The sequence below is a fragment of the Pseudoalteromonas sp. GW168-MNA-CIBAN-0100 genome (genome assembly GCF_040309225.1).
Classification (GTDB): domain Bacteria; phylum Pseudomonadota; class Gammaproteobacteria; order Enterobacterales; family Alteromonadaceae; genus Pseudoalteromonas; species Pseudoalteromonas arctica.
In genome coordinates this window covers 1-57671 of record NZ_JBEOOL010000015.1, presented here as the reverse complement: position 1 = coordinate 57671, position 57671 = coordinate 1, and the positions used below count along the sequence as shown (strand labels likewise).

General features: G+C 39.1%; 48 protein-coding genes (1 of these 48 running past the window's edge). 17 read left to right on the top strand and 31 right to left on the bottom strand.

All coding sequences use genetic code 11. The features are described from left to right. Positions 1 to 70, bottom strand: the start of a protein-coding gene (locus AAEY62_RS10930) for a glutamate synthase small subunit GltD family protein (RefSeq protein WP_007584567.1). It extends 1346 nt beyond the left edge of the window; only the first 70 of its 1416 coding nucleotides appear in the window; its start codon is at positions 68 to 70; its stop codon lies beyond the left edge, outside the window. A 9-nt stretch (positions 71 to 79) separates the two neighbouring features. Next, the gene (gene gltB / locus AAEY62_RS10925; protein ID WP_165734955.1) at positions 80 to 4537 is read right to left on the bottom strand and encodes a glutamate synthase large subunit; all 4458 of its coding nucleotides are present in this window, start codon (positions 4535 to 4537) and stop codon (positions 80 to 82) included. Positions 4538 to 5235: 698 nt separating this feature from the next. Between gltB and AAEY62_RS10920 the strand changes: the two genes are divergently transcribed. The 6 genes from AAEY62_RS10920 (at position 5236) to AAEY62_RS10895 (ending at position 12495) form a co-directional block, all read left to right on the top strand. After that, positions 5236 to 6489 (top strand): efflux RND transporter periplasmic adaptor subunit, encoded by a 1254-nt coding sequence (locus tag AAEY62_RS10920; protein ID WP_024590834.1) that lies wholly within the window; start codon positions 5236 to 5238, stop codon positions 6487 to 6489. A 42-nt stretch (positions 6490 to 6531) separates the two neighbouring features. Next, positions 6532 to 7242, top strand: coding sequence for an ABC transporter ATP-binding protein (locus AAEY62_RS10915; protein WP_004335374.1), 711 nt, complete (start codon positions 6532 to 6534; stop codon positions 7240 to 7242). A gap of 3 nt (positions 7243 to 7245) precedes the next feature. Further along, on the top strand, positions 7246 to 8559 hold the full coding sequence (locus AAEY62_RS10910; protein ID WP_024590833.1) for an ABC transporter permease: 1314 nt from the start codon (positions 7246 to 7248) through the stop codon (positions 8557 to 8559). An 11-nt stretch (positions 8560 to 8570) separates the two neighbouring features. Next, positions 8571 to 9779, top strand: coding sequence for an ABC transporter permease (locus AAEY62_RS10905; protein ID WP_024590832.1), 1209 nt, complete (start codon positions 8571 to 8573; stop codon positions 9777 to 9779). A gap of 71 nt (positions 9780 to 9850) precedes the next feature. Then, complete coding sequence (locus AAEY62_RS10900; RefSeq protein ID WP_350634936.1) at positions 9851 to 11182, top strand: sigma-54-dependent transcriptional regulator; 1332 nt, start codon at positions 9851 to 9853, stop codon at positions 11180 to 11182. Next, positions 11182 to 12495 (top strand): sensor histidine kinase, encoded by a 1314-nt coding sequence (locus AAEY62_RS10895; RefSeq protein WP_024590830.1) that lies wholly within the window; start codon positions 11182 to 11184, stop codon positions 12493 to 12495. Before AAEY62_RS10900 ends, AAEY62_RS10895 begins: the two co-directional genes overlap by 1 nt. A 90-nt stretch (positions 12496 to 12585) precedes the next feature. On the opposite strand, the gene AAEY62_RS10890 is transcribed toward AAEY62_RS10895, so the two are convergent. Next, on the bottom strand, positions 12586 to 12924 hold the full coding sequence (locus AAEY62_RS10890; RefSeq protein ID WP_004335359.1) for a Grx4 family monothiol glutaredoxin: 339 nt from the start codon (positions 12922 to 12924) through the stop codon (positions 12586 to 12588). A 266-nt stretch (positions 12925 to 13190) separates the two neighbouring features. On the opposite strand from AAEY62_RS10890, the gene AAEY62_RS10885 reads away from it, so the two are divergent. The 4 genes from AAEY62_RS10885 to AAEY62_RS10870 all read left to right on the top strand — a co-directional run bounded on the left by AAEY62_RS10885 (position 13191) and on the right by AAEY62_RS10870 (position 18754). Continuing rightward, a complete protein-coding gene (locus AAEY62_RS10885; protein WP_002960323.1) occupies positions 13191 to 13772 on the top strand; it encodes a superoxide dismutase in 582 nt (193 codons plus the stop codon). Between the two features lie 210 nt (positions 13773 to 13982). Next, on the top strand, positions 13983 to 15905 hold the full coding sequence (locus tag AAEY62_RS10880; protein WP_350634935.1) for a PrkA family serine protein kinase: 1923 nt from the start codon (positions 13983 to 13985) through the stop codon (positions 15903 to 15905). 31 nt (positions 15906 to 15936) lie between these two features. After that, on the top strand, positions 15937 to 17220 hold the full coding sequence (locus tag AAEY62_RS10875; protein WP_024590828.1) for a YeaH/YhbH family protein: 1284 nt from the start codon (positions 15937 to 15939) through the stop codon (positions 17218 to 17220). A 19-nt stretch (positions 17221 to 17239) separates the two neighbouring features. After that, on the top strand, positions 17240 to 18754 hold the full coding sequence (locus AAEY62_RS10870; protein ID WP_024590827.1) for a SpoVR family protein: 1515 nt from the start codon (positions 17240 to 17242) through the stop codon (positions 18752 to 18754). A gap of 100 nt (positions 18755 to 18854) precedes the next feature. Here AAEY62_RS10870 and AAEY62_RS10865 read toward each other — a convergent pair whose 3' ends face one another. Both AAEY62_RS10865 and AAEY62_RS10860 read right to left on the bottom strand, forming a co-directional pair. After that, entirely contained in the window at positions 18855 to 19826 is a 972-nt protein-coding gene (locus AAEY62_RS10865) for a sensor domain-containing diguanylate cyclase (protein WP_024590826.1), read from the bottom strand. Between the two features lie 3 nt (positions 19827 to 19829). After that, positions 19830 to 20834 carry a response regulator gene (locus AAEY62_RS10860; RefSeq protein ID WP_024590825.1) on the bottom strand — a complete coding sequence of 335 codons (1005 nt, stop codon included), beginning with the start codon at positions 20832 to 20834 and terminating at the stop codon, positions 19830 to 19832. A gap of 233 nt (positions 20835 to 21067) precedes the next feature. On the opposite strand from AAEY62_RS10860, the gene tpx reads away from it, so the two are divergent. Further along, the gene (tpx, locus tag AAEY62_RS10855) at positions 21068 to 21649 is read left to right on the top strand and encodes a thiol peroxidase (RefSeq protein WP_024590824.1); all 582 of its coding nucleotides are present in this window, start codon (positions 21068 to 21070) and stop codon (positions 21647 to 21649) included. An 88-nt stretch (positions 21650 to 21737) separates the two neighbouring features. Here tpx and adk read toward each other — a convergent pair whose 3' ends face one another. The 12 genes from adk to AAEY62_RS10795 form a co-directional block, all read right to left on the bottom strand. Further along, entirely contained in the window at positions 21738 to 22382 is a 645-nt protein-coding gene (gene adk, locus AAEY62_RS10850; protein WP_010553395.1) for an adenylate kinase, read from the bottom strand. A 188-nt stretch (positions 22383 to 22570) separates the two neighbouring features. Continuing rightward, the gene (gene htpG / locus AAEY62_RS10845; RefSeq protein WP_024590823.1) at positions 22571 to 24484 is read right to left on the bottom strand and encodes a molecular chaperone HtpG; all 1914 of its coding nucleotides are present in this window, start codon (positions 24482 to 24484) and stop codon (positions 22571 to 22573) included. Between the two features lie 118 nt (positions 24485 to 24602). After that, positions 24603 to 25340: an RluA family pseudouridine synthase gene (locus AAEY62_RS10840; RefSeq protein WP_024590822.1), complete on the bottom strand. Its 738-nt coding sequence runs from the start codon at positions 25338 to 25340 to the stop codon at positions 24603 to 24605. A 4-nt stretch (positions 25341 to 25344) separates the two neighbouring features. After that, positions 25345 to 27246 (bottom strand): MFS transporter, encoded by a 1902-nt coding sequence (locus AAEY62_RS10835; RefSeq protein ID WP_024590821.1) that lies wholly within the window; start codon positions 27244 to 27246, stop codon positions 25345 to 25347. A 296-nt stretch (positions 27247 to 27542) separates the two neighbouring features. After that, the gene (gene recR, locus AAEY62_RS10830; protein WP_008165968.1) at positions 27543 to 28151 is read right to left on the bottom strand and encodes a recombination mediator RecR; all 609 of its coding nucleotides are present in this window, start codon (positions 28149 to 28151) and stop codon (positions 27543 to 27545) included. Between the two features lie 7 nt (positions 28152 to 28158). Further along, positions 28159 to 28485 carry a YbaB/EbfC family nucleoid-associated protein gene (locus tag AAEY62_RS10825; protein WP_002962306.1) on the bottom strand — a complete coding sequence of 109 codons (327 nt, stop codon included), beginning with the start codon at positions 28483 to 28485 and terminating at the stop codon, positions 28159 to 28161. 60 nt (positions 28486 to 28545) lie between these two features. Then, complete coding sequence (gene dnaX, locus AAEY62_RS10820; RefSeq protein ID WP_024590820.1) at positions 28546 to 31071, bottom strand: DNA polymerase III subunit gamma/tau; 2526 nt, start codon at positions 31069 to 31071, stop codon at positions 28546 to 28548. A gap of 3 nt (positions 31072 to 31074) precedes the next feature. Further along, positions 31075 to 31620: an adenine phosphoribosyltransferase gene (gene apt, locus AAEY62_RS10815; protein ID WP_007584093.1), complete on the bottom strand. Its 546-nt coding sequence runs from the start codon at positions 31618 to 31620 to the stop codon at positions 31075 to 31077. A gap of 170 nt (positions 31621 to 31790) precedes the next feature. Continuing rightward, entirely contained in the window at positions 31791 to 31913 is a 123-nt protein-coding gene (locus AAEY62_RS10810; protein WP_002962301.1) for a hypothetical protein, read from the bottom strand. 72 nt (positions 31914 to 31985) lie between these two features. Next, positions 31986 to 32738: an HvfC family RiPP maturation protein gene (locus AAEY62_RS10805; protein WP_024590819.1), complete on the bottom strand. Its 753-nt coding sequence runs from the start codon at positions 32736 to 32738 to the stop codon at positions 31986 to 31988. Between the two features lie 36 nt (positions 32739 to 32774). Continuing rightward, positions 32775 to 33632, bottom strand: a complete 858-nt coding sequence (locus AAEY62_RS10800) for an HvfB family MNIO-type RiPP peptide maturase (protein WP_024590818.1) — start codon at positions 33630 to 33632, stop codon at positions 32775 to 32777. Positions 33633 to 33699: 67 nt separating this feature from the next. Then, positions 33700 to 34233, bottom strand: a complete 534-nt coding sequence (locus tag AAEY62_RS10795) for an HvfA family oxazolone/thioamide-modified RiPP metallophore (RefSeq protein ID WP_010553389.1) — start codon at positions 34231 to 34233, stop codon at positions 33700 to 33702. 225 nt (positions 34234 to 34458) lie between these two features. Between AAEY62_RS10795 and AAEY62_RS10790 the strand changes: the two genes are divergently transcribed. Together AAEY62_RS10790 and AAEY62_RS10785 are read left to right on the top strand one after the other, a co-directional pair. Continuing rightward, the gene (locus AAEY62_RS10790; protein WP_024590817.1) at positions 34459 to 35439 is read left to right on the top strand and encodes a tRNA-dihydrouridine synthase; all 981 of its coding nucleotides are present in this window, start codon (positions 34459 to 34461) and stop codon (positions 35437 to 35439) included. Between the two features lie 61 nt (positions 35440 to 35500). Continuing rightward, the gene (locus AAEY62_RS10785; protein WP_024590816.1) at positions 35501 to 35827 is read left to right on the top strand and encodes a TraR/DksA C4-type zinc finger protein; all 327 of its coding nucleotides are present in this window, start codon (positions 35501 to 35503) and stop codon (positions 35825 to 35827) included. A gap of 16 nt (positions 35828 to 35843) precedes the next feature. Here AAEY62_RS10785 and AAEY62_RS10780 read toward each other — a convergent pair whose 3' ends face one another. From AAEY62_RS10780 to pyrC, 9 genes are all read right to left on the bottom strand, one after another. After that, the gene (locus AAEY62_RS10780) at positions 35844 to 36887 is read right to left on the bottom strand and encodes a hypothetical protein (RefSeq protein ID WP_024590815.1); all 1044 of its coding nucleotides are present in this window, start codon (positions 36885 to 36887) and stop codon (positions 35844 to 35846) included. Between the two features lie 61 nt (positions 36888 to 36948). After that, positions 36949 to 38208, bottom strand: a complete 1260-nt coding sequence (locus tag AAEY62_RS10775) for a tetratricopeptide repeat protein (RefSeq protein WP_024590814.1) — start codon at positions 38206 to 38208, stop codon at positions 36949 to 36951. A gap of 11 nt (positions 38209 to 38219) precedes the next feature. Further along, on the bottom strand, positions 38220 to 38837 hold the full coding sequence (locus tag AAEY62_RS10770) for an energy transducer TonB (RefSeq protein WP_024590813.1): 618 nt from the start codon (positions 38835 to 38837) through the stop codon (positions 38220 to 38222). Continuing rightward, a complete protein-coding gene (locus AAEY62_RS10765; RefSeq protein WP_007583867.1) occupies positions 38837 to 39241 on the bottom strand; it encodes an ExbD/TolR family protein in 405 nt (134 codons plus the stop codon). The genes AAEY62_RS10770 and AAEY62_RS10765 overlap by 1 nt, the downstream gene beginning before the upstream one ends. Positions 39242 to 39255: 14 nt before the next feature. Beyond that, positions 39256 to 39780 carry a MotA/TolQ/ExbB proton channel family protein gene (locus AAEY62_RS10760; protein ID WP_002961709.1) on the bottom strand — a complete coding sequence of 175 codons (525 nt, stop codon included), beginning with the start codon at positions 39778 to 39780 and terminating at the stop codon, positions 39256 to 39258. Further along, on the bottom strand, positions 39780 to 41144 hold the full coding sequence (locus AAEY62_RS10755; RefSeq protein ID WP_007583865.1) for a MotA/TolQ/ExbB proton channel family protein: 1365 nt from the start codon (positions 41142 to 41144) through the stop codon (positions 39780 to 39782). Before AAEY62_RS10755 ends, AAEY62_RS10760 begins: the two co-directional genes overlap by 1 nt. Before the next feature lie 6 nt (positions 41145 to 41150). Then, positions 41151 to 41921 carry a DUF3450 domain-containing protein gene (locus AAEY62_RS10750; protein WP_024590812.1) on the bottom strand — a complete coding sequence of 257 codons (771 nt, stop codon included), beginning with the start codon at positions 41919 to 41921 and terminating at the stop codon, positions 41151 to 41153. A gap of 1097 nt (positions 41922 to 43018) precedes the next feature. Next, the gene (locus AAEY62_RS10745) at positions 43019 to 43222 is read right to left on the bottom strand and encodes a cold-shock protein (RefSeq protein WP_002961702.1); all 204 of its coding nucleotides are present in this window, start codon (positions 43220 to 43222) and stop codon (positions 43019 to 43021) included. Between the two features lie 440 nt (positions 43223 to 43662). Next, positions 43663 to 44715, bottom strand: a complete 1053-nt coding sequence (pyrC, locus tag AAEY62_RS10740) for a dihydroorotase (RefSeq protein WP_024590811.1) — start codon at positions 44713 to 44715, stop codon at positions 43663 to 43665. Between the two features lie 290 nt (positions 44716 to 45005). Here pyrC and AAEY62_RS10735 point away from each other — a divergent pair, with 290 nt between their 5' ends. The 3 genes from AAEY62_RS10735 (at position 45006) to AAEY62_RS10725 (ending at position 49516) form a co-directional block, all read left to right on the top strand. Beyond that, a complete protein-coding gene (locus AAEY62_RS10735) occupies positions 45006 to 47375 on the top strand; it encodes an EAL domain-containing protein (protein ID WP_024590810.1) in 2370 nt (789 codons plus the stop codon). Between the two features lie 434 nt (positions 47376 to 47809). Further along, positions 47810 to 48697, top strand: a complete 888-nt coding sequence (locus AAEY62_RS10730) for a LysR family transcriptional regulator (protein WP_002961689.1) — start codon at positions 47810 to 47812, stop codon at positions 48695 to 48697. A gap of 54 nt (positions 48698 to 48751) precedes the next feature. Beyond that, entirely contained in the window at positions 48752 to 49516 is a 765-nt protein-coding gene (locus tag AAEY62_RS10725; protein WP_350634934.1) for a YdcF family protein, read from the top strand. A gap of 80 nt (positions 49517 to 49596) precedes the next feature. On the opposite strand, the gene AAEY62_RS10720 is transcribed toward AAEY62_RS10725, so the two are convergent. Next, a complete protein-coding gene (locus AAEY62_RS10720) occupies positions 49597 to 50349 on the bottom strand; it encodes a Nif3-like dinuclear metal center hexameric protein (protein WP_010555099.1) in 753 nt (250 codons plus the stop codon). Positions 50350 to 50499: 150 nt separating this feature from the next. On the opposite strand from AAEY62_RS10720, the gene AAEY62_RS10715 reads away from it, so the two are divergent. After that, complete coding sequence (locus AAEY62_RS10715; RefSeq protein ID WP_002961684.1) at positions 50500 to 50841, top strand: hypothetical protein; 342 nt, start codon at positions 50500 to 50502, stop codon at positions 50839 to 50841. Positions 50842 to 51039: 198 nt separating this feature from the next. Here the strand turns inward: AAEY62_RS10715 and AAEY62_RS10710 are convergent, their stop codons facing one another. The 4 genes from AAEY62_RS10710 to AAEY62_RS10695 form a co-directional block, all read right to left on the bottom strand. Further along, a complete protein-coding gene (locus AAEY62_RS10710) occupies positions 51040 to 54219 on the bottom strand; it encodes an amidohydrolase family protein (RefSeq protein ID WP_024590808.1) in 3180 nt (1059 codons plus the stop codon). 105 nt (positions 54220 to 54324) lie between these two features. After that, complete coding sequence (locus tag AAEY62_RS10705) at positions 54325 to 55149, bottom strand: M90 family metallopeptidase (RefSeq protein WP_002961680.1); 825 nt, start codon at positions 55147 to 55149, stop codon at positions 54325 to 54327. A gap of 176 nt (positions 55150 to 55325) precedes the next feature. Beyond that, positions 55326 to 55964, bottom strand: a complete 639-nt coding sequence (locus tag AAEY62_RS10700; RefSeq protein ID WP_024590807.1) for a CatA-like O-acetyltransferase — start codon at positions 55962 to 55964, stop codon at positions 55326 to 55328. A 185-nt stretch (positions 55965 to 56149) separates the two neighbouring features. Beyond that, the gene (locus tag AAEY62_RS10695; protein ID WP_024590806.1) at positions 56150 to 57190 is read right to left on the bottom strand and encodes a Leu/Phe/Val dehydrogenase; all 1041 of its coding nucleotides are present in this window, start codon (positions 57188 to 57190) and stop codon (positions 56150 to 56152) included. Positions 57191 to 57671 lie beyond the last annotated feature (481 nt).

Sequence of the window (57671 nt, the reverse complement as noted above, 5' to 3'; positions counted from 1 at the left end):
GTGACGAGATTGGTTTTTTGCGTGGATCTACACGCTGCACGTCTATAAATTGATATACATTTTCGCTCATACTGCCCCCTTATTGCGCCTGAACACGTAGTTCGGCACTACTGCGAGCGCGATGCCCGAGTAAACTTTTTACGTCACTTGAGATTGGCTTAACTAATTTAAACATAGGTAAGTACAATTCAAAGTTAGCCAAAATACTTTCTGCTCTGCATGAACCTGTAAGCTCTAAGTGCTCAGCTATCAATCCACGTAAATGCTCTTGATGCGATGTTAATTCATCAAGCGTTACTATTTCGACAAGCTCTGGATTAATGCGTTTTTCAAAATCATTTCGCTCATCTAAAATATAAGCAAAACCACCTGTCATACCCGCGCCAAAGTTAACGCCTACATTGCCCAGTACACATACAACGCCGCCCGTCATGTATTCACAACAGTTGTCACCTACACCTTCAACAACCGCTTGCACACCTGAGTTACGTACTGCAAAACGCTCGCCTGCACAACCTGCAGCAAACAGCTTGCCGCCTGTTGCACCGTATAAACATGTGTTGCCTGCAATTGTGGCTTTGTGACTTTCGAACGAAGAGCCAAGTGGTGGACGAATAACTAGCTTACCGCCCGCCATGCCTTTACCTACGTAATCGTTTGCATCGCCAACCAGTGTCATTTCAAGGCCACCGGCATTCCACACACCAAATGATTGACCGGCAGTACCGTGTAGCTCAATTGCTACAGGATCTGCCGCCATACCTTGGTTGCCATATTTATCGGCAATATAGCCAGAAAGCATTGCACCTACCGATCTGTCCGTATTACAAATACGACTTACTAGTGAAATACCGCTTGAAGCATCAATTGCCTCTTGTGCTTTAGCAAGCAAACTTTCGTTTAACTTACCTAAGTAATGCGAGCTATTTGGCGCGCTACAATAAAGCGTTTCGCCAGTTGGGTTATTTGGCTGAGCTAAAACAGACGATAAATCAATTTTCTTCTGTTTTGCTGTTTTGCCTTCAATTGCTTCAAGCAAATCTAAACGACCGATTAAATCAGTTAAATTTACAACACCCAAGCTTGCCATGATTTCACGTGCTTCTTGCGCTATAAACTTAAAGTAGTTCATCGCCATTTCTGGTAAGCCGTGGTAATGCTTTTGACGAAGTGTTTCGTCTTGTGTTGCAACACCGGTCGCACAGTTATTTAAATGGCAAATTCGTAAGTATTTACAACCAAGCGCAACCATTGGGCCGGTACCAAAGCCAAAACTTTCTGCACCTAAAATTGCCGCTTTAATTATATCTAAACCCGTTTTTAAGCCACCATCTGTTTGCAAGCGAATACGATGACGCAGTCCATTTTCAACAAGGGCTTGCTGCGTTTCTGCAAGTCCTAGTTCCCATGGGCTACCTGCATATTTAACTGAAGTAAGTGGGCTTGCGCCTGTACCGCCGTCGTAGCCAGAAATAGTAATTAAATCGGCATACGCTTTAGCAACACCCGTTGCAATGGTTCCTACGCCTGGTTCTGAAACCAGTTTTACAGAAATAAGTGCTTTAGGGTTTACTTGTTTCAAATCGAAAATTAGCTGTGCTAAATCTTCAATTGAGTAAATATCGTGATGTGGTGGTGGCGAAATTAATGTAACACCTGGAACAGAATAACGAAGCTTAGCAATATACGGGGTTACTTTTTCACCCGGTAATTGTCCGCCTTCGCCTGGTTTTGCACCTTGCGCTACTTTAATTTGAATAACGTCAGCACTGCGTAAGTAATGCGGCGTTACGCCAAATCGACCTGAAGCGACTTGCTTAATACGCGAGTTTTTCTCGGTACCATAACGCAGCTTATCTTCACCGCCTTCACCAGAGTTTGAACAACCACCTAAGCGGTTCATTGCAATTGCTAGAGCCTCATGCGCTTCTGGCGATAATGCACCAATACTCATTGCTGCTGAATCGAAACGCTTGTATAGGTTTTCTGCAGGCTCTACATCATCGATGCTAATGCCTTGCTCTGGAATTTTAAGCGCAAGCATGTCACGTAAAGTGGCAATAGGACGCGTATTAACAAGTTTTGCATATTCACTGTAATCACTATATTCACCAGAACGAACTGCTTTTTGCAGGGTTTGGATTACATCAGGATTATAAGCATGATACTCGCCGCCATGTACGTACTTAAACAAGCCGCCGTGGCTTAATAATTTACGCTTACTTAGAGCGAGTTTGTGTAAGCTTTGCTGATCGTCATCAAAGTCGGTAAAGCATGCGCCCTGTATGCGACTTGCCACACCTTTAAAGCACATTTGTACAATAGCGTCAGATAAACCAACCGCTTCAAACAACATTGAGCAGCGATATGACGCAACCGTACTTATGCCCATTTTAGACATGATTTTGTATAAGCCCTTGTTAATGGCTTTACGGTAAGCAAGAGTTACTTCGCAATACGACTTATTAATAATTTTGCTGTCGCTCATCGCAACTAACGATTCATACGCAAGGTATGGATAAATTGCCGTAGCACCAAAGCCTAATAACACAGCAAACTGATGCGCATCACGCACGCTACCGGTTTCAATGATAATGTTTGATTCACAGCGAAGATTGTTATCAACTAATCGTTTTTGTACCGCACCTACAGCCATAGCTGCTGGAATCGGCAAATTTGCTTCATCAAAGTTACGGTCAGTTAAAATAAGCATGATACAACCAGCGGCTGCTTTTTCTTGTGCTTGGTCACAAATACGCGTTACCGCATTTTCTAAACCTTCTTCAACTGTGTAGGTAATATCAATTTTACAGTAGCTGTAATGCGCTTCATCAGCATTTAATAGCTGCTGCATGTCTGCGTACATTAAAATTGGCGTATCAAACTGTAGGCGCTTAGCGTGGCCTGTTGTTTCGTTAAATACGTTTTGCTCACTACCAATACATGTCGCAAGTGACATTACATGATTTTCACGCAGTGGATCGATAGGTGGGTTTGTTACTTGCGCAAATTTTTGGCGGAAGTAATCATAAAGCGAACGATGCCCTTCACTAAGCACAGCAAATGGCGTGTCATCACCCATTGAGCCGGTTGCTTCTTGGCCGTTTTCACCCATTACACGAATAACACTATCAAGCTCTTCGTTGGTATAACCAAACATTTTTTGATATTTAGCTAGCGTTTCGTCATCAAATGAGCGATTACCGGCGTCTTGCTCAGTAAGCTCTTCAAATGGTACTAAACGTTTAACGTTCTCTTCAAGCCATGACTTGTAAGGATGGCGAGACTTTAAATCTTGATCGATTTCATCTGAGTGCCAAATTTTGCCAAGCTTAGTATCAATAACTAATAATTCACCTGGACCAACACGGCCTTTTTCAACCACTTCATCGGCAGTGTAATCCCAAATACCCACTTCTGATGCAAGCGTAATAAAGCCATCTTGTGTAATTACATAACGCGCTGGGCGAAGTCCATTACGGTCAAGGTTACAAGCCGCAAAACGACCATCCGACATAACAATACCTGCCGGGCCATCCCATGGTTCCATATGCATAGAGTTAAAGTCGTAAAATGCACGTAAATCGTCGTCCATTGCACGGTTTTTCTGCCATGCAGGTGGCACGAGCATACGCATAGCGCGGAATAAATCCATGCCACCAGCTAAAAATAGCTCAAGCATATTATCTAGGCTTGATGAATCAGAACCGGTTTCGTTTACAAACGGCGCTGCGCTTTGTAAATCAGGAATAAGCGGTGACGCAAACTTATATGAACGTGCGCGTGCCCACTGGCGGTTACCTTCAATAGTATTAATTTCACCATTGTGTGCTAAATAGCGGAAAGGTTGAGCTAAAGGCCAACGCGGCTGAGTATTAGTAGAAAAGCGCTGATGGAAAACACAAATCGCACTCGTCATACGAATATCAGCTAAATCCAGGTAAAAATTTGGTAAATCTGCAGGCATCATTAAGCCTTTATAGATAGTTACCAAACCAGATAAACTTGCGATATAGAAAGCTTCGTCATCAACAATGCGCTTTTCAGCGCGGCGGCGTGCTACATATAAGCGACGCTCTAAGTCTTTAGAACGCCAACCTTCTGGCGCGCTAACAAAAATTTGTTCAAAACCTGGTAATTGCTGTACAGCAATAGGACCCAACATAGATGGGTCGGTTGGCACAACGCGCCAACCTAAAATATTTAACGTTTCTTTTTCTAATTCTTCGCTAAGTATTTGTTTTGCAGCTTGCGCTAAAACAGGGTCTGAATTTAAAAATATCATACCCACTGCGTAGTTTTTGCCTAAGTGCCAGTTATGTTCACTAGCAATAGCACGGAAAAAGCTATCTGGTTTTTGTAATAATAAACCACAGCCATCACCTGTTTTACCATCGGCAGATATACCGCCACGGTGCTGCATGCGATCAAGCCCCGTAATAGCAGTACGAATAAGCCTATGACTAGCTTGACCATTAACTTGGGCTATTAAGCCAAAGCCACAATTTTCTTTTTCTAACTTTGAGTCGTATAACATAGACCCCTCCCCTTGCTGCACTGTTAGCGTGGATGAACTGCTCGACGATTTGCTAACAGACGGACAAAACTAGCCTCTATCGTAAATAGAGTCAATAGCACTTTGAATACATATTCACATTATTGAATATTTCTCACTTCATAGCAAGATTTCTTTTTATCATTATTTTTAACATTTAGCGTTATTTTAACCACTATTTTTTCATGACACTGGTGTCAAGTTTAACATATTGTAAAAAACACGAGCCTTCAGCGTGCCAGCTTACGTAAACGTAAAGGCAACCGAAAGTGAATAAGTATTCAGCGCTAGAGGGGCTATTCAGTTAACATTTAGATAGTTTTATGCTATTTCATTACTTTAATGGCTTAACATCCCCGATTATTGCTGCTCATTAGTATAGTTATGAAAATTCATGTCATTTTTTGTACGTTAATAGTGAATTTTTATTTAAAACTATGTCCGATGCGGACACATAAACTGTCCGCGGACATAAATTTCAATAACAAAAAAACAAAATAACTTAAATATCAATAGGATAATAATTGGCATATTAATCGTATAGCTTTATATATAATCGCTAATTGGAATTACTATGTTTACTCTAAGCTTATTTTTACTCTCTCCTATTGCCGCTATTTGCACAGCAGCTTTATTACTGCTGTGCGAAAAATACATAAAAGCAATTTAGGGGAAATTAAATGATTAAAGATACCAGCGCACAAGACGTACAAGTAAAGGCACCTATAAGCTATAAAAAATACGCGATAATCACTGCGATTGTTTTCATTGTGGTCTCTGCAATTGCTTATATTTTTTTAACGAGCCATAGCGCTAAAAGCTCTATTAGCCGCTCAAAAGTACAGATTGCAAAAGTACATGTTAAAGCGCTCATTCGAGACATTGCCGCCAGTGGTAAAATTGTTGCTGCTAATGCTCCTAAAATCTACAGTCCAGAACGTGGATTTATAGATTTAAAAGTAAAGGCCGGCGATACAGTAAAGCAAGGCGACACACTTGCCCTGCTGCAAAGCCCTGAGTTAACTAATGAATTGAAGCAACAGGAGTCTGTACTTAAAAGACTTGAAGGCGAACAGCAAAGGCAACATTTGCAAGCAAGACGCCAAACACTCACTTTAAATAAAACACTCGATATGGCACAAGTCGAGCTTAACGCCGCTGAGCGCGAAAATCGTCGCGCACAGTTATCAATACAAAAGCACTTAATTAGCCAAATTGATCTAGAAAAAGCAGTTGATGATTTATCCCGAGCTAAGCTCTCCTATAAGCATGCGCAGCAAGAGGTATTGCTTGCCAAAGACACGCTCGCTTTTGAACTACAAGCTGCTAAAAGTGATGTAACCCGCCAACAACTTATTGTTGATGACTTAATCCGAAAAGTAAGCAACCTATCTATTAAAGCTACCGTTACAGGGATCGTGGGTAACCTATTAGTGCAACAAAAAGCTGCAGTGACGCAAAGCCAACCTCTTATGACTCTCGTCGACTTAAGTAATTTTGAAGCCGAACTCCAGGTTCCTGAAAGTTACGCAAACGAATTAGGGCTCGGTATGGAAGTAGAGCTTAAGTTAGGCAATGAAACAGTGATGGGGAATTTATCCGCCATATCACCAGAAGTTAATAATCGTGAAGTAACAGCACGCGTCCGGTTTAAAGGTGTTACTAACAACATTCGTCAGAACCAACGCTTAACTGCACGTATTTTACTCGACAACCGAGAAGGTGTAATGCAAGTAAAGCGTGGTGCATTTATGCAGCAAGGCGGAATTATAGCTTATAAAGTCGATGGCAATATCGCAAAGCGTATACCTATTATAATAGGCGCCACCAGCATTAATGCGGTTGAGCTTTTAAGCGGACTAAAAGAAAACGATGAAATTATTATTTCAAGCTACAGCGACTTTAAGCAAGCCAACACGATTTTATTAAATTAAACAGACGTTCTCAACCAACGCTAAAAATAATTAGGAACAACCATGTTACAAATGAACAATGTAAGTAAAGTATACCAAACAGAAATGGTACAAACCCATGCGCTTCGAGATTTTAATCTGCAAGTAAACGAAGGCGAATTTATTGCTGTTACTGGTCCTAGCGGCTCAGGAAAAACAACCTTTTTAAATATTGCAGGTATGCTCGAGCCTTTTAACGAAGGTGAATACCTGTTGGATGGCGTTAATGTTGGCAGCCTAAACGATAACCAACGTGCTGATTTACGTAATCAAAAAATTGGCTTTATATTCCAAGGCTTTAATTTGATCCCCGATTTAAATTTATATGAAAACATAGAAGTTCCTCTTCGCTACAGAGGGATTAAAGCAAATGAGCGAAAACGTCGAATTGAGCAATGCCTTGAACAAGTTGGTTTAGCATCTCGCGCTAAACACTTACCTCAACAACTCTCCGGTGGCCAGCAACAACGTGTTGCAATAGCCCGTGCGCTTGCTGGTGAACCTCGTTTTTTACTTGCCGATGAGCCAACAGGTAACCTTGACAGCTTAATGGCTCGCCAAGTTATGGAGTTACTTGAACAAATCAATCGCGACGGTGCCACTATTGTAATGGTAACGCATGATAGCGAATTAGCCCGCCGTGCTCCGCGTAATATTCAAGTAGTTGATGGGCAGCTTGCCGACTTTACACTTTATCAGGGCGCGCAAACTATAAAAACAGCATCGGGGGTTTAACTAATGTTTATTCATTATTTAGATTTAAGTTGGCGCAGCTTCAAGCGCACCCCACTGGTTAGCTTTTTAATGGTACTTGCCATTGCGATAGGTATAGGCATAACAATGACCAGCCTTAGTGTTTATCACATGATGTCGGCCGATCCTATCCCAGAAAAAAGCAGCCAACTTTACAGTGTGCAATTACAAACAATGGACGATGGTAGTACGTGGTGGACAGAAGATAACATGCCACTGCAACTGACCTATCAAGATGCTGAGAACTTATTAAACGCACCCACGTCAGAGAAAAAAGTGGCTATGATGCGTACCGGCTTTTCAGTTTATCTGGACTCCGACAAAATAAAACCTTTTATAGGTAATGCTCGCATGACAACGCCTGACTTTTTTAGCATGTTTAATTTGTCATTTCTATACGGAGGGGCTTGGAGCAAAGAGCAAGAAGACTCAGCCGCACCTGTGGTTGTTATTACCCAAGAGATAAACGATAAACTATTTGCAGGACAAAACTCCGTCGGAGAACTGATTTACTTAGATGATGCAAGCTATCAAGTAGTTGGTGTTATTAACCATTGGCCTCTCAATATTAAATATTATGATTTAAATAACGGTGCATTTAATCAAGTAGAAGAGTTATTTATGCCCTTTAGCTTAATAAAGGCAAAAGAGCTCGTAAGTTGGGGCAATAGCAATGGATGGAAACACGAAAATACACCAACCTTTGCAGATAAACTGCAATCTGAGCAAGTATGGATCCAGTTTTGGGCAGAGCTAAATACGCTTGAACAAAAACAAGCCTATCAAAATTACTTATTAGCCTATATGCAAGAACAACAAAAACGTGGTCGATTTAATCGTAAAGAACTTGAGTATAAACTTCGCGATGTAAACCAATGGATGCAATACAACAACGTCGTCACCGAAGACAATAAAATTTTAGTGGGCCTGAGCTTTATGTTCTTAGGTGTCTGCTTAGCCAATATTTTAGGTTTACTTTTAGCTAAGTTTTTACGCAGAGCGCCAGAAGTAGGTGTAAGGCGCGCATTAGGTGCTAGTAAAAGGCAAATATTTTTACAGCACTTAGTTGAGGTCGCCATGCTTGGCTTTATAGGTGGCATGCTAGGGATTGTACTAGCACAACTTGGCTTAATGGGCGTAGGGCAAAGCTACGACTACTATGAAAACTTAGCAACAATGGATTTAACTATGCTATTGAGCGCCCCATTGATTGCAATTACAACCTGCATTTTGGCTGGTTTGTACCCAGCTTGGCTAGTGTGCAAAACCAACCCTGCCATTTATCTTAAGAGCCAATAAGGAATTTAACAATGTTAGAAATAAAACCTATATTCAACGCCTTATGCCGCTCAAAGGTGGGGGCTGTATTACTGCTAATTCAAATTGCAATCACAACGGCAATAGTCAGTAATGCTGCATTTATCATTCAAGACAGAATTAGCTATTTAAACCAAGAAACGGGCTACCCTGAACAAGATATATTTAAGTTTAATGTAATGACCTTTGGTACTGATATTAACTTAAGTCAGCAGTTTGAGCTTGATGAAAGCATGCTTAGAAAAATGCCAGGCGTGGTCGATGCCGCATTAAGCAGTAGTATTCCGCTATCAGGGAGTGGCAGCGCTTCGAGCTTTAATTTAAAACCTGCTCCACAAGAAGGCCTAAGTGTCAGGACCGCTTATTTTTTTATAGATGACCACGCAATTAATACCTACGGCGTTAACTTAATTGCAGGGCGAAACTTTACCGAAGATGAAGTGCTCGTTACAAACGAAATTACACAAAAGCGCACCAACGTCACTATAGTCACTAAAGCCTTACTTGATGAGCTCTACCCTGATGGAGATGGTTTAGGGAAAATAGTTTATTTTGGCGACCTACCACTTAAAATTATTGGCGTAATCGGAAAAATGAAAGGCCCGTGGCTCAAAGACAGTAAACCCGATAATCTTGCGTTTATTCCTTATATTAAAGCAGCAAGTTATGCACAAGTTGCCGTTCGTACAGAGCCTGGTCAGCGAGCAGCTGTAATGAAAGAAATAGAAAATGCTATGCTCGAAAATTACAGCAAACGCGTTATTAATAACATTAAAGGACTTGATGAATTAAAAAATGAGTATACCGCTCAAGATCGCCTCATGATGCGCATGCTCATAGTATTAATCACTATTTTAGTGCTTATAACCGCTCTCGGTATTTTTGGCTTAACCTTATTTAATATTAGCAAACGTACTAAGCAAATTGGTACACGCAGAGCACTTGGCGCAAGAAAGTCAGCTATTGTTAGCTACTTTTTAGTAGAAAATGCATTAATTTGTAGCCTAGGTTTAGCCTTAGGTGTAGTAACTGCAATACTGCTTGGGAAAATGTTAATGCAGTATTTTTCTGTAGCTGCACTACCGCCAAGTTATATAGCCGTTACCGCCATTGCCGTATTTTTAATGAGCTTACTTGCGGTATTAGCGCCGGCTAAACGCGCTGCTAATATTTCGCCCAGTATCGCAACTCGCACTATTTAATAATATGTAAATCACTATGCTACACTGCTTAGTAAGGCAGTGTAGCCATTAAAAAATTATAAAAATAACCTATGACTCATAAAATACTCATTGTTGATGATAACCAAGCAGTACTCGACGCACTTTCGTTATTGCTCGAAATCCACGACTTTTCGGTAGTCACTGCAACAAATCCGTTTGATGCTCTGCAAATAGTTCGCTATCAGCGAATTGAGCTTGTAATTCAAGACATGAACTTTACCAGCGACACAACCTCTGGCGAAGAAGGTAAAACGTTGTTTTATGAACTACGAGAAATAAACCCACACCTCCCTATTATACTTATTACAGCCTGGACCGAACTTGCTACCGCTATTGAGCTTGTAAAAGCAGGTGCTGCCGATTACTTACCAAAACCCTGGGATGATGCAAAACTACTAGTTTGTATCAGTAACTTAATAGAGCTAGGCAGTGCTAAAAAAATAGTGGCGACACATAATCGCCATCAACAAGAGCGTGAAGGTACATTTAAAAGCGCAGACCTTGCCGGGCTAATATTTAAAAGCACGGCTATGGAACGACTGGTCACTATGGCGCTACAAGTAGCTAAATCTGATATATCTGCATTAATTACAGGCCCTAATGGAAGTGGTAAAGAGTGCATTGCGCATATCATTCAAAAAAACTCCCCACTTGTATCGCAACCTTTTATTAAGGTAAACGCAGGCGCACTACCACAAGAACTTATAGAAGCCGAACTTTTTGGCGCTGAAGCTGGCGCATACACGGGGATAACTAAACAACGTATTGGTCGATTTGAAGCAGCTGATGGCGGTACTTTATTTTTAGATGAAATTGGTAATTTACCACTTTCAGGACAAATAAAATTACTACGCGTAGTACAAACCGGCGAGTTTGAACGTTTAGGCTCAACACAAACACAAAAAGTAAATGTGCGAGTAATATCGGCTACTAACGAAAACTTACTACAAGCAATTGAACAAGGTCGATTTAGGGAAGACTTATATTATCGCCTTAATGTAATTGAACTCAATGTGCCTGCCCTTAGCGAAAGGCAAGATGATGTTTTAGCACTCATTAGCCACTTCTTACCTCACCGAGAGCTGACTATAAACACAGAGCAAGCACTTCAACATTATAAATGGCCAGGTAACGTTCGAGAGCTAGAAAATGCTTGTAAACGTGTAGCGGTACTAAAACCAACAGGTGCGCTTACAGTCGATGACTTTGCACTTTCGTCATCGGTTACTGCTCAACAAGAAGCAAAAGCAGAACCGACCAAACAGGAAATAGAAAACGCAATGCGCGCTCATCAAGGTGTTATAGCCAAAGTGGCCCGTGAATTTGGTTTAAGCCGACAAGCTCTTTATCGTCGATTACAAAAAATGGGTATTGATTATTAATGCCAAACATTATTAGCCACTTTACCCTAAGCCAAAAGGTTGTGTTAATTTGCGCACTTTGTAGCGCGCTGCCTGTTTTTATTATTGCCGCACTTAGTGGTTTTGATATGTACTACACTCTGTTTTTAATATTACTAACGCTTGCATTTAGCACCTTGCTTTCAAGAGCTCTCACCAAGCCAATAAAGCTTGGCATGCAATCGCTCGAAACTGGATTGCTTAATTTTAAAGATGGTGAGCTCTCCAGCTTACTAGCATATAAAAGTAATGATGAACTTGGAAAACTATGCCGACTTTATAATCAAACCGCTAAACAGCTTCGCCAAGAAAAACAATGGATTTACCAGCGCGAGTTAATGCTTGATAAAGTATTGCAAAGCTCGCCGCAAGCGTTATTACTGGTCAATGATAATAATACGGTGGTATTTAGTAATTTAATTAGCCGTAGTTTATTTAATAGCGCAACCCGCCTTGAAGGTATGCAGCTAAGTAAATTACTCGAAAATTCGCCTCTGCAATTAATAGCAGCTATAGAGCACGGTGTTGATGGCCTCTTTAATATAGAAATAGAGAATCAAGACTCGCAAACTTGGCATTTAGCCACCGGGGAGTTTTTACTCAATAACCAAAAGCATCATTTATATATATTCAAACAATTAACCCGTGAGCTTAGTCGCCAAGAAGTTGCCGTGTGGAAAAAGGTAATACGCATTATCAGCCACGAATTGAATAATTCACTCGGCCCTATGTCGTCCATGTTACATAGCGCACAATTGCTCGCAAATAAAGTTGATGAGCCCCGCCTTGCCCGTGTATTTGCAACTATTGATGAGCGAATTAGTCATTTAACTGAATTTGTACAAGGCTATGGCAAGTTTGCTAAATTACCTCAGCCACAAAAAACACGGATTAACTGGCAAAACACACTCAATAATTTAAAGAATCACTGGCAATTTAGCTACGAAATAAAAAATTCACACAATGAATTACAAGCTGATCAAACACAACTCGAGCAGCTGCTCATAAACTTATTAAAAAATTCACACGAGTCAGGCTCCAACTCCAATGAAATACATATTCAGGTCGAATTTGTACCCCAAGCTTGTGTTATAAATGTGAGCGACTGCGGCAAAGGAATGAGCGAGCAAGTAATGGCAAATGCTTTAGTGCCCTTTTATTCTACAAAAAGTACGGGGAGTGGTTTAGGGCTAGCCTTATGCAGAGAAATAGCAGAAGCGCACCAGGGGCATATAAGTTTACATAACAAAATAGAGGGCGGCTTAAACGTACAAGTGAGCCTTCCTTATTCGTAAATTCACAAAAATTAAAAACAACAAAGCCACTTAAAAAGTGGCTTTGTGTTTAAAGAGCTTAATAACCTGATAGCAGGTTGAGTAATAAAATTACTCTGCGTCAGCTTCTTTATATTTAGCAGCAGTTTCTGTAATTAACGGCTGTAATTCACCGCGTTGAAACATTTCGATAATAATGTCACAACCACCAACTAACTCGCCATCTACCCAAAGTTGTGGGAATGTTGGCCAATTTGCGTATGCTGGAAGCTCAGCACGAATGTCTGGGTTAAGTAAAATATCAACGTATGCAAATGGTTCACCACATGACATTAACGCTTGCGATGCTTGTGAAGAAAAACCACAATTAGGTAATTTTGGTGACCCTTTCATGAAAAGGATTATTGGGTTTTCTGAAATTTGCTGTTTAATTTTATCAATGGTTTCCATCTACAACCTCAAAGTAACGATAGCTAAATATATTTAGGTCTTGAAAATAACTCATCGTGACCACAAATATATAACTTAATATGGGCAAATAAAGCCGCAATTGAAATAGTCTTTCGCAATAGCATTGCTGTTTGCTTAAACTTGAGTAAAATACTCAACAATTATAGTAACACTATATTACCGCTTGGTATAGGTAACTGCTCTGTTTCAACAGGCATTACGTATTACCAAATGGACTATCAACCAAAGAAGATGGAGATAAAAAAATGGCATTTGAACTACCGTCACTACCATATGCAATCGACGCACTTGAGCCACATATTTCAAAAGAAACACTAGAGTTTCACCATGGCAAACACCACAACACTTACGTGGTTAAGCTTAATGGTTTAATCCCTGGTACTGAGTTTGAAAACAAATCTCTAGAAGAGATCGTATGTTCATCAGAAGGCGGCGTATTTAACAACGCAGCACAAATCTGGAACCATACTTTTTACTGGAACAGCTTATCTCCAAACGGCGGCGGCGAGCCTACTGGCGCAGTTGCTGATGCAATCAACGCCAAATGGGGTTCTTTTGATGCGTTTAAAGATGCATTAAATGACAAAGCAGTAAATAACTTTGGTTCAAGCTGGACGTGGTTAGTTAAGCTTGCTGATGGTTCACTAGACATCGTTAATACATCTAACGCTGCTACACCATTAACTGATGATGGCGTTACTCCAATCCTTACAGTGGATTTATGGGAACACGCTTACTACATTGATTACCGTAACGTTCGTCCAGATTACCTTAAAGGTTTTTGGTCGCTTGTTAACTGGGAATTCGCGAACGCTAACTTCGCTTAATTAGCCTTTAAACGCTAATGTAAAAAAGACGCTTAGGCGTCTTTTTTTGTTTCTTGTTTATCACACCTAAGCGCCTCATCATTTAATAAAACACTTTTAGTAACATGATCTTTTTTCACTTAAATTTTTAATTTTATTGCACAAAAATACAAATTCGTGACTAGACTTTAAAAGGTAAGCACCTTTTTACAGCGGGTTTCGGAGGTTATTATGACGATTTTTGAGCATTACCAAGCACGATACGAAGCGGCACAGGAAGAAGAATACAGTATCGCTGAATTTCTTGAGATTTGTAAAACCGATAAGTCTGCCTACGCCAGCGCACCAGAACGCCTACTCATGGCAATTGGCGAACCAAACATGGTAGATACCGCAACGGATGCACGACTAAGCCGGTTATTTTCTAATAGAGTAGTTGCGCGCTACCCTGCCTTTGCTGATTTTTATGGTATGGAAGACGCCATTGAGCAAATAGTCTCTTATTTAAAACACGCCGCCCAAGGGCTTGAAGAATGCAAACAAGTGCTCTATTTACTTGGACCTGTTGGTGGGGGTAAATCATCCATTGCCGAAAAACTAAAATATTTAATGCAACAAGTGCCTATTTATTCAATTAAAGGCTCTCCGGTAAACGACCATCCTCTTGCATTATTTGACCCAATAGAGGACGCCGACGTACTTAAGCAAGAATACGGTATTAAACCGCGCTACTTAAAAACCATTATGTCGCCTTGGGCTGGCAAACGCTTAAAAGAGTTCAATGGTGATATTAGCCAGTTTAGAGTGGTTAAACGCTACCCTTCTATTTTAAACCAAATAGGCATTGCCAAAACCGAACCTGGAGATGAAAACAACCAAGATATTTCGGCGCTAGTGGGTAAGGTCGATATTCGCCAGCTTGAGCACTTTGCCCAAAACGATCCTGATGCATACGCCTACTCGGGCTCTTTATGTTTAGCTAACCAAGGGCTGATGGAATTTGTAGAAATGTTTAAAGCGCCTATTAAAGTGCTGCACCCTTTACTTACCGCAACCCAAGAAGGTAACTACAACGGCACAGAAGGCATTAGTGCCCTGCCTTTTAATGGCATGATCCTCGCTCACTCTAATGAATCTGAGTGGCAAACTTTTAAAAACAATAAAAACAACGAAGCATTTTTAGACCGTGTTTATATTGTAAAAGTACCTTATTGCTTACGTGTAACCGAAGAAATTAAAATTTACGACAAATTACTTGAGCACAGCGAGCTATACAACGCGCCATGCGCACCAGGTACACTTAAAACATTGGCGCAATTTACGACGCTATCACGTTTAAAAGATCCAGAAAATTCAAGTATCTATTCAAAAATGCGGGTATACGATGGCGAGACTCTAAAAGACACCGACCCTAAAGCAAAATCGTATCAAGAGTATCGTGATTACGCAGGTGTTGATGAAGGCATGACGGGGCTCTCTACTCGCTTTGCGTTTAAAATTTTATCCCGCGTGTTTAACTTTGATACCACTGAGGTTGCTGCAAATCCGGTGCACTTATTTTATGTACTTGAGCAACAAATAGAGCGCGAACAATTTTCAAGCGAAATAGAAGAGCGTTATTTAAGCTTTTTAAAAGGCTATTTAATTCCGCAATATGTAGAGTTTATAGGTAAAGAACTGCAAACCGCCTATTTAGAATCGTATTCAGAATACGGACAAAACATTTTTGACCGTTATGTTATTTATGCAGACTTTTGGATACAAGACCAAGAATATCGCGACCCTGATACGGGACAACTATTTGACCGCGAGGCACTTAATGCCGAACTTGAAAAAATAGAAAAGCCAGCAGGTATTTCTAACCCTAAAGATTTCCGTAATGAAATAGTGAACTTTGTATTGCGTGCCCGTGCGCATAACAACGGTAAAAACCCACTATGGACAAGCTACGAAAAACTACGCACGGTGATTGAGAAAAAAATGTTCTCTAATACCGAAGATTTGCTCCCTGTTATTTCGTTTAATACTAAAACGTCTGCAGAGGATCAGCAAAAGCACGAAGACTTTGTGAACCGTATGGTCGAAAAAGGCTATACACAAAAACAAGTTCGCTTGCTTTCTGAGTGGTATTTACGGGTTAGAAAATCGCAATAACCTTCATAGTCGTAGTATATAGGAGGTCAATATGGCGCATTTTATAGATAGGCGTTTAAACGGTAAAAACAAAAGTACGCTTAATCGCCAGCGCTTTATTAGGCGCTATAAAAAGCAAATTAAAGAAGCGGTTTCAGATGCGATTAACAAGCGCAGCGTTACAGATTCAAGCTCTGGTGAGAGTATTTCTATTCCACAACGCGATATCAGCGAACCTACATTTCATCAAGGGCAAGGCGGGAATAGAGAACAAATTCACCCTGGTAACGATCAGTTTTCTACAGGTGATAAAATTGAGCGCCCTACAGGCGGACAAAGCGGCGGGGCCGGTGAAGGTGACGCCAGCGATTCGGGCGAAGGGCAAGATGAATTTGTATTTTCGATATCAAAAGATGAATACCTTGATTTACTGTTTGAAGATTTAGAACTTCCTAACTTACAAGAGAACCAGCTTGATAAGTTAGTGCAAATGAAAACCCACCGCGCAGGTTTTTGTAGCGATGGCATGCCAAGTAATATTGATATTGTCCGCTCATTACAAGGCTCGCTTGCACGGCGTGTTGCCATGAGTGCAGGTAAAAAACGCCGTTTAAAAGAGTTCGAAGAACAACTTGCTCTGCTGCTTGCTGGTCCACATAACGATAAAGCAGCAATTGCTTTATTACAAAAAGAAATTGCAGCATTAAAACTACAAATTAAATCGGTCCCGTTTATTGATAACTACGATTTACGTTTTCGTAATTACGAAAAGCGCCCTCACCCCACCAGCAAAGCCGTGATGTTTTGTATTATGGATGTGTCAGGCTCAATGGATCAGCCAACAAAAGACATGGCAAAGCGTTTTTATATTTTGCTCTATCTATTTTTAACGCGCAGCTATAAAGACATAGACGTTGTTTATATTCGCCACCACACACAAGCAAAAGAAGTAGACGAGCAAGAGTTTTTTTATTCCCAAGAAACTGGCGGCACTATTGTTTCAAGCGCTCTTAAATTAATGAACGAAATAATAAAAGAGCGTTACCACGCAAATGAGTGGAATGTATACGCCGCACAAGCCTCTGATGGCGATAACTGGGCGGACGACACCCCGCAGTGTGGTGAAATTTTGCGTAATAAGCTCTTAAGCGCAGTACGCTATTTTGCTTATATTGAAATAACCACTCGTGCCCATCAAAGCCTATGGCGCGAATATGAATCCATAACACACAGCCATAATAATTTCGCTATACAGCATATTCAAAGCGTTGAAGATATTTACCCAATTTTCAGGGAGCTATTTAAAAAAGGTCGTCAACAGCAAAACTCTGCATAGCCTAAAGCGAGGTAGCATTATGAATGATAAACGAATGAGTGATGGCCCAGATTGGACCTTTGATTTATTAGATGAATATCAAGGTGAAATTGCCCGTGTTGCAGCTCACTACAGGTTAGACACATACCCTAATCAAATTGAAGTGATAACCGCAGAGCAAATGATGGATGCTTATTCAAGCGTTGGTATGCCTATTGGCTACAGTCATTGGTCTTACGGTAAGAAATTCATCCAAACAGAGCAAAATTATAAGCGCGGACAAATGGGTCTCGCTTACGAAATAGTGATAAATTCGGACCCTTGTATTGCGTACTTAATGGAAGAAAACACCCTACCTATGCAAGCGCTTGTAATGGCACATGCATGTTACGGACATAACTCATTTTTTAAAGGTAATTACTTATTTAAAACCTGGACCGATGCTGGCTCAATTATTGATTACTTGGTATTTGCTAAAAACTACATAAGCCGCTGTGAAGAAAAGCACGGTATTACACAAGTCGAAGCCCTACTCGACTCATGTCATGCCTTAATGAATTACGGAGTGGATCGCTACAAACGTCCACAACAAATATCGCTATTTGAAGAGCAAAAACGCCAACAAGAGCGTGAAGACTACCTTCAATCGCAAGTAAACGAATTATGGCGAACTATTCCTGAGCAACAGCAAGAAACCAAAAAGAAAGTACGCCATTTTCCTTCTGAACCCCAAGAAAATATTTTGTATTTTATTGAAAAAAATGCCCCATTACTCGACTCTTGGCAACGTGAAGTTATACGTATTGTTCGTAAAATTTCGCAATACTTTTACCCACAAAAGCAAACTCAAGTAATGAACGAAGGTTGGGCAACTTTTTGGCATTACACCATCCTTAATCACTTATATGATGAGGGAAAACTCACCGACTCTTTCATGTTAGAGTTTTTACAAAGCCATACCAACGTAGTTTATCAGCCACCTTATAACAGTAAGTATTATTCAGGTATCAACCCATATGCTTTAGGCTTTAATATGATGGTTGATATTCGCAGAATATGTGAGCACCCAACTGAAGAAGATAAACGCTGGTTCCCTGAATATGCAGGCAGTAATTGGCTAGATACACTGCATTTTGCAATGGAAAACTTTAAAGATGAGAGTTTTATTAGCCAGTTTTTATCGCCTAAGTTAATTCGTGATTTTAAATTATTTACTATTATTGACCATACTAATAACCCCCATTTAGAAATTGGCGCAATACATAACGACAATGGCTATAAAGCAGTAAGAGAAGCGCTCTCAGCGCAGTACAACTTGAGTAATCATGAGCCCAACATTCAAGTATATGACGTTGATATTAGAGGTGACCGTTCACTAACCCTACGCTATGTACCCCATAACAACATTCCTTTAGCAAACTCGCACAAAGAAGTGCTTAAGCATCTTTACAGATTATGGGGCTTTAAAGTAAAACTAGAGCAAGAGTCAAATTCTGGTGAGGTTTCAATGATTGGTCAATGCCCAATAGATGACTCTAGACACACAACAGAATAATGAAGGGCAATAAAATTTTCATACTGATTGGGTTTGCTCAGCAGATCGTAAAAAAATACACTATTATTTAACCCTAAATTCTGGATATAAAAAATGACGCTTAAGCGTCATTTTTTATATCTTCGTAGGCTATTACTTTATTTCGCCCTGTATTTTTAGATTGGTACAGTGCTTTATCTGCAGCCTCTATCCAGCGCTCATGATTTTTAAAATCATTACTCCTACCAGCCAGCCCTATACTTACCGTCATTGTTATTTCAAAGTGTTTATACTTCACAGGGTTAGTTTCAATCAACACCCTTAAACGCTCAGCAAACACAAAAGCGCCTTCTTTATCTGTATCAAGTAATGTCACTGCAAACTCTTCACCGCCATAACGCCCTGCAACATCAGTTTCGCGCAGCGTCGTACGTAGTAAGTTAGATAAATGACGAAGCGATTCATCACCACAGCTATGGCCATATTCATCATTTATTTTTTTAAAGTGATCAATATCAAACATTAATAATGTGCTACAGCCACCACTTCGCTTAACTCTTAAAAACTCTTGGCGTAGCGTACCTTCCCAGTGTCCACGGTTTGCAAGCTGCGTTAAGCTATCTGTTTGACTTACTTGTTCTAATTTTTTGTTTAACTCTTCAAGCTCTTTTTTATTTACCGCGACATCTGTTACATCATACAAAATAATACAAATATGGCTAACTTCGCCCATCGTATTTGTAAGAGGGATAAATGTCGCATTTTGATACATGTAATCAGCTTTACCAGTAATAGGTCGATAATTTTTAAACCTAAAAATGTATGGCTGCTGCTCCCAAATCGTAAAAGAGCGGTTTTTTAAAACAAAAACCGATTCTGATTTACTTCTAAACCATTTTTCGTCTATTGCTGGAAATAAATCAAATAGGTCTTTATCTTTTACTGCGCTTGGTAGAAGCCCTGAATGGTTTTCCATAAAACCATTCCATACACACACCTTATAATCTCTATCAAGTACTACAAGGCCTACATCAACGGTATTAAACATATCCATAAGCCAATGGATCTCATTCATTTCTAAATCTGCAGCCATAACTTAATCTTCTAATAGGTAAGCAACTTTATACTTCAAAGTTTTAAGTGAATCTTCAGTAAATAACAGCATGAGGTCGCAATTTATATCATGGTTTTCAATACCGTAACTAATCTCTATAGCAAGGGTGCGTTGCCAACGTGACTTGTTTGATTTAACCAGCTCAGACACATCTCTGTGTTGGCCAAGTACTATTGGGTGCCCTTGGCTAAATGACATATCGAGCTGTTTTGAAAGACCCGTTAAAATAGCGCCTATCAAAATATTACTAATATCCATAAGCAGCTCAAGTTCAACTTTATCGTTTAACTCGCCGTCATAATTCATCAAAGAAGCTATTTCTTTAAAGCTTGAATCATTTAAAAGTAATAGCGCCTCGCCCGAAATACCACCGCCAATAAAGCCCTGGCACACACCCGATGTAGCTGCGTTATTATCTATAGACTGCAGCGCCATATCGAGTTCATTAACTTCCAAAATATTCACATTAGGAATTGGTAGCTCTACAAATACATTAAGAAGACGTGCAAGTAAATCCCCAGCCTGCCCCATAGCAACGTTAGTTAGCTCTTGGTATATATCCCGAACATCAGGGTCGACTTGCTCTCCTAGCGAATGAGAGAGACGTTCACGCATGGCTTTGTCTTTAATTCCATGGTGTTCAATTATGCTGGCTAGTTTTTCGGGGGAACATGGTTTTTGAATAAAATCGATAGCACCCAGTTCAAGCACTCTTTGATGTGCACTTGGCTGTATATCACCAGAGACAACAACAGTGAGTATATTTAGCCCCTGTTCTTTCATAGCGATTAATACTTCATACCCATCCATTTCAGGCATGTTTAAATCGAGAAAAAGTATTTCTGGTTCAATTAACTTTATTTGCTTTATGCAATCAACGCCGTCGAGTGCAAATTCAACTTTAATATCCCAATCTTCAGGTAATGAACGAGCTAGCTGACGCCTAGCTAATTTTGAGTCATCACATATTAGTACCGATGTTGACATATTATCTCTCTGTTTCTAAACCAGTAATGAGCATTAAAATCATTTTATGATGGTTTTTATTTTTATTATTGAAGATATATTTTGTAACTTCATGTTAATCAAAGTTTAGCACAGTTACAATTTTTATATTGCAGAACTAATCCCAACTTCATCAGAGCGGTATAATCTCTTGGTTACTATAGCGCAGTATAATACACTGACGCCCATTGCGTTAATTTAAAAGGAAATACCTTATGTTACGTTCACTTACCTTTGCTTTGAGCGCATTTTGCTCTGTGGCTATTGCAGCCGATTACCCAGAAAACACGCTAGACATAGGAAAAGTATCTGCACAAGGCAAACCAGTCACTTTATTAGGCAAAGGGATCTCTGTTGGAGATAGCGCGCCAAATTTCAAAGTAGTTGATGACAACTTCATCCCTGTAACGCTTGAGGATTACAAAGGCCAAGCTGTATTGATAAGTGTAGTGCCAAGTCTTGATACAGGTATTTGCAGCCTGCAAACTAAGCACTTTAATGAAAAAGTAGCCTCGCAATTTCCAAGTGTTGCAATGCTAACAATTAGTGCTGATTTACCATTTGCTCAAAAGCGTTTTTGCAAAGCTGAAAATATCGATAAAATCACTACGTTATCAGATTCTGTTTGGCGCGATTTTGGCCAAAAATACGGATTGATTATTAAAGATATGGGCTTATTAACGCGAACTGTATTTATTTTAGATGAAAGCCATAACGTCATTTATAAACAATTAGTTAGTAGCCTTTCAACTGAACCAGAATACAGCAGCGTAATTGAGAAACTTAAAACGCTTTAAAGCCGATTAAATAGCAATGATTAAGCAATGCTAAACAGCCTTCAAACAAAAAACCGCCAATTGGCGGTTTTTTAATATGCTTTTATATTTAACCTAAAAGCTCACCAAGTTGTGAACTTACAGCTTCAACAGCTTGTGTACCATCTAGTTTGTGGTATTGAGTATTACCAGCAGCAGCTTCTGCTTGGTAGTAATCAACTAATGGCATGGTTTGCTCGTGGTAAATACCTAAACGTTTACGTACTGTTTCTTCAGTATCATCAGCGCGAACAATTAAGTCTTCCCCAGTTTCGTTGTCTTTACCTTCCACTTTTGGTGGATTATATACAATATGGTAAACACGACCAGAACCAGGATGAACGCGACGTCCGCCCATACGTTCAACAATCACTTCGTCAGCCACGTCAAATTCAATAACGTGATCAACCACTACGCCATTTTCTTTCATCGCATCAGCTTGAGGAATTGTGCGTGGGAAGCCATCAAGTAAAAAACCTTTCTCACAATCAGCTTTAGTAATACGCTCTTTTACCAAACCAATAATAATATCGTCAGAAATTAGTTGACCAGCATCCATTACTTTTTTTGCTTCTAAGCCTAATGGCGTGCCCTCTTTAATTGCTGCACGTAACATGTCGCCAGTAGAAATTTGTGGAATACCGTATTTGTCCATTAAAAACTGAGCTTGAGTACCTTTACCTGCACCCGGCGCGCCCAAAAGAATAATGCGCATATTATTGTCCCCTAGTATGGATATTTATTTTAAAGCCTGAATTCTTCCACAAGCGCCGCCGATACTCAAGCAACTTATACTAATTGATGAGTTGTTGATGTATTTACAGCGCATTAAAAAAGGGAACATACGTTCCCTTTTATTCAAAGTATATAATTTATACTTTTATTAACTAAATAGTTAACTGACTACTTGCTTAGTTCAAGCATTAGTTTGTTTAGGCGAGTAACAAACCCAGTTGGATCTTTAAGTGTACCGCGCTCTGCAAGTAATGCTTGGTCTAATAAAACATGTGACCACTGTGAAAATTTATCTTCATCTTGTTCGTCATTCAAATGCTTAACAAGTTGATGCTCTGGGTTTAGCTCAAACACAGGTTTTGCTTCTGGTGCTGTTTGACCAACAGATTCCATTAGCTTTTGCATTTGTGAGCTCATGTCGTTGTCGTCACTTACAACACATGCTGGAGAATCTGTTAGGCGGTGCGTAAAGCGCACTTCTTTAACGTCATCACCTAGTGCTGTTTTAATACGTTCAACAAGGCCAGCCATCTCTTTTTCAGACTCTTCTTGTGCTTTTTTAGTTTCTTCGTCGTCCAGCTTACCTAGATCTAGATCACCACGTGTGATTGACTGTAGTTGCTTATCAGCAAATTCAGTTAAGTGGCTCATCATCCACTCGTCAACACGGTCACTTAGTAACAATACTTCAATCCCTTTTTTGCGGAAAATCTCTAAATGAGGAGAATTTTTCGCAGAAGTGAATGTATCAGCTACTACATAGTAAATTTTGTCTTGGCCTTCGTTCATACGTTCAACATATTGCTCAAGCGACACATCTTGCGTTTCTGAATCAGTATGAGTAGAAGAAAAGCGTAATAACTTACATACGGCTTCTTTATTTGCCGCATCTTCAGCTGGGCCTTCTTTCATTACTTGGCCAAACTCATTCCAAAATACTTGGTAATCGTCAGCTTTGTTTTTAGCCATACGCTCAAGCATTTTAATAATGCGCGATGTACACCCTTTACGAATAGCTTGCGTTACTTTGTTGTCTTGTAGAATCTCGCGAGATACGTTTAGAGGTAAATCGTTTGAATCTAGTAACCCTTTTACAAAGCGAAGGTAGCTTGGCATGAACTGCTCAGCATCATCCATTACAAATACACGTTGTACGTAAAGTTTTAAGCCACTTTGACGTTCACGGTTCCATAAATCGAAAGGTGCTTTTTTAGGGATGTATAAAAGGCTCGTGTATTCAGTTTTACCCTCAACCTTATTATGTGCCCAGCTAAGTGGATCTTCCCAGTCGTGGCTTACGTGCTTGTAAAACTCTTTGTATTCTTCATCAGAAAGCTCTGACTTATCACGCGTCCACAATGCAGTTGCACGGTTAATGCTTTCCCACTCACCTGGTACTGCTGGAATTTTTTCGCCGTCTTCGCCTTCAGACTCTGGTACTTCTGCTTTAAACATTTGTACAGGTGTTGAAATATGGTCTGAGTATTTTGTAACAATGCCACGTAAGCGGTAATCGTCAGCAAATTCTTTTTCTTCATCACGAAGATGTAAAATAATGTCGGTACCACGGCCTTCTTTTTCAATTTCTTGAAGCGTGTATTCGCCTTCACCTTGAGATTCCCACTCGTAAGCGGTTGTTTCACCGGCTTTACGTGTACGAACAGTTACTAAATCAGCAACAATAAATGCTGAGTAAAAACCAACACCAAATTGACCAATTAATTGTGAATCTTTACTTTGATCACCCGTTAAGTTTTTGAAAAACTCAGCAGTACCCGACTTTGCAATAGTACCTAGCGAGCTAATTACTTCATCGCGTGTCATACCAATACCATTATCAGAAATGGTAATTGTATTTGCTTCTTTATCTGCGCTAATACGTACACGTAAATCGGCATCACCTTGGTAAAGGTCGCCTTGAGATAGCGCTAAAAAGCGTAACTTGTCTGCCGCATCTGATGCGTTTGACACAAGTTCGCGTAAAAATATTTCTTTATTAGAATAAAGAGAATGAATCATTAAGTTTAATAATTGTTTTACTTCTGTTTGAAAGCCTAATGTTTCTTTTTGTGCTGCAGTCATTTATATATCTCCAATTTGCAAAGTGTCTGCGTTATGCACTTAATATGGGGTGAGGTGTTAGAACTTCAAGGGAAAAATCAAAAAAAGGTGAAACGAAAAAATAGAATATCTCGTTTATCTAAAATGGGTGCGGACAATTAATATGAATCTTTTCACCTGTTGTTGGATGTTCAAAATATAAATCGCTGGCATGTAATTGTAAGCGTCCTGCCATGTACTCACTTTGCGCACTTTTATATAAATCACAGCCTAAAATTGGGTGCCCTATAAACTGGCTATGTATTCGTAATTGATGAGTACGTCCGGTAACGGGCGTAAATTGCACTAAGGTTCTGCACGGCTGTTTAAGCCGCTCAAGCACACTGTATTCACTCACCGCTACTTTACCCGTCGTTTGGCAAATTTTAACTCGCGGAAAAAGCAGTTTATCTTTTGCTATTGGCGCAGTAATTTCCCCCTCATCAACAGCTAAGCTACCCTCTAATATGGCTACATAACGCTTTTGGATAGTACGCGCCTGAAACTGTTTATTAAGATGCTTTGATGCTTTGGCGTTTAATCCAACAATCATAATGCCCGATGTACCCAAATCTAACCGATGCGGTAACTTAGCCTCAGCAAATGCGGCTGTTAACCCTTTTTGACCATGTACTAAACGGTAATGTACTGAGTCCCAGTTAAGCGGATTCTTACCAGACAAACTTAATAACCCACTGGGTTTATTGATCAGTAAAATATCATCATCTTGATATAATATTTCAATAAACCCGTCGCACTTAGGCGCTACAAAGTCATCAACAATCCTTTGTGGTTCTGAAGGTGTTTGCGATGTTGAGTTAGCCATTAAGTTAATCATTAAATTAGTCAATATCTTTTGAATGAAGTGCTTTTAAAGCCAATACTTGCTCACGTAAATCGTCTGCTACTACTTTGTCAGCGGCAATCGGGGTACCTACTGCAACCGACACCAAAGACCATTTTAATCGTGGTAGTTGCCACTTAGCTTTTCGGCTAAACATACTTCCCCACAAGCCCCCTAAATGCACAGGAATAACGGGCACAGGTGAGCGCTCAATAATGCGCTCGATTCCACGGCGAAAAATATCGATAGAGCCGTCACTGGTTAGTTTTCCTTCAGGGAAAATACCAACAAGTTCGCCTTTATTAAGCGCAGCAGCCACTTCGTCAAACGCTTTTTTAAACGCTTCTGGATTGGTTTTTTCACTGTTAATGGGAATAGCTTTGGCCATTTTAAATAACCAATGTAGGGCTGGCGAATAATAAATAGGGGCAAATACCATAAATCGGATAGGCCTTGGTGATGCTGCTAAAATAAACATCCAATCGACAAAGCTCACGTGATTACACACTATAACGGCAGCGCCTTCATCTGGAATATTACTTTCACCTTTTGTACGCACTCTGTACATACAAATAGCTAAAATATATATAATAAATCGTAAAAAGAACTCTGGTACTTTGGTATAAATATAAACAGATATAAGCAAGTTTAGCCCAGCAAGTAACAGTAGCAACTCTGAAATACTCCACTGAAAAACAGACAGCGTTACAATACTTAAAACAGCACTGCCCACCATAAACAGTGCATTTAATACATTGTTAGCCGCTATAACTCGTGAGCGACTCGACTCTTCAGTACGCTGTTGAATAAGCGCATACAGCGGTACAGTGTAAAAACCAGAGCCAATACCAATGCCCGCCATCCATACAAAATGCCACACCATGTCGCCTGTTTTTAATAACTGCTCAAGCGTTAATAATTCAAGGTTTTGAGGTGAATAAGAGCTAATAGCTGGCTCTTGGCTCAGTAAGTATAAAAACAAGGTAATTAAAATAGCGCCAAAAGGCACAATTCCTAATTCTATTCGAGAGCGAGAAAGCTTTTCACATAATAACGAACCAATAGCAATACTTAGTGAAAACACAACAAGCGCACTGGTTACCACCAATTCATCGCCGCCCATTGTGTGTTTTACATAATTTGGTAGGGACGTTAAAACAATTGCGCCAATTAACCAAAACCAACTAATCCCAAGCACTGACTTACCAACCGATTCTGTTTGCGAATTAAGTGCTGAAAATACGTTTTTCGTGGATGAAAATATATTATAGGTAAATTTTAAGTTAGGCTCGTTTGCCTCACTAATGGGTATAAAGCGACTGCTCACATAACCCATAACAGCCAGTACTAACACGGCAATACTTATAAGCGTAGGCCCTACTGATTGAGTAATATAATAGGTGCCAAAAATTGTACCAATTAATATTGCTACAAACGTGCCTGATTCAACCAAGCCATTCGCTTTTGTTAATTCGTTAGGGGCTACGTGCTGCGGTAAAATAGAGTATTTTAATGGACCAAAAAACGTACTTTGTACGCCCATTAAAAACACGGTGGCTAACATCAGCCAAACATACTGCGTTAAAATAGAGACAGCCCCTACAACCATAATAGGGATTTCACATAGCTTTACGATTCTGATTAGTTTGGATTTTTCTGTTTTTTCAGCTAGCTGCCCCGCCATCCCTGAAAATAAAAAGAAAGGTAGGATAAATAACCCAGCAGCAATATTTGAATAAAGTGCGCCATCAGCAAGCGTTGCAGCCTGGAATATCAATAAAATAAGCACTGATTGCTTATACACGTTATCGTTTATCGCTGAGAAAAACTGCGTAATAAAAAGCGGTAAAAAACGCTTACTACCCAGTAATGTACCTTGGTAGGGGTGATTATCTTTCATTGTATTCCTTACTAATTAGAGACATAGCCCAAAAATATATTATACCAATTTGTTTAATTAAATGATCTATTTTGAGGGCGGAAAAACGTGTTGATAGCTAGGCAAAAAATTCGCTATTTAGTTGTTCTAAATGAGAATTTTTTAACGCAGGTAGCTACACGTTTAGCCCCGCAAAATGATTAAGTATTATTGCGGATTGGTATTAGATTGCTTCTAAGCTTACCTTAAAAACAAAAAAGCCTACATAATTTAATCATGTAGGCTTTTATAATATCTTTTCAAATAGTGACTTAGAGTTAGTCTTGTGTAACTAAACGCCTGCCGCTAAAAGCATGCATAAGCGTTCTACCATCTACTAAATCAAGCTCGCCCCCCACAGGAATACCGTGAGCAATACGCGAAGCACCTACTTTATATTTATGACAAAGCTGAGCAATATAATGAGCTGTAGTATCGCCTTCAACGGTAGGGTTAGTCGCTAAAATAACCTCATTAATACCGCCTTGAGCAAGTTTTTGCTCTAAAACGTCTAAGCCAATTTCTTTAGGGCCGATACCGTCAATTGGCGATAAATGACCCATTAAAACAAAGTATAGCCCTAAATACTGACCTGTTTGCTCAATGGCAAGCACATCAGTAGGCGATTCAACAACACATAATATGCCGCTGTCTTGGCGTTTTGTACTTAAACAAATATCGCACTGAGCTTGTTCGCAAAAAGTACGACAAGACTGACAATGCCCTATGGCTGTCATTGCTTTAGTCAATGCATTGCCCAGCTGAGTGCCTCCCTTTCGGTCGCGCTCAAGCAAGTGAAAAGCAATACGTTGCGCTGATTTTGGACCAATGCCCGGTTGACAGCGCAGTGCTTCTATAAGCTGATTTAAACTATCTGAAAGTTGCATTATTTACTTAAAACGGCATTTTCATACCTGGTGGTAATTGCATACCGCCAGTTACTTTACCCATGCGCTCTTGTGTTTCTTCAGCAACACGGCGTACAGCATCGTTACATGCTGCTGCAAGTAAGTCTTCAATCATGTCTTTGTCGTCTTCCATAAGGCTTTCATCAAGCTGAACACGACGTACATTGTGGTTACCAAGCATGGTTACTTTAACTAAACCGGCACCGGCTTCGCCAACAACTTCTAATGTTGCGATTTCGTCTTGGGCTTTTTGCATGCGATCTTGCATTTGCTGCGCTTGCTTCATCATGTTGCCCATTCCACCTTTAAACATAACTTTCTCTCTTTCTTTTAATACATTAATTAACATGAACATAAGGGCGATTGTAAGTAATTACAATGCCTGAATACTGTTTTCGTCGATTTCGGCGCTAAATACTTGCTGAAATTGTACTATGTTTTCATCAGATGTGATCACATCGATTGCTTGTTGATGACGACCTGCATCAATTTTTTGCTGAATAAGATAAGGAGAGTCAATAACTCCCTTAGCAAAATTAATACTTAACGACACGTTATGCTCATAAATACTCGACAATGCGGCATCTAATCTTTGGCGAAGCATCGGTGTATCTAAATGCTTTTGTGATTCATCAACGTCTATATGTAAACTGTTGCCTTGCTTGGTAAATATTGAATGCAATGCAAATTGGCGCATACGACCACCCAGTCCCATACGTTTAATTAAATAAGCCCATTCATCTTGTTGATGTGCAAATCTAATTTCACTAATTGGACTTTGAAAATCATCAGGGGCAGGAATACTTACTTCCTCTGGCACTATTTCAGGCGCTTTTTGAGGGTTTATTTGCTCAAGTAATTCTGGCGCAAGATTTTCAGTAATTGTTTGGTGCTTTGCTTTAAAATCAATCTTACTAGCTGGCTTTATGTTGGAGTGATTATGTGCCTGGGTTTGGCTCCCTGTTACTGGGAGCTCATGCTTTTTTTCACTCTCACCTTCGCTATCAGTTGCCCAAGGAGGGATATCGCCAGACGCAGTACTTGAAGGGCTATTAAGCTCACTTGAACTTGTATCTGCACTACCTTGATGAACACTTTGGGCTTTAGGCATTCTTGGATGCTGTTCTGGCTTTTTAGCAGGCGCTTGGCTTGGCTGCACTGCTACATTATTTGCAGATGTACTTGTACTCTTGCCTGATAACCTACCCGCACCCGATATGTTTCTGTCGCGTAAAATACGAGCAATGGCAGATTGCGCCTGCGCTTCTTGTTCAGCTATTGGCGTACTTGCATTGTGATTTGTTAAGGGCTCTGGTGAAGACTCTGAGTTTGCAGTAGGTGCAGGTTTAAAACCCTGATCTACAGCGCTACTCATTATATCATCAAACTGCGAAGCTAACGTTTGCTCAGCATCACTATGTTGCATGTAAGCTTCATCTTCACTTTGGCGCTGGGCTTGAGCATCCGAAACAACATTGGTTTGTGGTTGATCATTAGCTGAAGCCTGTTGCTTTAAAGCGTTTTCACTTTGTTGAACCGGTTGCTCTACTGCAACTTGGGCAGGCTCATTATTACTTTGTACGACATCATTATTCGATGTCTGAGCGGCAACATTTGGTAAAGGCTCTATCTCAAGGGATTTAGGCTGCTCTGTATTGCTAACTGGCTTAGTATTATTTACAGGGACACTACTTTGGCTAGCTACAGTGTTTTGCGATGTTTTATTTTTATTTAATATATCTCGCAGTGCATTTGCACGGCCTTGTTTATTTGGGGCCGGCTCTTCGTTTACTGTGTGTACAGTTTGTTGAGCGTCTGTAGGCTTAAATGCTAATAATCTTAGCATTATCATTTCAAAACCTAAGCGAGGCTCTGGTGCCCATTGTAAATCTTTTTTACCATTTAACAGTAACTGATAATAAATTTGAATTTGTTGTGGGCTCGTATGTTGTGCAACATGAGCAATATAATCTACATTTTTTTCATCTAGCCCTGCCGCTTCTGGCACTAACTGGGTTAGTTGAGTCAAATGCGTAAGTGCAATTAAATCATCAAGCAATGCCACATAATTAGGATTACGACTTGCCACCTGCGCAATCTCATCCATTAGCGCAGCGCCATCTTGTGCAAGTAATGCTGCAAGCAAGCTTTGGCTATAATGAGTATCCATTAAACCAAGCATAGTTTGTACTGCTTGGTTATTAATATCACCATTTGTTTGTGCGATAGCTTGGTCGGTTAAGCTAAGTGCATCACGCATACTGCCATCAGCGGCTTTTGAAATAATGCTAAGTGCATCGGTATCAAAGCTAAGCTGCTCTTGAGTAAGTACGTGTTCAAGCTGTGTTTTAATCTCACTTTGCGACAAGGCATTTAGGTTGAATTGTAAACAGCGAGATAAAATAGTAACTGGTAGTTTTTGAGGATCGGTCGTCGCCAATAAAAATTTCACATGCTCTGGTGGCTCTTCAAGCGTTTTCAAAAGCGCATTAAAGCTGTGCTTAGAAAGCATGTGAACTTCATCGATTAGGTATACTTTATAACGTCCACGTGTTGGCGCATATTGAACGTTATCGAGTATTTCGCGGGTGTCTTCTACTTTTGTTCGAGAAGCCGCATCTATTTCGAGTAAGTCAATGTAGCGCCCTGCTTCTATATCTAAACAGCTGCTACATTGGCCACACGGATTTGCAGATATACCTTCATCGCAATTTAAGCTTTTAGCAAAAATACGCGCAATAGTCGTTTTACCTACACCGCGGGTTCCAGTGAATAAATAAGCGTGATGCAGTCTATTTTGTGTAAGCGCATTTACAAGCGCTTGCTTAACATGAGACTGCCCAACCAATTCATGAAAGGTTTGAGGACGCCATTTTCTCGCTAGAACCTGATAACTCATCGATTACTCGCCTTCGAATTCAACCAATTTTAGGATTTTAATACCCATTTTTTTGATGCGCTGCTCGCCACCAAGTTCTGGTAGTGATACAACAAATGCAGCATCTGTGGCTTCGCCACCTAGTTTATGAACTAATTTAGCTGTGGCTTCAATTGTGCCGCCAGTTGCTAATAAGTCATCAACTAATAATACTTTATCGCCAGGTACAATTGCATCAACATGCAGCTCTAGCGTGTCTTCACCGTACTCAAGTAAGTAATCTTGACGAATAACTTCGCGTGGTAACTTACCTGGTTTACGAACTGGAATAAACGGAATGCCTAATGCGTAAGACAGTGGCGCACCAAAAATAAAGCCACGTGATTCTGTGCCAATTATTTTAGTAAAACCCTGATCTTTATATTCTGCGATAAACGCGTCAATAGTTGCTTTAAAGGCTTCTGGATTTGCCATTAAAGTGGTTACATCGCGAAACATGATGCCCGGCTTTGGATAATCAGCAATTGTAGTTATGCTGTTTTTGATAATTGCTGGTGTTACTTGAGTCATAATTTTAACTGCTCAATTGTTTATATTACAAAGCAGGTGATTATAACCTTAACTAACCTTTAATTGCGAGTTTGGCGTTACTATAAAAGAAGTATTAACTATGGGGGGGTAATTAAAATAAAGTGGTTCAAGGCTGAAGTAAGCAACAGCCTTAATAAACGCTATGCATTTTAAGTTAAGCTAGTGATCCAGCCTAATATTGCATTTAAACAACCAATCCCTGCAAATACAGCTAAGAAAGCAAGAAAATAAGTAGCGTTGAACGGATCTTTAAAGTCTTTATCATCTGACATTGGTACAACCTTTTATTAAGCACGACAAATAAGGCTGCCATAATAGACGATGTAAAATCATCAATAAAGACCTTAATCTTGATTTTTTGTCACAATTACACCGCGTTCAACCATTGCATTGAGGGTAACTAATGCGCCTTGAGCAATTTGATCTGCATTAAACTGTGGTGCATGAGCGAATACCTGTTGGCAAACGTCGTCAAATGTCGCTCCATCACTTGCCTCAATAATTGATAGTAACAAAGCAGTCATCGCATTCGTAGCCAGAAATTGAACGTCATCATCTTCATCTCTATATACAACAAAATAATTAGGCTGAGGTGATGGCTCTTTTGGTTTAAAGCGATTGCTAATATTTTGAACCGGAAATTGATAACTTAAATTTCTTGCCGTTTTCGATAAATACAAAGCAGAACTAGTAAGCGCTGTTGTTTGTAATTTTTGCTCTTGCTCATCTTCGTGTGCAATCGATACATCTAGCTCTACCCATTCATAATGTGCAAGTTCTAGCATAAACACGGGATCGTATCTTTTTATTTTATAATCACTTGATAAATAATTAATAAACTCCCCTGCTATATCTAAAAAGTACGGCGAATGACAATCATATTCGCTAAAAAACTGGCGTACAAGAACCAGCCATTGCTTGTCTGTATATAAGGTTTTTAATACCGGAAAGCCTGATGATATAAAACCTTCAATGTTATTAAAAAATAGGTCGCGATAAATGGACATACGTCTGTCTTCGATACCGCTGGGCTTTTTATTTTTTTTAGGCTCGCGAATATGCGCCATAAATTCGTTTTGTATTTCAATAAAGCTCATAACCAGGCACTCTTTTAATATTTATAAAGGCTTATATTAAGCTCGTTGTTTTGAAACCATTGAAGTAATGTGTTTAGCTTGTAGCTCATGAATTATATCTAACTCTTTGGTTAAAATATTCATGGTAGGGATATTAAAATCGCGCTCAAGCAAGGTTGGAAATACGCCATGCACTTCATATGCTTTATCCAGTAGCTCCCACACAGGATCAATGACATCAGCACCATGTGTATCAACTATTAAGTCATCAGCCTCATTATAATGGCCTGCAACGTGCCCATAGGCGATACGATTAGAGGGTAACCCTGTTAAAAATTCTTGTGCGTTATAGCCATGATTAATCGAATTCACATAAATGTTATTCACATCCAGTAAAAGCTTGCAGTCTGCTTGCTCTAAAATGGTATTTGTAAATTCCAGCTCTGATAATTGCTGTCCAGGAGCGCCATAATAGGAAACATTTTCTATCGCAATTTGCTGCTCAAGTATGTCTTGTACTTGTTTAATACGAGGGACAACATGTGCTATTGCATCTTGTGTAAACGGAATAGGCATTAAGTCATACATATGGCCTGTACCGGAACAGTAACTTAAGTGCTCACTGAAAATTTTTATATTGTGCTCTTCAAAAAAAACTTTTAAAGATTTAACAAATTCAACATCCAGTGGTTCGGGTGAACCGATAGACAGTGATAATCCATGACACACAAAATTATTTGCATCTGTTAATGTTCTAAATTGCTTTTTAAAGCGTCCACCTAATTTTAACCAGTTCTCTGGCGCAACTTCCAAAAAATCTACTTGATTAGGTACGTGTTCAAGCAGTTCATCAAGCATTTCTCGTCGTAGGCCAAGGCCCACCATCCCGAAATCTGTACTCTGGATTTGTGTCATAACTACCTCTAACTTATCAAAAAAGGGCCTTAAGGCCCTTTTAGCATAACTTATTTAGAATAAGATATTAACGACCGCCACATTTACCTTCGCCGCACTTACCTTCTTTTTTAGTTTTTTTAGCATCGCCGCCGCATTTACCTTCACCACATTTGCCTTCTGTTTTAGCTTTTGCATCTTTTGCATCGCCGCCACATTTACCTTCACCACACTTGCCTTCTGTTTTAGCTTTTGCATCTTTTGCGTCGCCGCCACATTTACCTTCGCCACACTTGCCTTCTGTTTTAGCTTTTGCATCTTTTGCATCGCCGCCACATTTACCTTCGCCGCACTTACCTTCTGTTTTAGCTTTTGCATCTTTAGCATCGCCGCCACATTTACCTTCGCCGCACTTACCTTCTGTTTTAGCTTTTGCATCTTTTGCATCGCCGCCACATTTACCTTCACCACACTTACCTTCTTTAGCGTCTAGTTGGTAACCTGTCACTAATTGTTGAAACTCAAATGGGTTGGCTTGTACATCTGCAGATACAAAGCTTGCAGAGCCAACAACTACTGCACCTAAAGTTAACGCGATTGTATTTTTTTTAACTGTATTCATTTTGTGACTCTCTTTAATCAAGTATTGTAAATCTCAGCAATAAAAATGTATTTTAAATTGCTTGTATGCTTAAGTAGACCTGTACAAGAATAAAAACTTTCATTTATTTTCATAATATTTACTTTTGCGGTTTCTACATTAAATATGGTTGGTAATTACAGATTTATCAATGTGTGATTTACAGGTAAACTATGCGTCCAGTTTTTTATCAAAATTAATCACTTTATGAAACTTGTTTTAGCACCTATGGAAGGTGTCGTTGATTTTAAAATGCGCCAATTACTCACAGACATTGGTGGGTTCGATTTGTGCGTTACCGAGTTTGTAAGAGTGGTTGAAACATGCTTACCTGATAAAGTTTTTCATCGATTTTGCCCTGAACTACATAATAATGGATTTACGCGAGCAGGTACTCCTGTGCGTGTTCAATTACTCGGCCAAGAAGCAAATCCGTTAGCCGAAAATGCAGTAAGAGCAATTGCTTTAGGATCTCATGGGGTCGACCTTAACTTTGGTTGCCCAGCAAAAACCGTTAATCGTAGTCGAGGGGGTGCTGTACTGCTTAAAGATCCTGACCACATGTATACGATTATTAAAGCAGTCCGAGATGCTGTAGATGATAAACATGAAGTAAGTGCAAAAATTCGCTTAGGCTTTGATGACGACAGTAACAGCCAAGAAATTGTTGATGCTGTGGTAAGCGCAGGCGCAAATAGTGTAGCTATACACGCCAGAACCAAACGTGATGGTTATAACCCGCCAGCTTATTGGGAAAAAATTCCACCAATAATAAAAGATAAAAATATTGCCGTTGTTGCCAATGGTGAAATTTGGCAAGTTGAGGACGCAATGCTTTGCCAAAAACGAAGTGGATGTACTGATTTGATGCTTGGTCGTGGCGCCCTTTCGCACCCTGATTTAGCAAAAAAAATTAAAGCTCATGTAAATAATGAACAATATGATAGCCTTCAATGGGAGCATATTATTTATCACTTAATCCACTCTGCTATTCATCAAGACCCTGCAAAAGATGAAAAGTATTTTGCTTCTCGTACAAAGCAATGGCTAGGTTACCTTAAACGCCAATACCCGCAAGCGATCGATTTATTTGATGAAATCAGGCGTTTAAAAAGTAAAGAAGATGTGGCAAGCGTATTAAATAAATACGCCAAAGCACCGCAACTTGATTCAAATCATAACGGCTAACCTAAAGCCTCTAGATAATATCAGTATAACGTGAAGCCAATTTAATAAGGTTGTACTGATAATGCATCATCAAAAAAGACTAAACGATGAAATAGCACAAATTAAATTAAATATATTAACTATGCTTTCTAAATCAGCCTACCCTACACATCAGCATTTAATACAAATTTTAGATAATACAGCAAACAATGAATGGTTAGACTGTGCAGCAGAGAAGCTAGGTCCTGAGTATGCGTTTTTGATCAGTCGCATGACTAAATTAGAAGCAGCGGTCAGCCAAATAGAAATTGGGCAATATGGCTACTGCTGCGACTGTGAAGAAAAAATACCAGCCAAATCACTTGAACTAGATCCCGCAACCCAACGGTGTACAAAGTGCGCACAATAAGCGCACTTTCAAATCATTATATAATTTGTTGTATAAAGCTAAATGATTGCCCTGGGTAGAGTATTATATCTTCAACTAAATATTGAGCATCTTCTTGGGTGATTTCTAAGCGTTTCATAAGATTCACCTTTGCCTGTGGCAAAGTCCACGCATGGTAATGAATGCCAATATCTGATTCCATCATTGCAAGCATCAATGTTTTATCTTTATCAGACATGTTCATATTGCTCGCCATTGCAGGTAAGTCTTGATAATCAGCCTGCCAATTAAGCCCTTCAATTAATTTTTCATTCGATAGATACTGCACTAAAAACGATTTTTTATGAGAAATAGACAATTTACTGTCGAATGCAACACGATCTAATACTTTTATATTTTCATTTAAAATAGTAACCCACTCTAGCGGTGAATGTACTTCGCCACTAAAGTAATTTAGTTTGCTCTGATACCACTGTGACCCATTTGGCAGGCCTCTCAGACCAACACTACCTCTAGGCTTGTAACTAGCTAAATAATCGCTAAAAGCTCTTATATGACTCTTAAGCGCTGGTTGAACGTCATTACTACCTATCGCACTCAATACATAGCTTTGTAGTAGTGTGAGCTCAATTTTATTCAGCTTTAAATTGCTTTGTTTAGCACTGTCTAGCGTATCTTGGGTTAACTTAAGCCAAGTAATAATATTATCCGGCGTACTTTTTGAACCCTCAAAAGCAAGCATGTTTTTTAATACGTCTACTTGAGCCGGCCAATTAAAATAGCGCTCAGGAAAGCGCTCTGCAATAACCAAGTAGTTTACTTGTGCAATTTGATTGAGATTAAGCTCCATACCCATTAGGTTCTGATAAATAGTATGACGTTTAACTAAATACGCATCAGAAAAGACCAATTGCTCTTTAGTAATCCTATCGATTTTTTTAGCGTCTGGTTGTACAAGTGCCATGTTTAAAGTTTTTAAAGCAACTTGTGCGTCTTCAAATGACTCATAAGGTTGAGGCTGCTTTGAACATGCAGCTAAAAATAAGCACAGTAGTAATGAAAAAGAGAGCTTTTTATACATAGTAGTTCCAATAAAAAAAGCCCCAGAGGGGCTTTTTATAAGTTGCTTTAGCTAATTAAAATTAAATTTTAACACCGTTGCGAGCGGCTTTATCTTTAATATATGTAGACCAACCTTTTGCAAACTTACGTGTGCGAGGGTCATCCATAGCTTTAGTAATTGCAGCATATGCTTGCTTATACTTACCTTGATAGTAATACGCTTCAGCTAAATCTGAATAAATAGTACCTTTTTTGTCAGAGCCAAGCTCTAATGCTTTGTTCAAACGAACAACAGCAGCACTGAATTTCTCAGATTGTAAAAGTAATGAACCAGCTTTACGGTAAAGTTCAGCGTCGTCATCAAATTTAGCAGCTTCTTCATAGTACTTAGCAGCTTTTTCTAGATCTTTAGAGCGATGATAGTTACTAGCAATCGCGCTAATATTCTGCTTTGTACGTTTTACTTTTTCACTCTTAACGGCCTTTTCTAGCGTTACAGCTGCTCTAAAAGGGATCTCGTTTAGAGAGTAAAAGTTAGATAAGACTTTATAATCAACTTCATTTTCAAAGTAACCATTATTGTATGCAACTTCCATCGTTGCTAAACCTTTAGAATAATCCTCAGTTTGTAGGTAATATTTACCTAAACCAATCCAAGCTTTTTTATCATCAGGCCATACACGAACAATTTCTTCGCCAACTTTAACCATACTTGCATAATCTTTAAGTTCAAAGTATGCAGCTAGTTTTAGTTGGAAAGGGCCTTTATTTGGCTCTTTTTGAAGTTTAATTGCCTTATCTGCTGGTTCAAAAACATCACGAAACTGCTCTAGCTGGAAATTAGCTTGGGCAATACGCGTATAAACCGTAGGGTCTTCTTGGCCAGTGAAGTCCATCCAAGCTACATAAGCTTTTTTGGCTTCTTGATACTTTTCAGTACCGGCGTATAAATCGCCTAACAGTTTTAGAGTTTGTTCTTGATCAGCAAAGTTTAAAACATCAGGGGCAACTGCTTGTTTAGAATATTTAATTGCTTCGTCATACTTTTCTTTCTGCGCGTACATGCTACCTAAGTAACGATTTACAGTCGCTTTATCAAAGTCATTCGAAGCATCAATCTCTCTAAGCAAAACAATTGCTTCATCAACTTTTTCTTCGTTGTACAAGTCAAATGCTTTAATTACCTTTTTACCAGTACGCTCGCCCATGATTTTAGTTTTTGCTTTTTTACGCTCTTCAATTTTTGCGTAATCTGGCGCTGCTAAAACAGATGCACTTAAAGTAGCACCAGTCACAGACATAAGAATCGCAAGAGCAGTTACTTTAGAAAAATTTCTCATTACTCGCCTCCTTAGTTGCCTTGGTTAAGTTTAAAGTCTAATTGAACTTGTAAACCTGGTTGTTTCTGTGGTTTTCCGTCAATGATCTTAGGACGGTACTTCCATTTACGCAATGCGCGTTTAGCTTCACGGTCAAAGATACGTTTTGGATCTGCGTCAATTACTTCAACGTCAGTTACTCCACCTAACTCATCAATTGTGAATGAAAGTTGTACCCAACCTTCTTTGCCATCACGTGCTGCTTGCGTTGGATATTTTGGTTCTATACGAACGATAGGTGTCGCATCACCATCTCGTCCAAATGCACCAGGACCACTTAATCCACCAGCTGAACTACCTATATCGATACTACCCATATTAAATGACATAGCACCAGGATTAGGGTTATTATTTTCCGGCTGTGGCGGCTGCGGTTTAGGCGGCTGCTTTGGCGGTGGTGGAGGAGGAGGCGGTACACGCTTCCTCTCCTGCACCTTAGATTCAGGCGGATTCGTCATTATTTCGACTATGATCTGCTCTTTTTGTTCCGTATTACGGTCAGCCCCACCAGAGATGAGGAAGGCCATGAAGTAGAACAAGCCGAAAGTAACTGCCCCACCTGCAATCAGTGAAAACAGAAAACGAATCATTACTGATCTCCAGCTATTGAAATTCTAAGGTTGTCACCCGTCGCTTTAATCTGGTCCATAACTTTAACCACTGTGCCGTGTTTAGCTTCTTTATCAGCTTGTATAATCACAACTTCAGTAGGTTGTTCTGCTAATAAACTTTCGATTTTTGCTGAAATACGTTCAACATCAATTTGTTGTTTATCAACCCAGATTTCGCCGTTACTACGAATAGCAATAAAAATGTTAGCATTTTTTTGCTTAGTAGCTTGGGCAGCTTTTGGTTTATTGACCTCGATACCAGCCTCTTTAACGAACGATGTAGTTACGATAAAGAAAATAAGCATGATAAATACGATGTCAAGCATTGGCGTCATATCAACCGCTGCTTCTTCTTCTTCACGAAAACGTTGTTTACGTGCCATATTTAATTCTCTCTCTAGTGATGAGGCATACTATCAATAAGTTTGGCTTTCACCATTTTAGCTTTTGTCTCAAGACGTGAGCTAAAAAATACTCCAGATAGTGCCGCAACCATTCCAGCCATTGTTGGGATTGTTGCCATTGAAATACCTGATGCCATTAAGCGTGCATTACCCGTACCCTGGTTGGCCATGGTTTCAAAAACCGAGATCATACCAGTAACAGTACCAAGTAAGCCTATTAAAGGACAAACAGCTACTAATGTCTTAATCAACAACATACGCTGATCTAATTTTTCAGACGCTTCAGAAATCCATGCTTCACGGATTCTGTGTGCGTACCAAGACGTAGTGTCTTGGCGGGCATCCCACTTTGCTACAATTTCTTTCGCTGTGCGAGGAAACTCTGCAAGTAGAAACCAATAGCGCTCAATCATTAAAACCCACATCAGAAAGAGTGCTATCGCGACCACGTATAAAACCTGGCCGCCTGTGCCAACAAAATCCCTGATAGATTCCCATATCTCCATCAGGACTAGCATTAGGCTTTCTCCTTCTCCGCGTGAGTAGCAACGATACCCGCGCTTTGCTCATCAAGGATGTGTAATACCGACTTACTACGACCAGCTACAAGAGCATGAAGTAGAATTAGTGGTAATGCAGCAATTAGACCTAGCGCTGTAGTTACAAGTGCTAGAGAGATGTTACCTGCCATGATCTTCGGATCACCCGTACCGAACAATGTGATTGTTTGGAACGTTAAGATCATACCGATTACTGTACCTAGTAGACCTAGTAATGGTGCGATTGCAGCAAGAATCTTAATTATGTTGATACCAGCTTCGATGCGCGGCGTTTCACGTAGAATCGCTTCATCAAGTTTAAGCTCAAGGTTTTCAACATCTTGGTTCTTGTTGTCATGGTACACTTTAAGAATACGACCCAGTGGGTTATTTGTATTCGGTGTAGCAACATTTTTAAGCTGGCTCTTAATCTTACTAGTAGTAAGTGTAAGGTCAACAAAGCGAATTAGAGTAATTAGCATACCTAAAGCTAGTAAAGCTGTAATGATATAACCAACTACGCCACCTTGATGGAAGTATTCCATAAGAGTCGCTTTTTGAGTGTTGATACGTAAGATAGCACCACGAGTCGGATCGATATAAACACCAGCGTAGTTATCTGGTGATGTATTTTCAAGATCAGTGATACCGTCTAAAATATAGCTATCAGGCTGTTTACCTAGAGGCTGAATAGACTTAGTTTCTGGTGAATAAATTAAGTAACCATCGTCTGTAACTAAGTTAAAGTTACCGATACGCGTTACTTTCTTCATTGACGGGTTACCGTCAAGACCAGCAACTTCAGTTTCAAAAGTTGAAACTTTAGCTGATTCAGTCATTTCTGTTTGAAGTGAAATCCAAAGTTCTTCAAGTTCGCGAACTGTAGGAAGTTCTTTAGCAGCAGCTAATGAACGTAAGATTTCTGCACGGCCAGGTTTCTCAGCACTAACTAGTGATGCTTCGATAGAACCGATAGCGTCTTGAGCTGCACGACGTACAACACCAAACATCTCACCCAAAGTACCTTGAGCACTTTGAAGGGCGGCTTCTTTTTCAGCTAACGTGTTTTCATTTTGTGCATATTGCTTAGTTAAGCTTTCACCACGAGACTTCTCAGAAGCAAGTTGGCTTTTAGCTTTATTAAGTAAAGATTGCTTGTCAGCACGATCTGATAAGAACTCTTGTTCACGTTTCTTATCGATTTTACCTTCAGAGATACGCTCTTGCTTTACTTGCTCAAGTATTTTATCTAGAGCTCCAGTATTTGCATGTGCATTTAACGCGGTACCTGCAGAAACAGTTAGTACTGCGGCAACAGCAAAACCTTTAAATAGTTTCTTCATTATTGATTACTCCGCGCCAAAGATAGGTAGTTTAACAAGTTCTAATGTCGCTTGCTTACGCGCCATACGAATAACTTCTTTAACAGGTTTTAGGTATTCTTCACCTAATTCTTTCCACTGTTTAGTGTTGTTATCCCACACCCAAGCATGTTTCAAGTCAAAAGACTGAGCAACGTAAGTAATACGACCTAACTGACCGATATCAACGTTAATACTTTTGCCATCAACTTCTAGTGTACCTTGTGAAGCAGATACAAGTGAGCTGTATGCTGTTTCAATAGTGTAAGCTTCAAGTACTTGACGGAATTTTTCAGACGTCGTTACAGACGCAGAAACCATGATTTCACGTAGTCTTTCAACACGTCCTAAACGCGTCTCTAGATTAAATGGAACGTCCGCTTTGATGAATTGCTCAAGCGTATCGATCATGCGATACATCAAAGGCACAACGTTTTGTTTCGTGTTATCAATCGTAGCGATTTGACGATCAAACGATTCAATAGACGCGTTTTGGCTATCAACCAAGCGCGACACGTGATCGTTATACACTTTCATAAGTTCAGTCTCATCAACAACGCTACGGTACTCAGCGATTAGCTCCTGAGTTTGACCATATACATTGTCAATTTTAGTTTGAGACTTAACCGCAGCCTTTTGAATTTGTTGACCTGCTTTTTGCACGTCATTCAAAGGATCTGCAATCACATTGCTGCTTGCAAATGCAAATGCGCCAACCAACGCAGTTGCTACAAGACTCTTTCTGATTTTAACAGACATAGTTCCCAACCAATTAAGTAATGTTACTTTTATAATTTAATTATCCTCCGAAGAGAACAACCCTGATATCTTTTAATAGATATCAACCTTCCAATAATGCTAAATGCAATTAGCGCTGTCAACTTGATGTTTACTAATCTCTGCAAATAAATAGCTAAGTTAATGCTTAAACAAAAGTACTAGCACACAACTGTTAACATTATTGCAACCAAGCTTTTGCTTAATATTTCGATTAAAGCCTTTTGAGGGGTGTATTTATTCGCATTGTACTGACATAAAACAACATTATTGCAACATTTAGCCAAAGCTGAATTCGCACTGAAAAAAAACAAAAAAAAATATAGATAGATATAACAAAAGTTATTTTTTAAACGATTTCAGCACATTTTATCTCCCCAATAACACTTCATCTGAAAAAACAAACCATTTGTCGCACAAAAAAACAACACTGGATAATCTCTAATACCGCCCACCTTGCTTTATGCACGCAATACCTAAAGCCATTTATAAAACGCGTTTCCCATAAATAGTAATAATAAGTTTCTTTTAGCAAGGCCTGAAATAGCCAAATAGCTTTCGATAATTAGACGAGTTACATTTACCGCTTTAGAGTGCTCATTAATACTATTTAACAGTTAAATTTATTTAGTAACAAAGTTAATCACAAAAAGTTGCTCAACTTTAATAATAATGGACTATAAATGATGCCTAACGCTTCCATAATAAGCTATCAGAGGCCTATAGAGGTTCCCTTGCCCATTTATAGTTAAAGTACAAAACTTCAACCTGATTGCACTAGCAAGACTTACACTAAAATTTACACAGATTGTTATTTGGCATCATTTTTATGTATATAAGTATCGGATCAGTTGGATAAATTGTAAGGGATGTTTTAAATGCGATAGAAAGTGGTTCGATTGTATAAGTTATTCAGATAATTGAATTTTGGGTTTGTATTAAAATAGAAGATTTAAGAATATATGAAATTTGTGTTCAAGGATTTAAAAAGAAGGATTTTATTAATTATGTACATAGAGAGGAATTATGGTGAAACAGAGACCTGCTTCACCAAGATGAACTAGAGTTCACATAATAAATTATGCTGCTTCTACGTTCTCAGCTTCAGGGCCTTTTTGACCTTGTTTGATGCTGAATGTCACTGCTTGACCTTCGCTAAGAGTGCGAAAACCAGAACCAGTGATTGCGCTGAAATGTACAAACACGTCAGGACCATTTTCTTGTTCAATGAAACCAAAGCCTTTAGCTTCGTTGAAAAACTTTACTTTACCAGTAACCGACATACTAAATTTTCCTGTAAGTCAATAATTAAAATTCAGCCATATTATTATGGCAATATCCTCCCTGAGTCAATGCTCAAAAATATGGAGGTACAGTACAGGAACAAGTAATAACCTAACCGGTAACCTTAAACGCAGCACAATATCCGTAAATTCAATACATAAAAACTCAAAGCAAGGTAAGATTAACACATTATATTTTTTTTCGCTCTATTAATTGGGAATTATTTATTAAAAATATAAATTTGTTTTAAATCGCCTTTAACTGACTAATTTCCAAGCAAAAACTATAAAGTATTATTGTAATATATATTGCTATAAACGCGTATAAAAGCCCTCTACAACAGCAATACTGTCAAACAACGCTTCAATAACATCAAAAATACAAACAAAAAAGCCGCTTTAAAAATTAAGCGGCTTTTGGTTTAAATATAAAATATTAACTATTTAACAGACCAATCAATAGTATCTTCTGCTTTTATAGGCACAACTTCAGAGTCGCCTAGGGTATAACTTGCAGGTACGTCCCATGGTTTTCTTTGTAATGTTATTGTATCGGCATTACGCGGCAACTCATAAAAGTCAGGACCAAAGTGGCTTGCAAATCCTTCAAGCATGTCCAAAGCTCCTGCGTCTTCGAATGCTTCAGCGTATAACTCAATAGCGGCATGGGCCGTATATGCACCAGCACAACCACAAGCAGCTTCTTTTTTATCTTTATAATGTGGTGCAGAATCAGTTCCTAAGAAAAACTTTTTATTTCCACTTATAGCTGCGGCCATTAATGCTTGCTGGTGAATGTTACGTTTGAGGATTGGCAAACAGTAATAATGTGGGCGAATTCCACCCGCTAACATATGATTACGATTATAAAGTAAATGATGAGCTGTAATTGTTGCTGCTACATTGCTAGGTGCATTAACTACAAACTCTACTGCATCTTTAGTTGTAATATGCTCTAGTACAATTTTAAGTTCAGGAAAGTCACTTACCACATCCCCTAAAATCGTCTCTAAAAATACTTTTTCACGGTCAAAAATATCAATTGATGAATCAGTAACTTCTCCGTGTACTAACAGCAACATACCTACTTCTTGCATTGCTTTTAAAACCGGGTAAATATTTTTGACTGATGTAACACCCGAATCAGAATTGGTTGTAGCGCCAGCAGGATAAAGCTTTGCAGCTACTATTTTGCCCGTTGCTTTTGCTTTCTCTATTTCATCTGGTGTCGTTTTATCAGTAAGGTAAAGTACCATTAATGGCTCAAAGGCACCTTGTGGGCCTGCTGCCATAATACGTTCTCGATAAGAAAGAGCGGTATCAGTACATGTTGCCGGCGGAACAAGGTTTGGCATAATAATAGCGCGACCCATGTATCTGCTAATGTCTCGTACAGTATCCTTTAGCTGGTCGCCATCACGTAAATGTACATGCCAGTCATCTGGGCGAGTGATAGTAAGGGTTGTTACAGAGTTTGTATTATTGCTTGTCATTACTTTGTTCCAAGGCTGAATTTATCCGATCATAGGCATATGATGTTTTCGAGTAAAGATTTTATTAAAAATAATGCATATGTTGATGACATTACCGAGTTGTGTAATTAAAGCTTAATACTCCAATTCAATTGGGATTAGCTATTGTTATTACTTACAATTAATTAAAGTCATTCGTCATAATAATTTACAGCCAATTAAAACCACTCATCGCTTTATTTTGTACAAAATCCAAGATTAGGTTAACTTAGCTACGTATTTAAAAATAAAAAGAATAATATAAATTGCCTATGTCTTACAAAAATAATGCCTCAAGAGCACTTGAGATAAAAACTGATCAACTGAGTATAATTAATCAATTTTCATCAAGCTTATTGCAACTAGACACACTAGACGAGCTATTTGAGTATGTTACAACGCACGTTGTTAACCGTTTAGGATTTGTTGATTGCGTTATTTACCTTGCCGATAACAATGCTTATACATTAAATCAAGTTGCATCGATGGGTATTGCTCACGCCCGAGACAAATATCAAGCCGAACGTAAAGTAATACGTTTTAGTGAAGGAATTACTGGAGCTGTTGCAACTACTGGTAAAGCCGTAGTTATCGATGATGTAACAAAAGATAGCCGTTATATCGCAGATGAGCGCCCTGCCCAATCAGAACTATGCGTCCCTCTTATATATAAAGAACAAGTTTTAGGTGTTATTGATTGTGAGCACCCTATTAAAGGCTACTTTACAAACGCACACCTTGAAATTCTTACAACAGTTGCCCACTTACTCAGTGCTAAAATTAACCAGGTAAATACGGTAAATAACTTACAAAAAACAGTTGAGCAACTTAACAACGCACAAAAATTAGAAAATAGCTTATTACAAATAGCTAACCTAACCTACAAAGCTAACGACTTAGATACCTTCTTTGAAGCCTTGCATTCAATTATCAATAACTTACTTCGTGCTGATAACTTTTTTATCGCTTTATATGACAAAAAAGTAGATATACTTGACCTTGTTTATATAGTCGAAGAAGGCATAAACACTAAAACACATCAAAAAATATCTAAAGAACAGCTAAAAGACACTGCTTCATATTACCTACTGCAAACAGAGCAAACCTTATTACTCAATAAAGATGCCTTTCAAAGTCATATTGATAACGGTGATTTTAAAATGGTAGGTCGACAATCAGAGTCTTGGTTGGGTGTTCCATTTAAAACAAGTGATCGTATAAGCGGTGTTATTGTTGTACAAAGCTACGATAAAACACTGCAATACAACGAACACGACAGCGCTCTTCTAACTTACGTAAGTCGTCAAATAAGTATGGCAATTGATAGACAACTAGCCCGACAAGAGCTCGAGCATAAAGCATTGCATGACGAGCTTACCGGCCTTGCTAACCGCTCATTACTCATTGAGAGAATAAAGCATGCTATTTTACGTTTAACGCGCGCTAAAAAAAGTACTAGCCATGCCCTGCTGTATCTAGATTTTGACCGTTTTAAAAGTATTAATGATTCGCTGGGGCATGAGGTCGGAGACCATTTTCTTATAAAAATATGCGGCTTAATTAAAAGTACAGTACGAAGCACCGATACATTTGCTCGTTTAGGCGGTGATGAATTTGCTATTTTCATGGAAAATATCACACATAAAAACCAAGTTAATGAAGCTTTAAACAGAATTAAAAGCGCATTAGCAAAACCTCTAAATGTAGATAGCCACTTACTTCAAGCCTCTACTAGTATTGGTATTGCCTATACCGACAACATAAACGATCAAGCTTATATATTACTGCAACAAGCTGATGCTGCTATGTATGAAGCAAAATCCACCGGGCGTGGACAAGTTAAGTTTTTTAATAACACGATGCGTAAAAAACTTAAAACCCATGCGGATATCGAAAACGACTTGCAACACGGTATAGAACACAACGAATTTGAACTCTATTTTCAGCCAATTTTTACAATTACCACAAGTGAGGTTATTGGTTTTGAAGCACTTGTGCGCTGGCATCATCCTAAAAAAGGATTTGTACCACCTAATGACTTTATACCGATAGCTGAAACTACAGGGCAAATTATAAATCTTGATTTACATTTACTTGATTTAGCCGCTCAGCAGATTTCTAATTGGCACCAGCAAGGTCATCGCTTTTTGAAAGTAACGGTTAATGTATCGTCACGGCATTTTGCAAGCCTCGATTTTGTAGCGCAAATACATTCTATTTATAATAAATACCAATTACCTCTGGGTTCTTTATGTTTAGAAATTACCGAATCAGGCTTAATAGAAAATCTAGAACTCGCCACTCAAATAATAGAAGGTCTTTCACCTTTAAAAGTAAAATTGTGCCTTGACGATTTTGGAACGGGTTACTCGGCACTCGGCTACTTGCACCAACTGCCTATTCATATTTTAAAAATAGATAAAAGTTTTATTGACCACCTACAAGATTCCACCAATCCACTTGTTGAAGCCATTTTATCACTTGCGCAATCATTAAAACTTGAGGTTGTTGCTGAAGGGATAGAAACACTTGAACAATTAGCCATTTTACAATCCACCGCGTGCGACTATGGCCAAGGTTTTTTAAAGTCAAAACCGGTCACAGCCAAAGAAGCCATATTACTTATTAATAAGCCCTTATAAAAAAGCCAGCGAGTAGGTCGCTGGCTTAGGTATTACGTATATACTCATTCATTGACCTAAACTAAAGCTAAAAAGCAAAACGCAAAACGCAAAACGACTTTAGTTTTTAAACCACAACCTAAAGTAACCATTCAACAACCCCCCACCCCACACAGTTATCTATATAGTCAAAATTCACACTGAGGTGAAGCACACCGCAATCGATATACTTAAAATACAACATGAAGCAAACTCATCTAAAACTCATCAAACCAGTTTTTGAATGACTTTTATCGTTACTAATTCTAATATTTTCGCGATTCATAGCAATAAACTGCAATAAACCACAATAAATCGCAAGCTTTTAGCCATCTAGACGTTGAAACGTTTTTTATATAGGCGTAGTATGTGGTTAATCTGAGCTGAACTCACTTTTCCCATGAGAATTTTTAAAGATGATTGGTATTAAACATTTAAAAACCATAGCAACCCTAAAAGAAACAGGATCTTTGGTTAATACGGCACGAGAGTTATTTTTGACACAGTCTGCTTTATCTCATCAAATCAAAGATTTAGAGAATAAATTAGATTGCCAATTATTTGAGCGTAAAACTCAACCAGTCCGCTTTACCCCTCAGGGAATGCTATTACTTGAGTTGGCTCACGAAATATTACCAAAAATGGAAGCGACTAAATGCCGTTTGAAAGAAAGCTTAAATCAGCCTATTTCTCAACTGCGTTTAAGTGTGGAATGCCATGCATGTTTTCATTGGTTATTGCCTACTATTAAAGAATTTAATAACTTTTGGCCTGATATAAAAATTGATTACGAGCGCGGCTTTAGTTACGACGCTATTCCTGACTTACTAAGCGATGAGCTCGATTTAGTTTTAACATCTGACATACGTGAACCCGACACATTAGAATACGCGCACTTATTTGATTTTAAATTGAAGCTTATTGTGGCACCGGATCATGAACTTGCTAAAAAAGCGTATGTAACAGCGCTTGATTTAAAAAACGAAACTATTATTTCATACCCTATCCCGCGTGAACGCCAAGATATATTTAAGCATTTCATTCAAAATGCACGTTTCGACGGTACGTTAAAAACGGTTGACCAAGGATTACTTATTTTTCAACTAGTAAGTGCCGGCATGGGCGTTGCCGCTTTACCTGATTGGCTAGTTACACCTTATGAAAGCCAAGGCTTAATTAAATCAATTCCTTTGGGCGCTCTTGGCCTTACTCGTCCTATGTATTTAGCGATGAAAAAAGACATGAAAGATAACCCTGTTTATCGTCACTTTTTAAATACGTGTAAGCTAAATAACGGTCGATAATCATCAATATAATGAGTAATATCGCTGTAATTAACTCTACAGCGTTTAACTCTTATGTTTGTTATTAAAAAAATGATTGGTGGCTTACTTATGCCACTGCCTCTATTTGGTTTATTTGCGTGCCTGATGCTCCTACTCGCATTTAAAGGCCGCAAATCAGCTCTCTTCTTATCTACTTTAAGCTTAATTGTATTACTTGCATTGAGCACACCCTTTATCGCCAATTTAATTATCCAAAATAATGAACCTGCGTCGCTTGCATTTAATACCCTAAAGCATCCAAAAATAGACAAAATAGTTGTACTAGGTTGCGATATAAACCCAAATCCTGCACTCAGTGCTAATAATCAATTAGGTAATTGTGCGCTAACGCGCTTAGTAGAAGGTGTAAAACTAGCAAAGCACTACCCTAATGCAGAGCTTATAGTTTCAGGCGGGGGTTATCAAAATACCACTAATAGCGGGCTTATGTATCAAACGGCAATTAGTTTAGGTGTTAATAAGAGTCGTATATTCCAAAACCCAAAAGCAATGGATACAGGTGAAGAAGCTAAGTTACTGGCATCAAAATTAGTCGACTTTAAGGTTGCACTAGTAACATCTGTACTGCACATGCCACGCGCAAAAGACTTATTTAATGCTCAAGGTATTGAAGTCATACCCGCAGCCACTGATTATCATAATTTTGCTGCACTTCCATGGAGCAAACAGTTTATTCCCAATGCTCATGCCTTACTTGTGGTTACGCAATACAGTCACGAAGTAGTAGGAAACACATGGATAAGTTTGCGCCGCTGGATAGATCCAGAGGCACTGTAGCTCATTTCGTCTAACTAACCTGAACTCTAGATAATAAATCTATCTCAAGTAGAGTTCAGGTTAACTAATAGATAGCCTAGTTAAACTGGGTTATCTATATCTATAAATGTCACATCAAAACCATGCTCTTGAGCAAGTAACTCACCCAGAGCTTTTACACCATAGCGCTCTGTGGCATGATGCCCTGCGGCAAAAAAATCAATGTTTTGCTCACGAGAACTATGAATTGTTTGCTCCGATGCCTCACCCGTTAAATAAGCATCAATGCCTTGCTCTGCAGCTAAATCAATATACCCTTGCCCACCACCGGTGCACAGTGCAATGGTTTCAATTTTTGTTGAACGTACTAAGCTTGTGAGCGGGGTTCGATTTAGCACTTTTGCAATTTTATCTGCAAAATCCTCACCACTTAATGGTGTTTTTAAACGCCCTTTCATTGCTACGCTATTTGAAGTTGGCTCTAGCCCTGTTTCAATTTCAATATCCAATAACTTTGCAAGTTGCGCGTTATTGCCAACTGCTGGATGAATATCAAGTGGTAAGTGATAGCCAAATAAATTAATATCGTGTGCTAATAACGCACCTATACGACGCTTTTTCATTCCCGTTATTGGTTGGGATTCCCCTTTCCAAAAAAATCCATGATGAACTAAAATAGCATCTGCTTGTTGCTCAATGGCAGCATCTATTAAAGCTTGACTTGCGGTTACACCCGTCACAATTTTTTTAATTTCGTTTTTACCTTCGACCTGTAAGCCATTTGGGCAAAAATCTTTAATTAATTGAGGTTTTAAAATGTCATTTAGGAGTTGGTTAAATTCTCTACGTTGCATATAACTTACCTTACTTAGCACTGAATTTTGTGCAAATTTTGGCGTTTATAGCCTTAAAATGGAAGGAAAATCGCAAAAAATTGAAAAACTGTTTTAAAATAGGTATAAATACCTCTTCTTTATCTGTGTTCACAACGTATAGGGTCTCTGATGAGCAAACTAGACAAAACAGAAGTGTTATCTGCCTTTGAAGCAGCGTACGAAACTGCCAATGGTAAAAAACCTGAAATCACAACTAAACCTGGTTGGTACAGCATTGATGGCGGTAAAAATTTACGCCTAGCTGACGTAGCAGAGCTTACTAAAAAGTTAAACTCTGGTAAAACAACTAAAACGAAAAAACCAAAAGCAGCTGCGCCTGTTAAAGCACAGAAAAAAGCGCCATTCACTGTTGTTACCGAAAACGAAGAAGGTTACACAGCGGAAGAACTTTGGATTGTAATTTTAGCTCGTAAAGATCATGACTGTCGCTTACCGCGCGGTGTTGTTTAATCAACATTTATGATTTTTAAAAGAAACCGCGTTAAGCGGTTTTTTTATGTGCGCGATTTGCTAAAAAATATCTAAAAATTATATTAATTATCGTCTTCCAACCTTAATTGCACCATTTAATCAAAAAAATAGAGCCTTATAAGTTGAGTAAGACTAAAAAAAGCGGCTATGTAGCCGCTTTCAAAAGATCAAAATAAATTATAACTTTTCGAAGTAAAGTGGTTCGCGCTCTTTTTTACCCACTTCACTCATTGTCTCTGCATTGAATAATCGACCATTGATCATGGTGTAATCTACTTTATCCGAATCTCGAATATTTTTAAGCGGATCGCCATCTATAACCATTAAATCTGCCAGTTTGCCCACTTCAAGCGAGCCTACGTTTTTATCAAGCCCTAAATACTTAGCCGGATCGAGTGTTGAAGCACGTATAGCCTCAAGCGGTGTCATTCCGCCTTGTGCAAACATCCACATCTCCCAGTGTGCACCTAAGCCTTCACGCTGACCGTGAGCACCTAAGTTAACTAATACACCTAGGTCTTGTAGCTCAGCAGCAACGCGTGCGTTATTAAAGTGATTATAGTGATGATCGGGCGCTTTAATGCGGCGCATAGAGCGTGGTAATAATTGATTTTTTGGCACAAATTTACTTAAACGCGGGTGATTCCACACATCAGTTTTATCGTACCAGTAGTTCTCACCCCAAATGCCACCATAAGCCACTACAAGTGTTGGTGTATAGCCAACATCACTTTGCGACCATAACTGCTTTATATCGTCGTATATGTTCTCTACAGGGATTGAATGCTCAATACCTGTGTGTCCATCTACAATCATACTTAAGTTATGTTGTAATAATGAGCCACCTTCTGGTACTACCATCATTTCAAGTTCACGGCCTGCTTCAATAACTTGTTGGCGCTGCTCACGACGTGGCTGGTTATACGATTTAACACTAAACGCCCCTACTTTTTTAAGGCGCTCTAAATGAAATTTAGCATCGTCTAACGAGTCAATATGCGACGTATAACCTGGCATATTTGCGCCATATAAAATAGTACCGGTTGAGAAAATACGCGGGCCAACAATCATGCCTGCCTTTTGCATTTCGCTTGCGGTAAATATTTCAGAGGTATCGTTTGATGGATCGTGAATTGTAGTAACACCTAGCGCTAAACCTGCAAAGTTTTTCCAGTTTTGCTCAGGTATAATTTCGTCACTTGCTTGCGAGCCATGTGCATGAGCATCAACAATACCAGGCATAATAGTTTTACCTGTTACATCAATAACCTCAGCACCTTTAGGAATGCTTATATCGCTGGCTGTACCAATTGCTTTAATATGCTTGCCATCAGTGATAATTACACCATTTTCAATAATCTTTTCGCCGTCCATAGTTATAATTTTTGCACCAGTGAGCGCAATCATACCTTTAGGCTCTGCCATTTTTTTACTGAAACCGATATTATCGCCACTTTTCACTTTAAAGTCGGCATCTTCGGCTTTGTTAATGGCAAACATCCCCTCAAGGCTTGCATGATAAAGCTCAGGCCCTAATGTCCAGTAAAGTTTGTTGCTCTTAGCACTCCAACTAATGTTTTCACCAGCACGTACCGATAACTGCTCTATTGGAAATTGACTGTCTTTAGGCCCAATATTAATTGTTTTACCACTTTGAACAAACGGTGTTACAAATACTTTAAATCGCTCAGCAAAAGCCAGATATTGCCCATCTGGTGATACTCTAAATTCTGTAGCATGCTCTGACTCATATAGTTTGCGAACTTTTTTACTTTCAAGTTCTACTACGCTAAGCGTTGGTTTTGGCCAAGGACTCATTATAAAAACGCGATCGTTTGCATCTCCAAATTGTGGTTGATAACCACTTTTTGAAATAAGCTCACTTTTACCGCCTTTTGCGCTTACGCTATATATACCAGGGTTAAGTGACCATTTAGGGTTTAAAATACTGCCCCCCGTGGCTTTTCGATAAACAACCGTTTTCCCATCTGGACTAAACGTAGGCTCTACATATTTCCCGGGCTCTTTAGTAATTGTATCGCCACGACCACTGCGCGCAGAAACCACTCTTACAGACCCTTGTTTGTTATCATCCCATGTGGTGTAAACTATTTTTTTACCATCGCGAGAGTACTGTGGAAATAATTCGTAATGATCAGTTTGCTTTGTTAAACGCTTAATTTTACCCGACTCTAAATCACGTTTATAAATATGCCCAAGCGCTTCAAAAATTGCCGTTTCTCCATCGGGGCTTACTTGCACATTACGCAGCATTTTTACATCAAATTCATCAGTATCTAAGTTTTGTGTAAAGCGCACTGCTTTTTGAATTTTTTTAGTGGTTTGCACTTTAAAAGGAATGGTTTTTACAGATTTGTCTGCAACATCTAGCTTGTGAATTGTACCACCAGCCCAAAATACTAACTCTTCGTTATCGGGTGTCCATGCAATAGTTGGGTATACACCATGAATAGCCCATGTTTCTTGCATATCTCGCTCAAGCTTATCGTAAAGCTTAGTGTGCTCACCGCTAGTTAAGTCATATAAATACAAGCTAGTTTGAAAGTCATCACGCTTTATATAAGCAAGCTTTTTACCATCTGGTGATGGTGTAGGCCTAATAGCACCGCCCATCGTATCGATTATGGTTTCAATTTCACCCGTTTCACGGTCGTAGCGCTTAATTTTATAAATGCCCGCTACAGAATCTTTTGAATAATGAAATGTTTTACCGGGTGTTGCATCATGCGAAAAGTATACATAACGACCATCTGGTGAAAACATTGGCTCACCTAAATCTTTTTGATCGTTCTCGCGTTTTGTAAGCTGCACGCCCTTGCCACCCGCTTTATGATACAACCACACTTCACCTGCTCCCAATGAGCGGCTAGCTGTAAAGTGTTTACGCGCAACTAAGTAGTCGCCATCAGGACTCCATGCAGGACTATTTAGTAATCTAAAGGTTTCATCGGTAACAGCGTGTTGATTTTCACCATTTAAGTCCATTATCCAAATGTTATCGCCACCACCTTGATCGGAGGTAAACGCAATACTTTTGCCGTTAGGACTAAAGCGTGGTTGCATTTGCCATGCAATATCAGAGGTGAGCTTTGTGGCTGTACCACCACTCATTGGCATAGTATAAATATCGCCAAGTAAGTCAAACACCACGGTTTTACCATCAGGGCTAATATCTATATTCATCCATGTGCCCTGATCAACGCTAATTGCAGCGTCAACAAATTGCCCCTTAGGTGAATCTACTTGCCATTTTTGTTCGTCTTTTTCAGCGGCATTTACCTGCCCTATCGCTAATGACACCGACAGCGCCAATACTGTATGAAGCATTTTTTTCATGCGTTTCTCGCTTGTTATTGTTGCAGTAAAAACTATTTCACATGATTGCAACAAAAACAAACGCAACTTGCCAGCGTTATATGATAAAGCGCGGTTTATGTAGGTTTAATGCCAAACAATAGGGTCAAATTGATAGTAATTAACTAGCATACTGTAAATTTCAGGATCGTATCGGCGAAGCTCTGCGGGTTTTTCGAGGAAGGTTTCGGTGAGTACAGCAAAAAACTCAGCTTCGTTAGTCGCACCATAGCTGTGAATAACATGCGGCATGCTATAGGCAACATGGCTTTTTAACTGGGTGAAAGCGCGACTAAATACTCTGCCCCACTCTTTGTAATCTGCTGAGCTTTTTAAAATGGGTGTGCCCGTTGTTTTACCTGTTTCTTGATCGAGTTGATGCGCAAACTCATGAAATACCAAGTTATGTCCATCGCTTGGTAAACGATTACCCTCAAGTACATCATGCCAGCTTAAAACGAGCGTGCCGCCAGGCCATGACTCGCCTAGTCTTACCGTATTATGGTAACTCACAAGTCCTGCACTATCGCGAGTTGATTGCGGAGCATAATAAGCACTTGGATATAATAAAATTTCTTTTACATTTCTATATAACGGCCACGGTTTATTAAGTACTAATACACACGCATCGGCGGCAACAATTAACTTCATTGCAGACGTTAGCCTTAAGCCATCACAACCGACAAAGCGTTTTTCGTTTAAAAACCACGTAATATGTCGCTCTAATTTTTCTCTGTCGGCGTCGGTCATTTTTTTATAGATGGGCATGCAACGCAGTAAAATATCTTTTTGCTGCGAATTTAAAGCAAAGTCTTTATATTTACTGCGCCATAATCGGTTTTGAATTGATGGCCAACGCCAGAAAATCACCACAAAAAGAATTAAAACAACAATTAACAGTCCATTTATCATGGGGATTTCCTGAGCTAAGGTATGGTATATAAATATGTCCAGCACACGTGCTTTTCAAGCATACAAGGTTATGTATTTGAATATAAAGTAACTCACATCGCATTGCTTATAGATTACTTATAGATTACTTATAAATTGTTTACTGCTTTGCACTGCCGTTACTGATGTGTTTAAAGTTAATTTTTGCAAAAGGTATCAAATGTACCCTGCAATGTGTTTATAAATTTCGCTACGTGCAAACCATCCATTAATGAATGGTGTACATCGATAGCTAAAGGCATTGTGCCTGTGTGTTTATCAAACTGACCAAATACAAATTTAGGAATGCCTAAACTCTGCCCTTCACTAAATGCATGCGAAAACGCACTAAAATTCAGCCACGGCAAAACAGATATATGAATTAAATCTGCCTGCCCTTCTGTTTGAGCAAATGCATCAGAAAATAACGGCTGTAATTTCGCTTTTTTACTTACGTCACTTGCATGATTTGCAAACTCTTTAAACTCGCCTGTGCTGTTAAAATAACTAAAAACAAACGTATCGTTTTCAGACAACTCAACCACACTTGCGCGAACACTATTAAGTAACCATGGTTGATTATCTATTATACGTAGCATTATTGAATCGTACTCATGGCACGCTTTTAAGGTGCAATATACATACGCTTGAAAAAAAGAAAATTGATTGGTTTTGCAATAGTCGTAAAGTGTTTGAATATCTAAACGTACACACACATTAAAATAAGGCTGAGAAAAGTGTTTAAATAATTCAAAGTGTTGCTTTCTAGGCCAATTATCTAAATCGATAGGCTGCATGAGAGAAGTTGAGGGAGTCATAATTTGCCGCACAAAATTAAAAATAAAGTGTACCGCTGTTCAGTAATAATTGCATTAGGGTCTGTTGATCTTTCAAGGTTAAATCCGCAAAGATCAACACCCCTTAACTTACAGATAAACAAAAGGTGTGCAATTGCACACCTTTATTGCATTTTAGCTTAAATTTATAGACCGTTTTTAATGATCTCTTGCGCTAATTCGTCAGCAATTAAATGCGTTGATTTTTGCTCTTTTTCGCTACGGGCAAAGATTTCAGTTAACGTATTAAAAATACCTTCAACATGTTTATTAGACGCTGCTGCACTGTAACCTTCTGGCGCTGTTTCGTAATAAACATTAATAATACCACCAGCGTTAATTACGTAATCTGGTGCATATAAAATGCCTTTTTCACGAATAACTTCACCGTGGCGAGACTCTGCTAACTGATTATTAGCACAGCCTGCAATAATAGTCGCTTTTAAACGCGGTATCGTTAAATCGTTAATAGTCGCACCTAATGCACACGGTGCATAAACATCAACATCTAAGTCGTAAATTTCATCAATGCCAACCGCAGTCGCGCCAAAATCATTAACTACGCGATCAATTGCAGCTTGGTTAATGTCAGTTACAAACAACTCAGCGCCCGCATCAGCTAAATGCTTACATAAACCATAAGCAACAGCACCTAAACCTTGAACAGCCACTTTCACACCTGCAAAATTTTGATGACCACGTTGATGCTGTAGCGCTGCTTTAATTCCTAAAAACGTACCGTATGCTGTAAATGGCGATGGGTTACCACTTTTACCTTCAAGACCCAGTACGTAATTAGTTTCTTTATTCATGATAGCTACATCAGCACATGTGATGTTTACATCTTCTGCTGAGTAATAGCTGCCATTTAATCGCTCTAACTGGCGACCAAATGCACGAAATAATTGCTCAGATTTAATTTCTTTCGCATTACCTATAATTACAGATTTACCACCACCAAATGGTAAGCGCGCAACTGCATTTTTATAAGTCATGCCCTTTGATAAACGTAGCACGTCGTAAACAGCATCTTCGTCGTTCGCATAATCCCACATTCTACATCCGCCAACTGCAGGACCTAGGTTGGTATTATGTACAGCAATAATTGCTTTTAAACCCGACTCTTCATCAGAACAAAAAACCACTTGTTCATGGTTATCAAATTCAACTCGATTAAACACAGCCACTTAAAATACTCCGAAATAGTTAACCCGTGAGAGGGTATGCGCGCTGGAAATTGCCGAGACTTTATCACTTCATATTCGAGTTCGCTATACTCACAGAAGATAAAACCAATGAAAACATCAAGCTTAAATTAAATAACCGGATTAAAACTTTTATATAGATAAAAAATTCACAAAATCGTTGTTTGTAAGTTTTAAAAACTATAAATAGAACAACCACACCAACTTACGTTTACGTGAACGTAACACAACTATTGTGTGTAAAGTTTAATATACAAGTGCTGCTTGCCCGCCACGTACTGCTGCCTATAGGTTTCCAGTAAAAAGTGAGCTTTTTCGTAAACTGGTCAGAGCTGTAAACTTGGTAATGACTCTATTTAAAAAAACAAAAAAGCGAGCACTAGGCTTAATGCAGATCGTTTAAGCTAATTGAACGATCTTTCAAAGGGCTCATAATAGGCTACAACAGAAGTTGTGGCCTATT

Coding starts and splice junctions, on each gene's coding strand:
- AAEY62_RS10730 (WP_002961689.1), top strand. CDS start 47,810: ATGATTGGTATTAAACATTTAAAAACCATAGCAACCCTAAAAGAAACA.
- apt (WP_007584093.1), bottom strand. CDS start 31,620: ATGACTCAAGTAACACCAGCAATTATCAAAAACAGCATAACTACAATT.
- AAEY62_RS10750 (WP_024590812.1), bottom strand. CDS start 41,921: ATGTCTGTTAAAATCAGAAAGAGTCTTGTAGCAACTGCGTTGGTTGGC.
- recR (WP_008165968.1), bottom strand. CDS start 28,151: ATGCAACTTTCAGATAGTTTAAATCAGCTTATAGAAGCACTGCGCTGT.
- dnaX (WP_024590820.1), bottom strand. CDS start 31,071: ATGAGTTATCAGGTTCTAGCGAGAAAATGGCGTCCTCAAACCTTTCAT.
- AAEY62_RS10745 (WP_002961702.1), bottom strand. CDS start 43,222: ATGTCGGTTACTGGTAAAGTAAAGTTTTTCAACGAAGCTAAAGGCTTT.
- adk (WP_010553395.1), bottom strand. CDS start 22,382: ATGCGCATTATTCTTTTGGGCGCGCCGGGTGCAGGTAAAGGTACTCAA.
- AAEY62_RS10900 (WP_350634936.1), top strand. CDS start 9,851: ATGACTCATAAAATACTCATTGTTGATGATAACCAAGCAGTACTCGAC.
- AAEY62_RS10875 (WP_024590828.1), top strand. CDS start 15,937: ATGGCGCATTTTATAGATAGGCGTTTAAACGGTAAAAACAAAAGTACG.
- AAEY62_RS10890 (WP_004335359.1), bottom strand. CDS start 12,924: ATGGAAACCATTGATAAAATTAAACAGCAAATTTCAGAAAACCCAATA.
- AAEY62_RS10795 (WP_010553389.1), bottom strand. CDS start 34,233: ATGAATACAGTTAAAAAAAATACAATCGCGTTAACTTTAGGTGCAGTA.
- AAEY62_RS10780 (WP_024590815.1), bottom strand. CDS start 36,887: ATGTATAAAAAGCTCTCTTTTTCATTACTACTGTGCTTATTTTTAGCT.
- AAEY62_RS10805 (WP_024590819.1), bottom strand. CDS start 32,738: ATGAGCTTTATTGAAATACAAAACGAATTTATGGCGCATATTCGCGAG.
- AAEY62_RS10775 (WP_024590814.1), bottom strand. CDS start 38,208: ATGAGAAATTTTTCTAAAGTAACTGCTCTTGCGATTCTTATGTCTGTG.
- AAEY62_RS10785 (WP_024590816.1), top strand. CDS start 35,501: ATGCATCATCAAAAAAGACTAAACGATGAAATAGCACAAATTAAATTA.
- AAEY62_RS10725 (WP_350634934.1), top strand. CDS start 48,752: ATGTTTGTTATTAAAAAAATGATTGGTGGCTTACTTATGCCACTGCCT.
- AAEY62_RS10790 (WP_024590817.1), top strand. CDS start 34,459: ATGAAACTTGTTTTAGCACCTATGGAAGGTGTCGTTGATTTTAAAATG.
- AAEY62_RS10905 (WP_024590832.1), top strand. CDS start 8,571: ATGTTAGAAATAAAACCTATATTCAACGCCTTATGCCGCTCAAAGGTG.
- AAEY62_RS10710 (WP_024590808.1), bottom strand. CDS start 54,219: ATGAAAAAAATGCTTCATACAGTATTGGCGCTGTCGGTGTCATTAGCG.
- AAEY62_RS10825 (WP_002962306.1), bottom strand. CDS start 28,485: ATGTTTAAAGGTGGAATGGGCAACATGATGAAGCAAGCGCAGCAAATG.
- AAEY62_RS10835 (WP_024590821.1), bottom strand. CDS start 27,246: ATGAAAGATAATCACCCCTACCAAGGTACATTACTGGGTAGTAAGCGT.
- AAEY62_RS10700 (WP_024590807.1), bottom strand. CDS start 55,964: ATGCAGCCTATCGATTTAGATAATTGGCCTAGAAAGCAACACTTTGAA.
- AAEY62_RS10880 (WP_350634935.1), top strand. CDS start 13,983: ATGACGATTTTTGAGCATTACCAAGCACGATACGAAGCGGCACAGGAA.
- AAEY62_RS10810 (WP_002962301.1), bottom strand. CDS start 31,913: ATGTCAGATGATAAAGACTTTAAAGATCCGTTCAACGCTACTTATTTT.
- AAEY62_RS10910 (WP_024590833.1), top strand. CDS start 7,246: ATGTTTATTCATTATTTAGATTTAAGTTGGCGCAGCTTCAAGCGCACC.
- AAEY62_RS10895 (WP_024590830.1), top strand. CDS start 11,182: ATGCCAAACATTATTAGCCACTTTACCCTAAGCCAAAAGGTTGTGTTA.
- AAEY62_RS10920 (WP_024590834.1), top strand. CDS start 5,236: ATGATTAAAGATACCAGCGCACAAGACGTACAAGTAAAGGCACCTATA.
- AAEY62_RS10860 (WP_024590825.1), bottom strand. CDS start 20,834: ATGTCAACATCGGTACTAATATGTGATGACTCAAAATTAGCTAGGCGT.
- gltB (WP_165734955.1), bottom strand. CDS start 4,537: ATGTTATACGACTCAAAGTTAGAAAAAGAAAATTGTGGCTTTGGCTTA.
- AAEY62_RS10770 (WP_024590813.1), bottom strand. CDS start 38,837: ATGATTCGTTTTCTGTTTTCACTGATTGCAGGTGGGGCAGTTACTTTC.
- AAEY62_RS10885 (WP_002960323.1), top strand. CDS start 13,191: ATGGCATTTGAACTACCGTCACTACCATATGCAATCGACGCACTTGAG.
- AAEY62_RS10720 (WP_010555099.1), bottom strand. CDS start 50,349: ATGCAACGTAGAGAATTTAACCAACTCCTAAATGACATTTTAAAACCT.
- htpG (WP_024590823.1), bottom strand. CDS start 24,484: ATGACTGCAGCACAAAAAGAAACATTAGGCTTTCAAACAGAAGTAAAA.
- AAEY62_RS10760 (WP_002961709.1), bottom strand. CDS start 39,780: ATGCTAGTCCTGATGGAGATATGGGAATCTATCAGGGATTTTGTTGGC.
- AAEY62_RS10705 (WP_002961680.1), bottom strand. CDS start 55,149: ATGATAAATGGACTGTTAATTGTTGTTTTAATTCTTTTTGTGGTGATT.
- AAEY62_RS10735 (WP_024590810.1), top strand. CDS start 45,006: ATGTCTTACAAAAATAATGCCTCAAGAGCACTTGAGATAAAAACTGAT.
- AAEY62_RS10800 (WP_024590818.1), bottom strand. CDS start 33,632: ATGACACAAATCCAGAGTACAGATTTCGGGATGGTGGGCCTTGGCCTA.
- AAEY62_RS10755 (WP_007583865.1), bottom strand. CDS start 41,144: ATGAAGAAACTATTTAAAGGTTTTGCTGTTGCCGCAGTACTAACTGTT.
- AAEY62_RS10840 (WP_024590822.1), bottom strand. CDS start 25,340: ATGATTAACTTAATGGCTAACTCAACATCGCAAACACCTTCAGAACCA.
- tpx (WP_024590824.1), top strand. CDS start 21,068: ATGTTACGTTCACTTACCTTTGCTTTGAGCGCATTTTGCTCTGTGGCT.
- AAEY62_RS10915 (WP_004335374.1), top strand. CDS start 6,532: ATGTTACAAATGAACAATGTAAGTAAAGTATACCAAACAGAAATGGTA.
- pyrC (WP_024590811.1), bottom strand. CDS start 44,715: ATGACAAGCAATAATACAAACTCTGTAACAACCCTTACTATCACTCGC.
- AAEY62_RS10865 (WP_024590826.1), bottom strand. CDS start 19,826: ATGGCTGCAGATTTAGAAATGAATGAGATCCATTGGCTTATGGATATG.
- AAEY62_RS10765 (WP_007583867.1), bottom strand. CDS start 39,241: ATGGCACGTAAACAACGTTTTCGTGAAGAAGAAGAAGCAGCGGTTGAT.
- AAEY62_RS10870 (WP_024590827.1), top strand. CDS start 17,240: ATGAATGATAAACGAATGAGTGATGGCCCAGATTGGACCTTTGATTTA.
- AAEY62_RS10715 (WP_002961684.1), top strand. CDS start 50,500: ATGAGCAAACTAGACAAAACAGAAGTGTTATCTGCCTTTGAAGCAGCG.